Source organism: Brevibacillus brevis (assembly GCF_022026395.1).
Lineage (GTDB): Bacteria > Bacillota > Bacilli > Brevibacillales > Brevibacillaceae > Brevibacillus.
On sequence record NZ_CP041767.1, the window covers coordinates 4,270,172 to 4,327,842 of the forward strand.

Below are 57,671 nucleotides of genomic sequence, written 5' to 3' on the forward strand. Positions count from 1 at the left end.
ACGAATTGAAAAACTGGCTGACGTACTCGTCAATTATTCGGTGACTGTCAAGCCTGGTGAAAACGTTTTAATTTACTCCATTGGCAACGTTACCGATCTGACAAAAGCCGTAATTGCCAAGGTATACGAAGCTGGGGGAAATCCGTTTGTCCAACTGATCGACCAATCCGTTCAGCGCGAAATCTTGATGGGTGCCAACGAAACACAATTGGGTATCATGCGTGAAGCAGATGTGGCTTTCATGAAACAAATGGATTGCTACATAGGCATCCGCGGCGGCGACAACATTAGTGAGCTCTCTGATGTACCTGGAGACAAAATGCAGTTGCATTCCAAGCTGCTAGCGCGTCCTGTACTGGATATTCGCGTACCGCATACCAAATGGGTCGTGCTACGCTATCCAAATGCATCCATGGCTCAGTTGGCTAATATGAGCACCGCCGCTTTCGAAGATTTTTATTTCAAAGTGTGCACGCTTGATTACGGCAAAATGGATAAAGCCATGGACAGCCTGGTCGAGCTGATGGAGAAAACCGACAAGGTACGTATCGTAGGACCAGGCACTGATCTGACCTTCTCTATCAAAGATATTCCGGCAATCAAATGTGCTGGTGAAGCCAACATCCCTGACGGAGAAGTATTTACTGCCCCTGTTCGTGATTCCGTCAACGGTACGATCGCGTACAACACGCCATCTCCTTATCAAGGCTTTACATACGACAACATCAAGCTCACCTTCAAGGATGGCAAAATCATCGAAGCAACTGCGAACGACACCGAGAAGATCAATGAAATTTTTGATACGGATGAAGGTGCGAGGTTCGTTGGGGAATTTGCGATTGGCGTAAATCCATACATCCAAAACCCGATGAAAGACATCCTCTTCGACGAAAAAATTGACGGAAGCTTCCACTTCACACCGGGACAGGCCTACGATGAAGCATTTAACGGAAACAAATCCTCCATTCACTGGGACTTGGTTATGATTCAACGTCCTGAGTGGGGCGGTGGAGAAATTTGGTTTGACGATCGCCTGATCCGCAAAGACGGACGTTTCGTTGTACCAGAGCTCGAATGCCTCAATCCAGAAAACCTGAAATAAATGAAAATAAGCGAAGGGCTCATTGTTCACAAGACATGAGCCCTTCGCTTTATTGGCTAAACGGAATAAGCTGGTTGTTTCAACAAGGAAGTCATTTTTTGTTCCATAAAGGAAATCGTTGACTCCAGATGATGAATGGTATACTCCCAGCAAAAACGTTGATAATCGTCAAAATTTACTTCCAGCTTTTTATAAGAAGCCTTACTTTGTTGGAGCAATTGACGCTGCGTATCCAAACAGCCCTCTAGCAAATCCTTTTGTTCGTCGATCGTGCGGCTCTTGCCGAAGAAAATTTTAACCAGCATGTCTGAACGCAATACTGGCGGCAAGATAGGCGTCTGGATTTCTTGACGGAAAGATTGTTTTCCGGCTTCTGTAATACGGTACAAAATCTTGTTCGGCTTGCCAGACTGAATGATTTCTTGCTTCGTCACGAAGCCTTCTTCCTCCAGTTTGCGCAATGCTGGATAAATAGCACCAAAGCTAGCGTCATAAAAGAATCCAATACTGTTTGTAAACGCTTGCTTAATATCGTAGCCACTCATTTCCCCATAGCTCAAGAAACCCAGTATGATCGTTTTAACATCCATCTCTTCGCATCCTCCGTTACCGTTCTTTTTCTCTCTCTAGCGGCTAGGACTTAGCCTTTATGTTCAAAATATTCTTTAACTACATGTTATTATAAATGCATTTAAATAATTATACCAATGCTATTTCTTTATTATATCAATCAAAATTAATGATATAACCATACACTCGACTAGAAATTGGGCGTCCCTTCCCTCTCCACTCCCCATAAGATGATACATACCTATCTGCTGTAGGGGGAGAGATCGGTGAAAAGTAAAAAATGGTCCCAGTATACGCGGGTAAAGTACCCTGTGAGCAGCAGCAGTCTGCACCCATTCAATTTCTTCGTTCCCATTGTCGAGCGAGTTCAAGAGGGAGTAGTCTCCATCGTGACCGAAGATGCTCCCCATTCCAAAGACGTGGATTCGTTAATTCGCAGCCTCATTGATCATGAAGATAATTCTCCACCCATGGAACGAAGCTTTGGCTCCGGATTTCTTTTTCATCCGAAAGGGTATATCTTGACGAGCGAGCATGTCATAGGCAAATCCAAAAACATTTTCGTGAAGCTATATAACGGTAGAGTGTTTGAAGCCAAACGCATTATAGCCGATCGAGTCCGGGATTACGCCGTCATCAAAATTGATGCAGACTGCAAGCTATATCCGCTGCCACTAGGCAACTCCTCTCATACAAAAGTAGGAGAATGGGTCATCAGCGTCGGTTCTCCATCTGTATTCAAAGAGACAAAAAACGAGCCTGGTTCCGGGCCAAATACAGCGCAAATTGAACGGGACGGGCTATCGCCTTCTTGTATAATGCCATGTCACCCATCTGGCGAAAAACCTCTCTTCCCGGCTTGGGATTCACTTCGATTAACCACGCACGTCCGTCCACATCCACCCCAATGTCCAGCCCGAATTCCATCATGCGACCAAAATAGTCCTCGAGCGTGTTTGCTACATCAAAAGCAAGCCGATAACATTCCTGTTTGATCAGCTCTCCACGCTCCCCGCCAAATCGCCTGAACATAAACCATTCAAAGGGAATCGCTTTGCCTCCTCCATGCAAATTGGAAGTAGCACTGCCATTCTCCCCCATACGTACTGCGCACCCTGTCACCGCCCACTCCCCACGCTCGTCCTTTTGAATCAATAACCGTACATCAACGACATGCTTGCGTAGCAGGCCCAGGTCCAACCCTTGCTGCACCAGAAAATTGCCATCGCGAATGCGCTGTTCCTGTACCCACGTTTTGACCCATTTTTCCACGCCTTCCACCGTATCAATTCGAGCTACATGATACTTATGCTTCTTGTCACGTCCAGAGAGGTTATACTCCTTGCCACTGCTCTTCACTCTGAGAATGCTTCTTCCTCCTGTGCCATTCCCTGGCTTGACATAGACGAGCCCATGGCGTGCGAGCATGTTTCGGATCTTGCCTTTTTCGTAAACATGCGTCTCCGGAATCCAGCGTTTGACGCGTTCATCAGAAGCGAGCAGATTCGTCACTCTCCATTTTTTACTGAACGGACTATTGGCAAAGAAAAACAGATCACTATTTCGCAGCCGGATATACTCCTTTACCCTGCGTCGGTACCGATCGATTACGACTTCTGGCCAAGGGAATGTTTTACTCATCCAGCCCCCGTTTGGTTTGGGAATGAAGCCTTTGATCTTTCTGGCGGAAACATTGACGTCCTGATGCGAAAACAGGTAGATTTCTGCGCCTAGCTTTTGCCCTGTTTGAACCAGCCTTCGCAAATAAGCTGGTTCCTCAAAGCGTAACCCCTCCCGCCAGGTTAAAATGCCGATTACCCGTTTTGGAAGCATCGCAACACCCTCTTCGCTTCTTTTCTTTCGCGATTAGTGTATGTGTAGACACCTTATAGGGAAACATTTGTCCATGAAAACGGGCTTGACTTCTCAGCATTGTCAAAGTGTCATTCCAACTTTTCGTTACTTACTTTTTTCAAGCTAATCTGTTAGAATAAAGGGCAACAATAATGATGCTAGATAGAGGTGACGCCGATATGAGTCATGATTTTTCTGGCGAACACATGTGTCCAAAATATGAATGTGCAATGAACGTCCTTGGAAAACGTTGGACCGGCCTGATTATTCATGTGTTGCTACGCGGGACTGTACGATTCAAAGATATCCGGGAAATGGTTCCACATATGAGCGATAAAATGCTCTCGGAAAGACTGAAGGAGCTGGAAGAGCTCGAGATTTTGGAGCGCAAAGTGTACCCAGAGATCCCGGTTCGCATTGAATACGAATTGACCGAAAAAGGAAAAGATTTACGTCCTGTCATTGATTCCATTCACGAATGGGGCCAAAAATGGATGTAGCATAACCCCACTTGTCCAAAACGGATAAGCGGGGTTTTTTATTTGCGGTCAGGCATAAGCTCCTCCCTTTTGCTGTACACTCTAGCAACCCAAGATGAAGGGAGGACGGGCGATGCGAACGGCCGTCTACATTCGCGTCAGTACGGAGGATCAGGCACGCGAAGGGTTTTCGATCCCAGCTCAAAGGGAAAAGCTGCTCTCGTACGTTCACTCCCAAGGATGGGAAGTCCATGCAGTTTACGCAGATGAAGGCGTGAGTGCCAAAGATACGAATCGCCCCGCACTTGGTCAGCTCTTGCAGGATATCCGAACGGGTCAAATCGATGTCGTCCTCGTCTATCGACTCGATCGGCTCACTCGCTCTGTCCTTGATCTGTATCAGCTCCTGCAGGAGTTCGATCGACATTCGGTGCATTTTAAAAGCTGCACGGAGGTATACGATACGACTACGGCAATCGGGCGATTGTTTATAACCTTAGTGGCTGCCCTCGCACAATGGGAACGGGAAAACTTGGCAGAACGGGTCAAGCTGGGGATGAGCCAGATGGCAAGAGAACGAAAACGACCAGGAGGACCTGCACCGTATGGATACAATCTGGTGCGAGGAACGCTGGTCGTGAATCAAAGGGAAGCAGCAGGCGTACGAAGCATGTTCGAGCGCTATGATCGAGGCGAATCTCCGCGTCAAATCGCTGAATGGGCAAATCATTCCGGATTGCGCGGCAAAAATGGCGCTTCATGGAGTGCAAGTGCCGTGCTTCGCCTGTTAAAAAATCCGGTCTATCACGGTGCGCTGCGTTGGAATTACACCGACGCCGATCAACAACGCAATGACCCTGAGGAATGGATTATCGAAGAGGCGACTCACCCGGCCATCATCGATCAATCCTGTTTCTCCCGGGTGCAGGAGCGGATGAGTTCTCGGGCAACAAGACACCCCCGCGTTCTCAGCTCCCGCTACCTTTTTTCCGGATTGCTGTACTGCTCGCGTTGTGGCTCCGCGATGCGCGGGAAAACAACTACGATCACAGGAAAAAGGGAAAAAAGCTACACGCACCGCTACTATTTATGTAAAAACAAGTTGGCCGGTACGTGTGATGCTCCTGCCATACGTGAGGATCGCTTGGAAAAAGCCATTGTGCAAGAGCTGATGCAGTATTCGCCAGAGTCAATCGCTGTGATGAAGGAAGTGTATCAGACTGTGTTGCAGACGAATTCCCGCGCTCCCGCAAAAGAAACCGAGCAGCTGCTAATTCGAAGGCAACGTTGGGAACAAGCTTATGAAGAGGGATTCCTTACACTCCCTGCCTTGCGAGAGAAAATCAGTGCGTTGGAGCTGGCTGCAAAAGAACAGGAACGGGCTTACTCTGCTTTTTCACACGTACACCATCTTGATTTAGATGCCCTTTCCAATTGGAATCTCATTTGGACGTATGCAAATGAAAAAGAACGGCGATTGCTCGTGTGCACACTCATCCAACGTATTGACGCAGAAGCAACAGACGCTGCCTCTGGTCAAAAAAATAGAGAGGTCTGTTTGCGTCTGTTGTCCTTTCATTAAAAATTGCTACTGATTTTGTTTGTATGGATACAGGTGGTTCCCCACTCGGGTTGGAAAATTCTGTGACAGCGGGAATCATCAGTGCTAAAAACCGCCGCCTACAGGTTGCGAAGCGGATGTACGAAGAAATTTTTCAGACGGATGCTGCTATTAACCCAGGAAATAGCGGAGGCCCACTCATTAATTTGAATGGAGAAGTCGTTGGTCTCAATGCATTCATCATTCAATCCAGCCAATGCTTGGGCTTCGCCATCGGAATTGACGCCCTCAAAATGCAACTCGAGCAATACGTGTTCAAGTGAGAAGCATCGCTTCAATAAAAAAACCCCGTCTAGGAGGACGGGGATTGCTTCTCTAGTGCAATAAGATATACATTTGGACCTTCTGTGTTGATTTGTTCTTCTGCCTGTTTTAGTTGTTGCAGCTGAGCGGCCGTAAGCTGTGCGATAGGCAGTTCACTCAGACGATTCTGTTCCATGCGCATTCCTCCGTTGGTGTCAGACTCACGATCGTAGTCTGCCCGATCCGGAGAGTATGTATTTACGCAGTGAGGTCAAAAGCTTTGGCAATCGCAGAACACGAACGCTTGCAGAAAACGATGGGCAGCTCGCGATCTTTGGCTTGGTTTTTCACAGTTTTGGCCAAGTTGTGATTGACGAAATCAGTCAACACCAGAATCATGTGGATACCAGCTGGAATTTTCACCCCGGTTTGCGAGCTTTTCCGTCCAGTTACGTGGTGAATATCCTTGAAGCCTTGACCCTGCAGAAATTCGATAATATTGCCCAGACGATCTCCGCCTATAACTAAAATGGATGACATAACTTGTTACCTCCTTAAATTTAGGTGATGTAGGATTTATGTTTTCTTCTCTGAATGCTAATTGATAATGAATATCACTCTTATTGATAAATATTATCATTCCCATTTGGCTTTGACAATACTCTCCATGATAACTTTTTTGTCAAAAAACAAAACTAGATACGATGCCGATAAGAAAAGCCACGGCGCTCTAGTGTTCCGGCCCTCTTTTCCAAATTACACCGCACCATATTCTTCATAATCATAGGAAAATGTACATAGGTGTTGCCCGGGTGTTTTTTCCAAAGGTATAATGAAAAAATAGATTGTGAATGAGGAGGTGGCGTAGGGTGCAAGAAATTACACAGCTGCACGCCATTTTTGATCGCACCAGAGGTTACATCAACAGTTTCATGGGCGTTATCCAGCCGATTATCGACGCGGCAACGGACGAGCATACTCGTCTTTACTACCATCATATTTTGGAAGAAGAAGAACAGCGGATGGGACGCTTGCAGGAATTGGTTCCCTACCTGGAGAAGCTGTCAGCAGGAAAAAGCCTGGATCAGCTAAGTGATCGCGACCTCTCACAAATGCTGTCCGATGTGAATCTGGAACGTTTTGGACTGCACAATTTCCGCGAGCATCTGGAGCTCTCTCTGTATGAATTCAAGGATGACGAAACACGTCAGCTCCTGGATGGCATGCGTGAAAAGACGCATACAGACTATTTGACAGTCAAAGAGATCATGGCGAACATAAGCCAACGCTTCTCTGATGCGGCTCATCCTGATCTCACTGATCACGATGAGGGGCACGACATTCACCAGGTTGATCATTTGAAAGCCTCGGCTTCCGCTCCTCACGGTGTTGCTTCCGTGATCAAGCATTCCGCCCCTGCAGTTTCTGGCAAAAAAGGACTGACTGTTGGCAGCTTGAAAGGAATGTAAAGAATCGGAAATCCTGAAATAACATGGAGGTTACACTATGGACAAGCTTCGTAAATACCCAGACTCTCCCTTGACGACCGAAGAATGGAACCAGTTGGACGCAACTGTCGTTGACATGGCTCGCCGCCAGCTGGTAGGACGTCGTTTTATCGATATTTATGGACCATTGGGTGAAGGCATCCAAACCATTACCAACGATGTATATGAGGAATCTCGTTTTGGCGGTCTCTCCCTGCGCGGAGAATCACTGGAAATGACACAGCCTAGCCGCCGTGTCAGCATGACGATTCCGATTCTGTACAAAGATTTCATGCTCTACTGGCGCGATGTTGCCCAAGCACGCACACTGGGTATGCCTTTGGACATGAGCGCGGCTGCGAACGCGGCTGCGGGTGGTGCACTGATGGAAGACGATCTGATCTTCAACGGCGCTGCGGAATTCGACCTTCCTGGTCTGATGAACGTAAAAGGCCGCCTCACTCATCTGAAGAGCGATTGGATGGAATCTGGCAATGCATTTGCCGATATCGTGGAAGCACGCAACAAGCTGCTGAAAATGGGCCACAGCGGTCCGTATGCACTGGTTGTTTCTCCTGAGCTCTACTCTCTCTTGCATCGCGTGCACAAAGGCACCAACGTGCTTGAGATCGAGCACGTTCGCAATCTGGTTACAGATGGTGTCTTTCAATCCCCTACCATTAAAGGCCGTTCCGGCGTATTGGTAGCGACTGGCCGTCACAATCTCGACCTGGCGATTGCAGAAGACTTCGACTCTGCGTTCCTCGGCGACGAGCAAATGAACAGTCTGTTCCGTGTGTATGAGTGCGTTGTATTGCGGATCAAGCGTCCAAGCGCCATTTGCACCTTGGAAGAAACAGAAGAATAGAAGCCCTTTGGCACACCCATTGACGATTCTCGTTGTGGGTGTGTTTTTCATCCTTGAAATATGCAGCAGATTGCTTATAATAAGAACATGCGTTCCGAACTTTCCAAACAATCTGACACAAATTCGTTGGGGGGCTTTTTATGAGATGCAAGGTCAATGGCGTCAACCTTTATTATGAGGAGATCGGAAGTGGTTTCCCTGTCGTAATGATTCACGGCTTTTCACTTGATCACCGCTGCATGACAGGCTGTCTGGAACCCATTTTTGAGAAACGTCCGGGATACCGACGACTTTACATAGATCTACCGGGAATGGGACAAACGGAAAACTACGAACATATCCACACCACGGACGATATTCTGGAGGTTGTGCTCGCGTTCATCGATCAGCTCATTCCAGGTGAGCCCTTTTTCATTGCAGGTGAATCATACGGCGGATATCTTACACGAGCAGTTATCGAGAAGCGCCGGAAGCAAGTAAAGGGTGCCCTTTTCATCTGTCCAAATGTCATTCCAGACAAAGATAAACGCACACTGCCAGATAAACCTCTTCTCGTACAGGAGCCTTCCCTCTGGGAGGAGTTGAGTGAGACGGAACGGGCGGAGTTTGAGTCGATGGCGGTAGTCGCTACTGATTATACGTGGAATCGCTATCGAAAAGAGATTATCGATGGCTACATGCTGTCTGACCCTTCTTTCCTCACGAAAATCAGACAAGCGTATGGCGTGTCCTTCCCATTAGATACGGCCCCCTTCCCCCATCCGAGCCTTTTTCTTGTCGGCAAACAAGATCATTCTGTCGGTTATCGCGATATTTGGGATATCATCGAAGGCTACCCGCGCTCTACCTTTGCCGCTCTCGATTGTGCCGGCCACAATTTGCAGATCGAGCAGCCGCTTCTGTTTACAGAGCTTGTGAATGAATGGCTGGATCGTGCAGAAAGAGAGATCTCCCTGTAAACATGCATAAAAAAGACAACCAGCTCAAGGAGAATGGTTGTCTTTTTGCTTCCATTAAACATTTGTCACCAGTGATTCGCTGTAGGCGTGAAATGCTTTGCCCAGTCGTGAAATCGCAAGCTCCGTGTCTTCCCGGTTCAAAAGCGTATAGTTCAAGCGCATCGTATTGAGATGCGGCTCAGCTGCATAAAACGGCTTCCCTGGCACGAATGCCACGCCTTCCTGTACGGATTGGGCCAGCAGCTTCTCTGCATCGAAGTGCTCAGGCAGATTCACCCAGAGGAACATCCCGCCTCTTGGTTTTTCCCACTGTACGCCCTCCCAGTTTTGCGCAATCAAAAGCTCATGCATCCATTCCATGCGCGCCTTGTAGGACTCGCGGATTTTCTCAATGTGGCGCTCCAGATCAAAGCGGGACAACAGCTCATACAGCGCGTACTGGTCGATTGTGCTCGACTGCAAATCCACTGCTTGCTTCGCCTTCACCATCATTTGAATCACGCGGGTATCTCCAATGGCCCATCCGGTACGCAAGCCTGGCGCGACAATTTTGGAGAAGGTACTAGTGTACACCACACAGGAATCGGTCGGATGCTCATCCAGTGAGAAAATCGAACGGTACGGAGCTTCCCCATCGAATTGGATCTCTCCATATGGATCGTCTTCCAGGATGAGAATGTTTTGCGCCTTGCATTGACGAAGCAAGCCTAGACGACGTTCAAGGCTCCATACCTTTCCTGTTGGGTTGGCAAAGGTAGGAATGACATACACCATTTTCGGGCGATACTGGGCAATTTTTTTCGCCAGATCGTCCAAATCCATCCCATTGGCATCACCGTCTACGGGAATCGCTTTGATTCCCCGGAATTGGAACAGCTGAACGGCTGCCAAATAGGTAGGGTTTTCGACGAGAACGACATCGCCTTCGTCTAAATATACACGGCACAACAAGTCAACTGCTTGCTGAGAGCCAGTAGTGATGATCATATTATCTGCACCGACGTTCATATGCTTTTGCTTCATACGGGATGCAATCCACTCACGAAGCGGCAAGTATCCATCGGTCAATCCGTACTGAAGAGCTTTTGCCCCTTGTTCGAATGCGCGATTAAACGCTTCGCGCATCTCTGCGATTGGAAAAGAATCCTCTGCTGGCAGTCCACCTGCGAGCGAGAGCACTTGATTGCCTTGAGTCAGCTTCAAGATTTCCCGGACAGCCGAGGAGGATAGTGCTTCAACAGATTTTGAAAACGAGTACTCCATCTTCCGTTCCCCCTTGATTTTGCTTATCCTTGTTTTATCACTGTCAACAGCGTAAGTCCAATCCTTGCTAGCTATGAGCAGATAGGTTTTGACTATGTCGAGCGGTTGTTCAACCATTAGTCTTGACACACTCCATGCAAAAAACCCCTCCTCGTATCAAACGAAAAGGGGTTCATATGTATCGCTATATCTAGGCGATGCGGAACACACGCGGTTTTTCTGTATGTGGGAGGAAAGAGAGGTCGACATGATTGGACGCTTCTTCCATACCGATATCGCTTGCCAACAGCAATGCCTCTTCCTGGAAGGTCGGCGTACAGCTACCTTCATTCAGCTCACAGAGTCGCTTCAATCGCTTCAGTCTCTCTGCTGACTTTTCTATTCTCATGCATTCGTTCGTCAGCTCACATACGTTGACGTGACGAGCATCAGCGATCATGCTGATATCATTCACATGGACAATCAGTCTTTTGCCTTCTTCTGTAACAAATCCGATCGAGCAAAAATGCGCACCTGACATTTCCAAACGAGTGAGAACAGCATTGGCGTAAACTTCTCCCGTCCGCAAGCGAATCTGGCCTGCTTCAATGGCTCCGCCGATTTTTCTCTCGTTGGCGATCACCGTATACATATCCGTGTAACCGTTAATCTGATAGCGCATGGTACCCTCCCGCTCTCGCTGAGACTAATTATCATTAACAACAATGACATCGTATAATGAAAATCATTATCTGTCAATAATGAGAATGATTTTTATTCTAAAAGGAAAAAGCCACACTCCATTTATACGGTAGTGTGGCCAAATTGCCTCGCTTTTATTTTGTTTTCGTAAATAACCCCAGCCGCTCAATCCGCTGGACTGCTTCCGCAAGACGCTCTTCGTTGGATAACAAAGCCGCTCGCACATAGCCCTCACCTGTGGGGCCAAAGCCATTTCCCGGCGCTACGACGACATGCGCTTTTTCCAAAAGCAGGTCAGAGAACTCCACGGATGTGAAGCCGCTTGGAACAGGAAGCCAAGCAAAAAACGAACCTTGAGATGGTGGCGCCTGCCAGCCAATCCGATGCAGATTGGAGTACAAGGCATTACGGCGGCTTTCGTAGACAGCGACGAGATCGCGGACGCACTGCTGCGAATCCGTCATCGCTTTGGCTGCCGCCATCTGTACCGCTCCGAACAGGCTGACGAAGTAATGGTCCTGAATGAGGTTAATCAGACGAACCAGCTCGCGATTTCCTACCATGGCACCCACACGCCAGCCTGCCATGTTGTACGTTTTGGACAAGGTATAAAATTCTACGCCCACTTCTTTTGCACCCGGAACCTGCATGAAGCTGACCGGCTTTTTCCCGTCATAGCTAATCGCCCCGTAAGCGAAGTCGTGGCAGACGACGATTTCATGTTTTCGGGCAAAACGAATAGTTTCTTCATAAAACTCAAGTGGTGCGTTGACTGCTGTCGGATTGTTCGGATAGTTGAGAAACATCAGTTTCGCTCGATCCAAATCAGCTTGGGAGAGCTGGCTGTAGTCGGGCAAGAAATCATTTTCCGCCTTCAACGGCATCATGGCCATCCGTCCGCCTACGACCGCAACCCCCGACCAATAATCCGGATAGCCTGGGTCTGGAACTAGTGCAACATCGCCTGCGTTCATGAGGACTTGGCAAATCTCTACGAGTCCGGTTTTGCTACCGAACAAAATCGCTACTTCTTCCTCTGGATCGAGGTCCACATCAAATTCTTGCTTATACCAATGAGCCACTGCCTGCTTCAGTTCCACGCGTCCCTGAAAAGGCGGATATTTGTGATGGAGTGGTTGTGCCGCTTGCATCTGTAATTCTTCAATAATGTGCGGCGGTGTCGGCAAATCGGGATTGCCCTGCCCCAGGTTAATGACGTCATGGCCTTGCGCAATGACCTTGTTTACTTTTGCCACCAGGGTCGCAAAAAACTGGGTAGGGAGTCGATCAATCATATCGGAGGGTTGAATGCGCATCTTTGTTCCATTCCTTTCTTGGGCCCAATACAGTAAAACCCCCTTTTTCCATACAGAAAAAGGGGGAGATCAGCTTGGTCACGTCCTTATCTGTCAGGAAAAAATCCTGCTGGAATTGGCACAGCATCTGTCCATCACATGGAACAGATCCGCTGCCGGGCTTCATAGGGCCAGTCCCTCCACCTCTCTGAATAAGTCAAACACACGGAATATACTGTTTTTTCGTCTATATCATACTACTTGAGCACGTAAACCGTGTCAAGATGCTTGGTTCTGTACCGGCATTTGATGCCTTCTTTTCTGAAAAGAGCTGTGGAAGGCAAAGAAGGCGACAGACAACAAACACAAGCCTGCCATCACGAACAATAGTCCCTGCGCGTGAATGGATTGGAAAATGAATGCGCCAAGCAGTGGACCGAGCATCCGCCCAGCCGATCCAGTCCCTGCAATCAGCCCTTGGATAAAGCCTTCTCGTCCCTCAGGCGTAAATTGTGCAGCTACTGCCGGCACCGCTGGCCACACGAGCATTTCGCCCAGCGTCATGATGAACATGCCTGCCACAAAGCCTGCATAAACCGTTGACTGAGACAAAATCAACATCGACAAGGCAAAAATATAAGCGCCCAAGAGCATTTGTGCTTTTAGCGTACGAGCAAAGCGTCGAATGACCCACGCAATCAATGGCTGACCAAACAGGATCAAACCGCCGTTCAGCGTCCACAACAGACTGTATTGACGGAGGGAAATGCCCAGGGTTTGCATATAGGTCGACAGCACCGTCGTCCATTGGACATAGACAATCCAGCTAATTAACAGCCCCCCGCATAATAGCAGCAATGCGCCCCATACCACTTTTGTCTCTTGTTGTGGTTGTCGCAGCACATCACCAGCTACTTGCTCAGGCATGCTTTGTCCAGTCGTCGCGTTTTCGCGTTGTTGTTCCACCATTTTTAGCTGACGCGGCAAAATGAGCATGAACATCGCGAGGACGATCACTTGAGAGATGGCATTACCGAAAAACGTCCAGGCAAACGATACACTTGCCAAGAAGCCGCCCAACGCAGACCCGGCAGCTACCCCCACATTGAGGGAGACATAAATCAGATTGATTCCTTTACGTCCTCCGTCCGGCCATAAAACGACGGCCAATGCATTCATCACAGGAGAAAGTGTCCCGTAAAACAGTCCATTCAACAGAAGCAAGACAACATAAATCGTAAAATCTTGCGTTACACCTAATCCGATCGAAATCAGGATAACACCGATGGAACCTACAATAATAGTGCGCATTTTGCCCCAGCGGTCAAACATCATCCCGCCAACAATACTTCCGATCAAAAATGCGCCTTGATTTAAAAGCAACAAGAAGCCGGCTACAGTCAGCGGCTTTCCGAGATGATTGTGAATATAGATCGTGACTAGCGGCCAAATACACGCCATTCCGGTAGAAAAAATGACGGCAGCAATCGCCAATAAACGAATGCTGCTCGGATAGGATTCCCATTTTTGCCTCATGGCTTACTTCTCTCCCCGATGGAAATCGCCGCTTTTTCCGCCTGTTTTGGATTGCAAACTGGTCGGACCGATTATCATTGCTTTATCCATGGCTTTGCACATGTCATACACCGTCAAAGCCGCTACGCTGACAGCGGTCAACGCCTCCATCTCGACGCCAGTTTTCCCTGTCGTCTTCACGGTTCCTGTAATCGCAAGCGTCGTTTCATCTACAAATGCAAATTGTATGTCGATGCCAGTCAATGGCAGCGGATGACACATCGGGATAATTTCCCACGTCTTTTTGGCAGCCATGACACCTGCTACCTGCGCAACTGCGAGTACATCGCCCTTTTCGATTCGACCTTCGCGGATTCGGGCGAGTGTTTCGGGTTTCATGCTGATTTGGCTCTCGGCTACAGCCACCCGTTTTGTGACGTCCTTCTCGGATACGTCTACCATCCGCGCTCGATTTTGTTCATTAAAATGTGTTAATTGATCTGTCATACTAGAATCGTTCCTCCTCTATCTCCTCCTACCTTACTCCCGCCGCTGGATAAAAGCAATGGGAATGTAGAAGACATTGTTTCGTTATCTTGCTCATCCACTCCTAAAAACGTACGAAGAACAGGTGCTGGAGGTATACTGTGCGTACACAGTTCAAAGGAGGCGTATGGAAATGGAAATGAGGAAGAATCAGACGGTACATTGGTCCATGCTTGTGCATGGTGATTGGACCATTTATCTAGCTGCAACGGCTGCCGGGCTTTGTTATGTCGGCTCGGTCAACCAGCCTTTTGCTGAATTGGAAGCTTGGGTTAAAAAACATCACCCACAAAGTTCGCTGGTGCAAGACGATCTATGGCTAAAGCCTTTTGCAACAGAACTGATGGAGTATTTGCAGGGAACGCGCGAGCATTTTTCCATGGATTGCGACCTGTCTGGAACGCCTTTTCAGCTCGCTGTCTGGGAGGCACTGCGCCAAATCCCATACGGTCAAACGGTATCGTACACCGACATTGCAACCATTATTGAAAAGCCTGCTGCTGTTCGTGCTGTCGGTGCAGCAATCGGTGCCAATCCGGTTCTCATTACAGTACCCTGCCACCGCGTCGTCGGTAAAAACGGTTCACTGACTGGCTATCGTGGAGGACTGCCCATGAAGACAACTCTGCTTGATCTGGAGAAAAAGACAAATCGGGGTGTGAAGCATGGCTAAATCAGTGGCAGAGACGATCACTGCACTTGACTGGCATTCCTTGCAACAGGAGCTAGACAAACAAGGGTATGCAACTTTTCCTTCCTTAATAAGCGCCGATGCGTGCGAAGAATTAATCGCTACGTATGGACAGGATGACCTTTTTCGCAATACGATCCAAATGGCGCGGTACCGTTTCGGTGAAGGGGAGTATCGCTATTATCAAGCTCCCCTTCCCTCGCTTTTGCAGGAGCTTCGCGAAGGCTTTTATCCAATGCTTGCGCAGACTGCGAATCGGTGGCTGGAACTGCTGGGACGCGAAGCTATTTATCCTGCTACCCTCCCTGAATTTTTGGCGCAATGTCACGAGCAGGGTCAGTTGCGCTCTACTCCACTGATTTTGAAATACGAAACAGGTGGCTATAATTGCTTGCATCAGGATATGTACGGCGAGGTGTTCTTCCCGTTTCAAGTGGTTTTTGCCTTGAATCAGAAGGAGAAGGACTACAGGGGCGGAGAATTTCTACTGATGGAGCAACGACTGCGCGCACAGAGCAGGGGATATGTGATAACCTTGGACCAAGGCGCTGGCCTGATTTTCCCGACATCCTACCGTCCAGTGCAGGGAACGCGAGGCTACTATAAAAACACGCTGCGCCACGGTGTCAGTACGATTACCTCAGGAAAGCGCTACAGCCTCGGAATTATTTTTCACGATGCAAAGTGAGGAACGCCCCATATGAAAAGCATCCTTTCCTATAAAATGCCGAAAACCCTCCTTAATAAAGGAAGCGGATTTCTTGCTGATTACACTCACTCGCTCAATCCCTATACGGGCTGTTCTTTCGCCTGCTCTTATTGCTATGTTCGGCAAATGCCTGTCTCTTTGTTTCGCAACGAGCAATGGGGCACGTGGGTTGACATTAAGCAGCAAGCTGCCGATTTATTGCGCAAGGAGCTTTTGCGGGCAAAGAAAAAAGGAAAGGTAACCATCTTCATGTCTTCGAGTACAGACCCGTACCAGCCCATCGAACAAACGGAAAAAGTAACGAGGTCTTTACTCGAAGTCATGGTAGAGAATCCACCCGATTTTTTGCTGGTGCAGACGAGAAGTCCCTTGGTTTGGCGGGATGCAGATTTGTTGCTCCTGCTGGGTGATCGCGTCCGCGTCAGCATGACCGTCGAGACCGATTTGGAGGTAATTCGCCGGTACTTTAGCCCGCAAGCTCCCCCCATTCAAGCGCGGCTCAAAACACTCCAGCGCTTGGCGGAAGCAGGCATCCCTACACAAGCAACGATTGCCCCTGTTTTGCCGAGCAGTGAGTCATTCCCGGAGATTTTGCGCCCCTTGGTCACCCGTGTCTGTGTCGATGACTTTTATATGGGAGATGGCAGCGGCGGTAAACGAACGAAAAGAAACGGCATTCCCGCTCTCTATGAACAGCTGGGACTGGAACAATGGTATGATCCTACCGCCTATCGGATCGTCTATGATCGGCTATTACGTGTTTTTCCGCCGGATCAGATTTATTTGAGTCAGGAAGGCTTCGCCCCTTAGAATCTACTGTCGATTGTAACACCCCATTCATTGGCAACTTTGATCGGTTTATGATATCGTCTAGCCTAGAGAGTAGTATCATCCAGGGAAATGAGGAATTGTCTTGACCATTACAATCTTGTTATTTGCCGGACTCGCCGAACGTGCGAATGCCCGGGAAGTACAGTTGACCTTATCTGAAGGCGCGACCGTTAGCGACCTTCTGCAAGCAGTGGAAAAAGAATATCCTGCGCTCTCTGCGCTTTTGGGCAGTTGCTTTGTTTCTATCAACCACGAATATGCAACGAAAAATCAGATCATTTCAGCCGATGACGAGATTGCCCTCTTACCTCCAGTAAGCGGCGGAGAAGAAGACCCGCGCTTTGCCATTACCGAGGAGCCTATTTCTGCGGACAAGCTCGTTCGATTGGTGAGCAACCCGCATGCGGGCGCAATTCTTACTTTTGTCGGAACTGTTCGGGAATTTACCCATGGGCAGCGCACCGTGTATTTGTCCTATGAAGCGTATGCCCCTATGGCTGTTGAAAAAATGAAGCAGGTGGCAGCTGAGATCGAGGAACGCTGGCCGGGAGCCCAAGTCGCGATGCACCATCGTATCGGTCATTTGACTGTGGAAGAGATTGCGGTTGTTTGTGCCGTGGCAACAGCGCATCGTAATGAATCATTTGAAGCAGGCCGTTATGCCATCGAGCGACTCAAGCAGATCGTTCCTATTTGGAAAAAAGAAATGTGGGAAGATGGAAGCGAATGGAAGGGCCATCAGCAAGGACCATGGAATCCTCTTGCGATGCCAGAAGGAAAGGTGGAGTAACGCCTTGGATACTCGCTATTCCCGTCAAATATTGTTTCATCCAATCGGGCGCAGTGGACAGGAAAAGCTCGGGCAAAGCCGTGTTGCGATCGTCGGCATGGGAGCGCTCGGAACGGTTCTCTCCAATCATATGGTCCGTGCTGGGGTAGGTTTTGTCCGCATCATTGACCGCGACTTCGTCGAGCCGAGCAACCTACAGCGTCAAATGCTCTACGACGAATCCGATGCAGCCGAGCATTTGCCAAAAGCAATTGCAGCCCACGCCAAGCTGACAAAGATCAATGCAGCTGTTACGATCGAACCGATTGTCGCAGACCTCACCGCTTACAATGCGGAGGAATTGCTGGCAGACGTCGATCTTGTTCTGGATGCGACAGATAATTTTCAGGTGAGATACCTCGTAAACGATGTTTGCGTCAAACATGGCATTCCGTGGGTGTACGGTGGCGCTGTGAGTGCGACCGGAACCTTTACCGCGATTCGTCCGGGGGTCACGCCTTGCTTGCGCTGTCTTTTCCCTGAAGCGCCAAACCCGGGTGAGATGCCTACCTGTGACACGGCTGGCGTCATCGGACCTATCATTCACATCGTCGCCTCCTATCAGGCAACAGAAGCATTCAAGCTGTTAGTAGACGCAATCGATGAACTCAATCCGAATTTGGAGCACTTTGAGATTTGGCATAATCGCCATCAGCAAATCAAGGTGGTCAATGCCCGCCGAGACGATTGTCCGACATGCGGGCAGAAGCAATTTTCGTTTTTACAGCCGGATACCCAAGATGGACAAGCCGTTTCGCTTTGTGGTCGAGACACCGTACAAATCTCGCCCGCCGCTGCAATGACACTTGATCTGAACGCATTGGCAGCAAGACTTTCCCCTTTGGGACAAATTGAGCAGAACAAGTTTTTGCTGCGTTTCCGTGTCGATACGTACACGCTCGTCATTTTCCCAGATGGTCGCGTCCTCGTGCAAGGCACAGATGACGTCAGCCTGGCACGTTCGCTCCATGCCAAGTATATCGGCGCGTAACTGGTTTACCCGTAATGAAAATAAGCTGTCCCAGACCGTCACTCGGACGAAGGGGCAGCTTTTTTACGCCGTTTGAACAAATGTAATCGTAAACGTGGTACCTTTCCCTACTTCACTATCCACGACGATCGTCGCATGATGCAAATCCATTATTTTTTTCACAATCGCCAGCCCCAGACCACTGCCCGAATTGGCTCGATTCCGCGATGGGTCCGCCTTGAAAAATCTTTCGAAAATGCGCTCCTGATTTTCCTTGGAAATCCCGATTCCTGTGTCGGTTATTTTCACGAGTACTTCTCCGTTTACCTTCTCCAGCTTTACGCTGATTTTCCCGCCTGCCCCTGTGAATTTGATGCTGTTCCCAAGCAAGTTGGTCCAGACTTGACTCAGCATATCCTCGTCTGCCACGATTTCGACTTTTTCCAAGTCTATGTCCAGTTCAATCTCTTTCGCCACCCATTGGGGCTCGCATGCAAGGATAAGTGCGCGTAGTTGCGTGTCCAACCGATATCGCTTCCGCTCCAAATCATGCTGGATGCCCTCTAGTGCAGTGAGCTTAAGCAGGTTGTCGCTGATCTTGGACAGTCGCTTGCTTTCCGACTCGATAATCTCCAAGTAGCGTTTACGCTCTTCTTGGCTAAGTCTTTCATTATGCAGGGCGCGAGCAAACCCGCTGATGGACGTCAAAGGCGATTGGATTTCGTGGGAAACATTGGAGATGAACTCCTGCCGCAGCTTCTCCATTTCATTTAATTGTTCCGCCACATGGTTGATGCCGTCCACCAACTCCCCCCATTCATGGGCCAGCTTGATATCCAGATTGACCCGAAAATCCCCCATGGCAATCCGTCTAAGCGCATCAATCAATGGTTGAAACCTGCCCCGATGCCTTGACATGGTGAAGAAAGAAATAATTATTCCTACCCCAATAAACAGGATGCAGTTCAAAACGGATTGGACCAACGTTTTTACAAGATTATTGGGATGATAGCCCGTATAGCTATAAAAGAGAGTCGTAATCCCGTATGCACCTAGGCCGCACAAGGCAAAAACAACACATAAGCCCACCACACTGACGATTTTTTTCAGCAAAACATAGGAATGTTCTGGACTTCTCTTTTTCATACGACGATCTCCAAACGATAACCAAGTCCTCGGACCGTCCGGATCAAAAAGCCGTACATCGCTTCCGGAAAACGTTCCCGCAACCGGTTGATGTGCACGTCTACCGTACGCTCATTCCCCTCAAAATCATAGCCCCATATTTGTTCGATCAGCTGCTCGCGGGAAATGGTCTGCCCGGGATAGCTGGCCAGTTTGAACAACAGCTCGAACTCCTTTAGTGGGATCGTCCAGGTTTTCGTGCCACTAGTGACTGCAAATGTTTTACGATCAAGTAACAGTTGACCTGCTTGAACCTGATGCGAAGCGGCAATCCGGTAGCGCTTGAGCAGCGCTTTTACCCGGACGACCAGCTCCTGCGGATCAAACGGCTTCACCAAATAATCATCTGTCCCCAGCTCAAAGCCTTTGATTTTTTGTGATGTCTCTCCCTTGGCAGTCAGCATGAGCAAGGGAAAATCATAATACTCACGAAGCTTTCGACACAGCTCCCAGCCGTCCATGTTCGGCATCATGATGTCAAGAATCACCAGTTGTGCGGCAACTGATTCCAATTTGTCCAATGCCTCCTGTCCGTCAACGGCTTCCACTATCGTAAAGCCTTCATTGCGCAAGAAGACGCTGACGAGCTCGCGAATATGCGGATCGTCGTCAACTACCATAATCGTGGTCACGTTCTACACCCTCTCTTTTACGAGCAATTGCTGACTAGCCAATTCCCGGTACATCTCATGAGTTTGAAAAAGCTCTTCATGTGTACCCATACCTGTGATTTTTCCCTTTTCCAAAAAGATGATTTGGTCTGCCTCCACCACGGTAGACAAGCGATGGGCAATCACGAGGGTGGTGCGTCCCTTCATCAAATTTTGCAACGCCTTCTGGACGATCATCTCGGAATTACTGTCCAAGCTAGAGGTCGCTTCATCCAGCATCAAGATTTGCGGGTCCCGAAGCAGTGCACGGGCAATGCCGATTCGTTGGCGTTGTCCACCCGATAGCTTCATGCCTCGCTCCCCTACTTCTGTCTCATAGCCATTCGGCAATTCCTCAATAAATTGATCCGCATAGGCCATCTTTGCCGCTTCCTTCAACTCCTCGTCGGTAATCGTCCGTGAAATCCCGTAGCAAATATTCTCTCGGATGGTTCCGGCGATCAATGGACTTTCCTGGGAAACGTAGCCGATTTGACTTCTCCATGACTTCAAGGAAAAATCCGTGATGGGATCATTGCCTAGCCTGATTTCTCCAGTCAGTGGCTGGTAATATCTTTCAACCAGGGAAAACAACGTCGTCTTGCCGCTGCCGCTCGGTCCGACAATCGCATTTACTTTTCCGGCCCCAATCGTAAAGCTGACATCATCGAGAATGGTTTCCCCGTTCTCATACGCGAAGCTCACATGGCTCAAATGGATGGGCAGTCCTGCGTTTTCAAGCGTCCGTCCTGTCAGAAGATCTTCCTCTTCAGCGTTCAGTGTCGAGATGATTCTTTCGGTTGCCCCCATGGCTTTTTGTAACGAGGTGAAAAACTGTGTGAATTGCCCCAGTGGGATGACAATTTGCACCAGATACAAAATAAATGCGACCAGCTCACCAGCTGTCAATGCTCCCATGGACACGCGCATGCCACCATAGCCGATCACAACCACGAGCAGCACCATCAGGATAAAGGACATTAGCGGTCCAATGACGGCTTGGACTTTTCCTTCTCTCAGCCCGAATCGGAACAAATTCCCGATTGCCTTTGTTCCCATTCCCAACTCGTGGGTTTCGGCATTGGAAGATTTGACGAGCCGCATTTCTTGGAGCACTTGATTCATAATGGTTGTAAAGCTGGCGGTTTCATCTTGCAATCCTTTTGAAATTTTGTACATCTGACTGCCAAGCGGCATGAGAATCCCGATGCACAGCGGCACAGCAACGAGCATGGTTAACGTCATTTGCCAATCGAGGTAGAGCAAGGTCACCACAGAACCAACAATCGTGATCAATCCTGTGAAAAAGCTGGACAGGTGCTCCGTAATCAGGCTTTTCACAACGCCGGTATCGTTTGTCATTCGACTGATCGTATCACCAGTCCGGTTGTTATCATAATAAGAGATCGGCAGGACGAGCAGTTTTTTCCATAGTCGTTCACGGAGTGAGGCCACCACACTCTCGCCGACATGATTTAATAAGTAGATGGACAGTCCTCCTGCAATGGCTTGTGCGACAAAGGCAACGATCATTAGAATGATTTGTGGTGTTGTGATCGTAGACAGGGAAAAGCTGTCCACCAAATCCTTCGTAAACAACGGTATCACTAAGCTAACTAGTGTAGTTGCGATGCTCATGAACAACGCGACACCGATTTTCAGCTTGGATGGCTTTGTGTCCCTAATTAATCGAAAGAAAGGTCGCCAGTTTCCCCATTTCGCTACGCTGTTGGTTTGTTCCATTCGTTCATTTCTCCCCTTTTTCCTCCACTCATTTTCACTTGCAAGTGATAAGATACTGCATGAATGTAAACGAAATATAAACGGGATAATAATTCAAGTGCGTGCAATTTTCTTCTTTCTAAGTAAGAAGACGTTTCTGATCCAATTTTCTTTACCTATGATTTTTGTATATAAATGATGAATTTGGGGTAGAAGCCGGGAAACAAATCGTATATAATAGGTTCGTAATGAAGAAACGAAACAACGTTTCACCAGATGAAACTCCAAGTTATTATAGGGAGGTTGTATACATTGGCTAACAAAGATGCTTACAAAGTAAAGTCTTCCCTGCAAGTAGGCGACAAGTCTTTTGCTTACTATCGCCTGCAAGGGTTGGAAGAACAAGGATTGGGCGATGTTTCCAAACTGCCGTTCTCCATTAAAGTTCTGCTCGAGGCTGCTGTTCGTCAGTTCGACGGCCGCGCGATCACCAAAGAACACGTACAACAATTGGCGACCTGGACAAAAGGCCGCGACGAAAACCAAGAAGTACCTCTCATGCCAGCTCGTATCGTTCTGCAAGACTTCACCGGTGTACCGGCTGTAGTTGACTTGGCAGCGATGCGCATCGCGATGAAGCGCGCTGGTGGAGATCCAAAACGAATCAACCCGTTGGTTCCAGTTGACCTCGTTATCGACCACTCCGTCATGGTTGACGATTTCGGTAACGCGTCCGCTCTGGACAACAACATGAAATTGGAATTCGAACGCAACCAAGAGCGCTACCGCTTCCTGCGTTGGGCACAAACTGCGTTTGACAACTTCCGTGCGGTTCCTCCAGCTACTGGTATCGTTCACCAAGTAAACTTGGAGTACCTCGCAACTGTAATCGCTACTCGCGAAGTAGATGGCGAATTGGTTGCTTTCCCTGACTCTCTCGTAGGTACTGACTCCCACACCACTATGATCAACGGTCTTGGTGTTCTTGGATGGGGTGTTGGTGGTATCGAGGCAGAAGCAGGAATGCTCGGACAACCTCTGTATTTCGTAACGCCAGAAGTAGTTGGTTTCAAACTGACTGGTACCCTGAGTGCTGGTGCGACTGCAACCGACCTCGCTCTGACTGTTACGCAAATGCTGCGTAAAAAAGGCGTTGTAGGTAAATTCGTGGAGTTCTACGGACCAGGCCTGTCCAACATCTCGCTGGCTGACCGCGCTACCGTAGCGAACATGGCACCTGAGTACGGCGCTACTATGGGCTTTTTCCCAGTAGATGCTGAGACACTCAACTACATGCGTCAAACCGGTCGTGAAGAAGACCTGATCTCCTTGGTTGAAACTTACACCAAAGCACAAGGCCTCTTCCGTACTGACGAGACTGTTGACCCAGTATTCTCCGAAACATTGGAACTGGATCTGTCCACTGTCGTACCTAGCTTGGCTGGTCCAAAACGTCCTCAAGACCGCGTAGAACTGACTGCTATGAAGGAATCCTTCAATAACAGCCTCGTGACGCCGATCGACAAAGGCGGATTTGGTCTCTCCGAAGAGAAAATCGCAGCTAGCGCACCTGTTGCTTATCCAAACGGTGAAACAGCTACGCTGAAAACTGGTTCGGTTGTTATCGCAGCGATCACTTCCTGTACCAATACATCAAATCCTAGCGTAATGCTGGGTGCAGGTATCCTGGCGAAAAAAGCTGTGGAAAAAGGCCTGAAAAAGCCTCCTTTCGTAAAAAGCTCCCTGGCTCCAGGTTCTCGCGTAGTTACCCAATACCTGAAAGACGCTGGTCTGATCGATTCTCTGGATGCTATCGGATTCAACGTCGTAGGTTATGGTTGCACCACTTGCATCGGTAACTCCGGTCCATTGCCAGAGGAAACCAGCAAAGCTATCGCTGACGAAGATCTGACAGTTGCAGCGGTACTCTCCGGTAACCGTAACTTCGAAGGCCGTATCCATGCACAGGTAAAAGCGAACTACCTCGCTTCTCCTCCATTGGTTATCGCCTATGCACTCGCAGGTACTGTAAATATCGACCTGACTACAGAGCCAATCGGCACTGGCAAAGACGGTCAACCTGTATTCTTGAAAGACATCTGGCCAACTCCACAAGAGATCGCAGCTGCTATGGACAAAGCTATGAATCCGGCTCTGTTCCGCGCTGAGTACGGCCAAGTGTTCACACAAAACGAAGCTTGGAACAAAATCGACGTTCCAACTGGCGACCTGTATGAGTGGGATGAAAAATCCACGTACATCCAAGAACCGCCATTCTTCCAAAACCTGGCTGGAGAAATCGCTAAAATTGCAGACATCAAAGCAGCGAACACCATCGCACTCTTCGGTGATTCTGTGACAACTGACCATATCTCCCCAGCTGGTAACATCTCGCCAACTAGCCCAGCAGGTCTGTATCTGCAAGCAAACGGCGTAGAGCGCAAAGACTTCAACTCCTACGGTGCTCGTCGTGGTAGCCACGATGTCATGATGCGCGGTACATTTGCGAACATCCGTATCCGCAACCAAGTAGCTCCTGGAACTGAGGGCGGCGTAACGAAATACTTGCCAACTGACGAAGTAATGTCCATCTACGATGCTTCCATGAAGTATCAAGCAGACGGTACTCCACTCGTTGTACTGGCTGGTAAAGAGTACGGTACTGGTTCTTCCCGTGACTGGGCAGCAAAAGGTACATTCCTCTTGGGTATCAAAGCGGTTATCGCTGAGAGCTTCGAGCGTATCCACCGTGCTAACCTGGTTGGTATGGGCGTTCTGCCTCTGCAATTCGCTGATGGCCAAAGCTGGAAGTCCCTCGGCATCGACGGTACTGAGTCCTTCAGCATTGTGGGTCTCTCCGATGATGTTCAACCTGGCCAACGCGTAAAAGTAGAAGCAACGAAGAAAGACGGCAGCACTTTCGAATTCGAAGTAATCGTGCGCCTCGATTCCATGGTAGACGTAGACTACTACCGCAATGGTGGTATCCTGCAAACGGTTCTGCGTCAGTTGCTGGATGAAGGCAAACCAGTAAACGCGTAAGCAAACGAATAAAAAATAAGTTCGTATCAGCACCCACCCAATGAAAAGGGCAGGCTCCGAGTATCTCGGCAGTCTGCCCTTTTTACGTTCCCAGTCAGAACATGGTTGTCGTTAAACAGGCCTCTCTACACTTGGTCTGTTTTTTGTTTTCACTTCCTGATAGTGATAGGCCACGCCTAAGAAGAAGAAACGGTGAATACGCATGGAAGAGGGAATTGTTTCCCACAAAAAGGGAGGGATTTTCGTGATGAAACAGTTGTTTCGCGAAACCTGGATCGAGGTCAATCTCGATGCCATTAAGAAAAACATTCGGGCCATACGCCGGCATATTCCTGAACAGACGAAAATCATTGCAGTTGTAAAAGCGAATGCCTATGGCCATGGTTCTGTTGGAGTAGCCCGCCATGCCCTCGAGTACGGGGCTACTTCTCTCGCTGTCGCCATCCTGGAAGAAGGCATCGTCTTGCGAAAGGCGGGCATTGTAGCACCTATTCTCGTGCTGGGATTCACTCCTCTTTCACGTGTCAAAGAGGCGGTCGCCTGGAATATTGAGCTGTCTGCGTTTCAGGCCGATTGGATCAAAAAAGCCGATAAAATTGTCAAAGCAACCACTTTCTCCAATCGTTTGAACATCCATATCAATGTAGACACTGGCATGGGACGTCTCGGCGTACGGACAAAATCTGCGTTGCTTTCAGTCGTGAAGGCGTTAACTTCAAGCTCTTCCCTTGCATGGACCGGAATCTTCACTCATTTTTCCACTGCGGATGAACCTGACCACACATTAACCAAAGCGCAACACGAGTTATTTGTTGATTATCTTCGTTACCTGAAGGAAAAAGGCTTCGAGCTTCCGACCGTACACATGTGCAACACCGCCGCCACTATTGCTTTTCCCGAATATAGCGCCGATATGATCCGCCTCGGAATCGGCATGTACGGGCTGTATCCATCCGCTTATATCCGCCAACTCCATCGTGTGAAGCTCGTTCCGGCACTCAGCTTGAAATCGCGCTTCTCCTATGTGAAGACAATGCTGACGCCACCTTATACCATCAGTTATGGGGCTACATACATAGCAAAGCACGGAGAGGTCATCGGGACGGTTCCAATCGGTTATGCCGACGGATATTCGCGCGCACTCTCTAACCGGGGATTTGTTCTGTATCGAGGCAGAAGGTTGCCAATCGCAGGGCGAGTGACGATGGATCAGATGATGGTCAGCTTGGGAGAAGGCAGTGGAAAGCAAGGCGATGAAGTCGTGATTTATGGCAAGCAAGGAAACCTCGAGATTACTGTCGATGAGATTGCTGAAATGCTCGGAACGATCAATTATGAAGTCGTTGCCACCCTCAGTAATCGCATCCCTCGTTTGTTTTTGGAAAAAGGGGTGATTGTAGAGATCTCTCATCTGTTGCCGGAAGGGTAAATGAGGCAGACTTGGAGAATAATTTTTCCCCGAAAACGAAAAATAGGGAAAACCAAATTCGCATAAAAGGAATGGAAACATGAAGCCGCGATTCACATACGCCACCCTTCTCCTGTTGGTGCTGAGTCTGACTGTGATCAGCTGCAAGCCAGACTCAGCTTCCCAAATCCGTCAGCATAGCCTTAAGGCTCAACCCACGGCTGAGAAAAACGAATCACAAAAGCCTGTCCTGCTCATTCTCATTGATTCGTTAATGGACAAACCACTGCAAGAAGCAATCCGGCAAGGCCGCGCTCCAGCTTTGGGCTATTTGCTTGCAAACGGGCGCTATTACCCGCAAGTTGTGAGCTCATTCCCCACCATGTCGGTGGCGATCGACAGCACCCTTCTTACAGGGACGTATGCCAATCAGCATCATGTACCGGGATTATCCTGGTTCAGCAACAAGGAAAAGCGGATGATTTATTACGGGTATGGTCCCAAAGAAGGGCTAAAGATCGATCAGCCACAAGTGCTGTTAGATATCCTTCATCAATTAAACCTGGTCCAGCTCAATCCGCATACGAAAACCATCCATGAAGAATTGGCGGAAAAAGGCAAGGATACCGCTTCCATCAATGCGATTCTATGGCGAGGCAAAACGCCCCACACCTTACAAATCCCCCGTCTCATTGATTTCGGCACACGTTTGCCAAGTGAACTGAATGTGACCGGACCAAAATTGATGTCGTATGCAGCATTTGCCCAGCTTGATCCGAATCAAAAGCGTGAAAAGCGCATTTGGCGAAAATACGGGATGAACGATGAGTTTTCCGCGCAGGAGGCTGCCTATCTCATCGCCAACAAAAAGCTTCCCCCTCTTACCATCACCTACTTGCCGGAAAATGATATGGAAGTACATAAGAAGGGACCCGCTACGATCGAAGGGATTGAAAAAGCGGATAAAGCGCTTCAGACCGTACTCGATGCATTTGGCTCGTGGGACAAAGCAATCAAAGAAGCGCGGTGGATCGTCATGGGAGACAGTGGACAGACCCCTGTTCTGAATGATCGCAAGACCGCTACCATTGACTTGCGCAGCTTATTGACCGACTATCGTATAGCCAAAATCAGTCAGCCTGTCACCCCTACTGATCAAGTCGTGATTTCGACCAACGAACGGATGGCTTATATTTACGCCTTGGACTCACGTATTCCGTTATCGGATATCGTAAAACGCTTGCAGCGTGAAGCTAAGCTGGACATCATTGCGCGTAAGGAAGATCAAAAGATTGTCGTAACAGCAGGCCAGATCAATCAACAGTTTTCTTACCAGCCAAACGGTCCCTATATTGATCCATATGGTCAAACATGGACCTTCGATGGCGATCCGCGTCTGCTGGATATGACCATCAAGAACAACCGGATGACATACGGGAAATACCCGGACGTTCTAGCGAGGCTCTATGGCGCAATGAATTCGCATGAAGGCAGATATGTGGTCGTTACTGTTCAGCCTGGGCATGAGCTCATTACCGAAAGCTCTCCCACCCATATCGGCGGAGCGGCACACGGTTCCTTGCACGAGATCGACTCACTCGTTCCCCTGCTGGTAACCGGGACAACCACGAAACCCAAAACTTTGCGTATCGTCGACTTGAAAGATTGGCTGCTGCGCCTGACAACCGAGTGAGTAAGGCAGTTTTTTAGAGAAAGGGCGGGTTTCGGAAAATCTGCCCTCTACTCTTTTTATTCCGTCGTTTTATTACTTCCCCTTATCTTGATCCTGCATCGGAATCATCCTTTTCTCTTACATCCGGCAAGAAACAGACCTGCGAGGCTATGGGGAAGAAAAACGCTGGGCGCATGCTACCGCTCATGCTGCAGACGCTCTCGATGACCTGACTCAATGCAGTGAACTGGATCAGACTGACCTGTCTGGAATCGTGATGAACTCTCAATGGATGATTTGGATGGATGGGTTCGGAGTTTTGCGAATCGTTTGGATAGTAGCTATTCAATCGAATCGTATAAGTGGATTGCAGCGACCTTGCTTCCTCTAAGTTCACAGCGAGCATAGTCACCGAAAATCAAAACGAATACATGTTCTCCCCCATTTTAGGCACCCTACTGATGAGGAGGGATGATGCATGGATCAACGAAACTTTGAACAAATTTATGAAACGTACAAAAATGCCGGAGAACAACAGGCGATCCAGGAAAATGAAGACAACAGCCCACTGACGAATACGGGAAAAGAGCAAATCGTCGCCGTCAGGAAAAATGACGATGGAGACTTGATCGCCTTTAAAACAGACACAGGCCGCGAGCTCGACTATATCACCGCACTCAACGACGCAAAGGCTGGCAAGCTGGCTCATGTAGACGTATTTCACAAGTATGGGAGAGACATTCTGCGGAGTGAGCCAGACGGAATCAAGGAAAACAATTTGGATAATCTGCCTGACTTTTGACGGCAAAAAGGTCGCCCACAGCAGAATCGGGGCGACCTTTTTTTGTATCGACGCGCATTGGATTAGTGGATAAACTTACCGCTACTCAATTCTTTTGTGGCTGCCGGTCTCTTCTGTTATTGTGCAGGAGTAGGAACTGCTGGCTCGTTCTCACCGCCCAAACGCCGGCGTGCCGTCTCCCTTTTTCCCACTGCCGGTAGATGCTCTCCTGCCTTGGCCAATCCCCAGACAGGCATATTTCCGTAAAGACATTCGTATTTTCCCGCATCGACCAAATACGTCTCGTGAAAAATCCCAACCGTTCCATCCATTCCTACCGCTTGGTTGAACTTCTTCCACGCGCTCAGATGATTGTGGCTTTTTCTCGCGTAATTTTCCAGGTGCTCATAGGATCGCCAGTACTGGATTTGGGTGATTTCACGGAGATTAAAATGCGAAGTGTGCCCCAAAAGTCCGAGCTCAGGATGCTGATACAACTCTCGCATCATGCCACCCATGGCGTTGGCTACTGGCATCCACTTATGAACCGCAAGCATACGGTTGATTCGCATCCCGATGATAAATACGACGAAAGATCCTTCCATTTGTGCTGTAAAACGCCCCGGAACTACTTTTGCCATCCGACTCCCCTACCTTATCAATGATTTGAGGTGCAGCTCATAACACGCCATATAATCAGACACATGAAACAAATGTGCCGTCAGATAGGCTCCGTAAAATATCGAGAATAACAGAATAACGGCTTCCCTCTCCGGCAGGTGAAGGGCGAGTTGACCATCCTCGGCTGCTTCTTGTACGCACTTTTGCAACATTTGATGCAGATCAGTTGCTCTAATGGCTTCTCTCTCCTCTTCCTCGGGGAAGCGCAAGTACAATTCTGCATCAGATAAAAGCGGGACACACGGGTGCATTTTTTGCTCGGCTAAAAAGCTGATAAGGCTAAGCATGACCCCAGGCTGCTTCTCGCTATCACGCGTAACCTTGGCAAAAATATGCCGAACAGCTTCCCAACCTCTCTTGTCAGTACTCCGCAACTCAACAAAGCACTCTGCCTGCCATATGCTCATGTAATAAATCAAGAGCTCTTCTTTTTGCGGGAAAAATTTAAAGAATGTAACCTTCGACACCTCTGCTCGTTCGCAAATGTCATCCACAAGTACATTGCGGAAGCTCCCGTCTCCTATCAGCTCCAAGGCAGCGTCCAGAAGGGCGAATTTGGTTTTTGCTTTCTTTTTCTCACGTAGTGATAATGCTTCTGCCATCTTGTACTCCTTTTTCCATATTTCCATTTTCGTTTATCATAGTACATAAATTAACTTAAGTAAAGTTTTTATTCGAGTAACAAAAAACCAGCACCTCCATGGCGGTGTGCTGGCTTCTTCGTTACTTCATCATTTTCCCCATCCGATAGGCTGCTTCCATGATGTAAGGAGCATATTGGCTCATTTTTTCAGGAGTCAGGCGGTTGGAAGGACCCGACGCCGCTATTGACGCTACCAATTGTCCGTTGCGGTTGAATATCGGGACGGCTACGGCTGCTGTCCCCAGCTCCCGTTCCTCTACGCTAGTTGCGAAGCCTTGCTTCCTGATTTGATCCAATTGCTCAATGAAAGACTCCTTGTTCACATAGTCAGGCCAATTCGGATCGCTGATGACTTCCTGCAAAATGAAAGGCTCTGCGTAAGCAACGAGTACCTTGCTGGATGCCCCCACCGCAAGTGGCATACGCGCTCCGATTGGCGCCACCCTGCGAATCGGCTGCTTGCTTTGGACTGCCTGTACGCGTATCCGCTCGTTTCCATCCCGCACGTACAAACTAATCGTTTCCTCCACCAAATCCCGCAATCGCTCCATCTCCGGCAGCAGCAAAGTCGCTGGATCATCGTTTTGCGACAAATTGGCGGATAACTCCCAAACGCGAAACCCAAGTCGATACTTCTCCGTCTGGACATCTCGTATCAGAAACCCTTTGTTCTCCAGCGTTGCCAGCAAACGATGCACGGTACTTTTATGCAAGGAGAGTCGACTCGCTATCTCGCTCAGGCCCAGATCCGTTGCGTCCGTAAAACAGAGCAGGATATCCAAAGCCCGATCGACTGCTCGAACGTTTGCTTTTTGTTCTTCTTCCATAAGTGTTTGACACCTGCTTCCTACTTTGTTCCGATCGTTTCATCTGATGAAACGAATATGCTACTTTTCAGTATACGAAAAAATAAAGCATAGTAAAGAGCGAATCCAAAGGCTCCCCTACCTATTTTCTATTTATGAGGTCATTCCCACAGACGCGGAAACCAGATAGGACATACACTGACAGCAAAATAGCAACGTTTCCATTCTCGATTGGGGGAATGACCTTCTTGGGCAAAAAGAGCAAATCAAAACTGACCAAGCATAACCTGCTCCGAGCAAGTTCTGCGCTTGGCTCGGCCTTACCCCGGACAGCTCGTTTTTCTAAACAGTCTTTGCATGCATTTCTGGATCAATACAAAAAGGTGATCGTCAAACCAGCAACAGGAAGTGGTGGTGCTGGCGTCATGCTCATCACACGGAAAGCCAAGGGCCGTTACCGCGTCCAACGTGGACCTGCACACTACACGTTGCGTGGCAAGTTGGAGACTTACAGGTATTTGCGCAGAAAAATAACGACCTCTTATCTGATTCAGCGCGGTATCTCACTGGCACGCGTCAATGGTGCCTTGTTCGATGTAAGAGTGATGGTCCAAAAAAGATCAGGCTCTCCCTGGGCCGTTACCGGAATCCTTGCAAAAGTAGCAGGCAGAGGCTATATCATCACCAATGTCAAAAGAAGCAAGGGACGGGTGCTGCCGATCCGTTCAGCCATTCAACACTCATCGATTCGCGGTGCTTCTACCTCCACGATCATTGCTCGCCTGCGAAGAATCGCCATCCTCGCTGCGAAACGATTGGCACGCTATTACACGAGCCAGAAGGTCTTCGGACTGGATATGGGGATTGACGCAAGTGGCCGCGTGTGGATTATTGAAGCCAATCTCCACCCCGACATTACCCTGTTTCTGAAGCTTGCCGACAAATCAATGTACAACAGAATATGTGCTTATCGAAGGCATGTATAAGAAAAAGGGGAGCCGTTCTGACGCGGCCCCCCTTTTTATGTGTGTGATTGTCCTTTTAAAAATCAAAATGATCCGGGTCTGGCCCAAAACGCTTATTTTCATTTAGGGCAGTGATTTTTTCTACATCCTCTGCACTGAGGGAGAAGTCAAAAACATCTGCGTTCTGGCGAATCCGCTCAGGTGTGATCGACTTCGGAATCGTTACCACTTGGTTTTCCAAATCCCAGCGAAGCACAATTTGTGCAGGAGACTTGCCATATTTTTGTCCCAATTCCACCAAGAGAGGATGATCGAGATTTCCTTGCATCAACGGGCTCCATGCCTCTAGTTGAATGTGATGCTCTTTGCAATACGCATGCAATTCTTTTTGGGTAAGCAATGGATGATACTCGACTTGGTTGATAACCGGAATGATCTCGCTATGTTGACGCAAATCCTCGAGGTGGTGGCTATGAAAATTACTGATGCCAATCGCACGTACATATCCATCGCGGTACAGCTTTTCCAAGGCCCTCCATGTATCGACATACTTGTCTTTTACGGGCCAGTGAATCAGGTACAAATCCAGCGTATCGGTACCCAATTTTTTCATACTTTCATCAAAAGCCTTCAGCGTTGACTCGTAGCCTTGATCCGCATTCCATACCTTGGTCGTAATGAACAATTGATCGCGATCAATCCCGGCTTGACGGATACCTTCGCCTACGCCTGCTTCGTTGCCATAGATAGCTGCCGTGTCTATACTGCGATAACCCGCTTCAATCGCGGATCGGACGGCCAACGTTTCGTTTCCGTCTTTTGCCTTCCAGACACCCAGACCCAGCCAGGGCATCTTCACCCCGTTGTTCAAAACGGAATGATCTGTGATATGTGTTGCCATTGGATCTCCTCCCGTCTTACGCTGATATGTACTTACATTAAGAAAGTGTAGCATAAATACAAAATGAAGCAAACCTTGCTACTCTTGCGAATCTGGATACACTTCATCCTCTGTCCCAGCTACCAGCGGTTTGATCGCCCACCATCTGATCCTTGCCCGATCTGTCTGAACAGGTCCCTTCACCTGGACGCCGATCCGAAACGTTCCTTTCTGCGGATAAACGATAACCCCCACGGCAAAATGCGCTGCATCTGTCGCATACTCCGAATCATCAAAAACACTGCTATGCCCGTACATCACTTGCTCATGCTGGGAAAGCAACTCATCGATCACATCTGCATGAAAATCCTCGATTCCTGCACTGACATACACGTTACCTTTTCCGAGAGAATGCTTGAGCTCCTCAGAAAAATAACGATTGCCAATCTTGACTCCAAACGGCCAGTTGGAGGAGTATGGCTCAATCGGTATTTCTACCACGCCAGTTGCTACTTGTTCACTAGTCTTTCCTGGTCGGGGCAGTCCAAGCTCAAACTGGTAGACAGACGCCAGATGATCGTAGCTAACATCGAACTGCGGCTTATCGCCTGCCGCGATTTCTTTCACACGCGTGGTCACCCGGAAGGAATCCCCAGGGGACCCTTGCTCGACTGGCTTTCCCTTCTGTACACGCAAAGCAAGCTTTTGCAAAAGCGCTGGCGTATACACGTACTCCCCAAACGGAACAGGAAGGACCTTCTCAATGACATAGGTCGCATTCATTTGCAGCAAGCATACTTTTGCCAAATAAAGAAAAGGCTGTTCGTTTGCCTGTGTCACATGATCTAGCTTGCGATTGTAGTAATCGGACACAAGCCGCTCTACCAGATCGTCTGGCGTGATTTCAATTTTCCCTACAGAGACGAGATCGGTATGCATCAAGCGATCGCCGAGTCGAACCTCTGCCTTGCCACCCAGCACTGTCAGCTCCACCGTACCGCGATCCCAGCCAGCCTTGATCGGAATGGAGATGACGTAATCCGTCTCTTTCGCGTCAACAGGCTCTAAGAAGGATACGCTACCGTCGCTGCTTTCCAAGACTGTCAGCCCTAGCGCATTCAGCTTGTAGTGGAATTGCACGCGTGAGGTTTGTACCGTCTTCTCGATGTGCAACTGCAAGGTAAATACTTCACCCGGATTGACGTATCGCGGAGTTGCCTGCCAAATGCGCACCTGTTGATCTGCATAGAGGAGCATTCTTTGCTCTACCAGTTGCACCCCTTCGATGGAAGCGGGATGTGGTGCTTCCTCTTTAATAAAAAGCCGGTATCCTTCTGCCACCCGGTTGTATTCAGCCATTTCCTGCTCGACGGTTTCGGAGACGGAGAAGACCTGTTCTTTGCCTTTTTCATCATAGGCCAAGCAGACGTACACATTTTTCGCGTAATCGTTGTTGCTAAAGCCTTCCATCATGGACAGCTTCAGCTTCACAGGCTCAGGGAGCACGATTTCCCTCCCGAGATAATCGAGAGCGACTCCAGCTTCGACCGAAATCTGCTTTTCGTCCACAGCGATCACCTGCAAACCGCATACCACTCCACCCCCGTGAAGCAACCGATTGGTGAGTCGACGCTTGTCATTGAAATAGCGCTGTTCTGTTTCGAAATCTCTGACGGTCAACAGCTTCCCTTTGAAATACACATTCCGTTCATGTGGAAAATAACGCAGATTCTTCATCTCGAACACCCCACTTTGCGTAAAAATCTCGGCTTCTTACTCCAGCTCTGCATCCAGGCCAATCCTCGTGTCATAATCGATTCGTCTGCTGCGGTCCTTTCCGCTTAGCACCGTGTTGTACGGCATGGATAAATTTTGATCAAGCGTAAGGAACGACGGCTCCGTCAAATAAGAATTAATTCCTACGTAGCTATGGAGGTCGGCGTAGATGCCCGGTCGCAGGACGATGAGCTTCGCCTCTGTAAAAGCAGGCTTTTGATCTTCCAAAATCTTTTGCAGAACCGACTGCTCTCGCTCTGTTTTCGCGCATTCCTGCGAAACGATCAGGCAAAATTGATACGGATGATCCATGTACAAGGAAGAGATTAGCTCGTGCAGCTCCGGAATCGCCTTCATGTCCCTGATTTGAAAATACTCAACGATCATCGGGCGCTCCCCGGTATACAGCTGTACCATCTTTTCCAATCCCGCACGAGTACCCTGCTCTGCGTACAGCTCCGGTGCGCGACGAATCAGCTCTCGGCGCTGTGCCTCTGTCCAATGCTCTTCCCTGCCCATCCCTAACCAGGAAGCGAGCCAAGGGACGAACTCTCCAGGTGTCGTATCAGGATCGAACAAACGTGAGATGGTATCAATCTGTTCCTCCAGCTCCAAGTAAAACGTCCCGAAAAGGGAGAGGAAGCGCTCCAAGAAATCAGCACTGGCAGGTTCACTTTGATAAGTCGCTGGCAGATAACGCAAAAATGTGTCGCGCGGCGAGTAAATCCGCATTTGCCTGAGGAGCGGCGAGTGGCGGTCAGTACCGAGCCATTCGATTTTGAGCCATAAATAGCGGCCTTGTGCGGAATGAAACAGTGCATCTGAAGCATTGATTACCGGCTCTGACCATAGAGTAGCCGTCCGTTGCAGCTTGGTTTTCCAGTCCATGCCGGGTTCCAGCAAAAAATCATCCAGATTGCGTACGGCTCCATCAATCACCTGCTCTTTTCGATCAGAAGAAAACGTCGAGATGAGTAACTGCGTTTCTTCCGGTATGTCTGCTTCCAGCGTGAATTTATGCCACACCGTTTCAAATTCCGTGCTATCCAATGCACGGGAGAAGTAGATGCCCATCGGTATTCCCGTCGCATCCAGGTTGGACGTCCGCGAGACGAGCCTCATCATAGTCAGAACATTTTTCTGCGCATCCCAAACGTACAATCGTTGCTGGTGATCAAAAACAAGCTTGTCTGCTCGACCGTGGTAATTGGTCAATGGCGCAAGTGCTTCTCCCGTAGGTTGAAAACGCAAAATGAATCGGGTATGATCATGGGCCGAATCGATGGAACGACTATCACCCACATAGAGGATGGGACCTGGACCCACTGCAAATCCCGCGGGCTTGGTGCCTGACGGAATCGCCAGAGTGCACACATCGGCGCCTTCCGAAGAGAACCGAAACACTTGATTCGTCTGTGCCAAAAATAGATAGGCCATGCCCGTTTCGGCAACGGACAGACGAAACAACCTTCTTCGCCTGATCTCACGGAGTGCAGATGTCTCTGTTACTTTCAATTCCTCATGCACGTATGTAGCGTCCACTTTGCCTGCCCGATTCAGCCGAAGGACGATGACTTGTGTTCCCGCTGCGATTTCCTTCCGTGCATTGTCTCCATCTACGACCACAGGTGTCGCGATGTAAAGACATCCTTCTCCATCCAGCCCTGCATCCAAAGGAAAAAGCCGCGGTTCCTCCCCCTCTTCCCAGCTCCAAACGCACTGGCCATTGGCTATGGAATACGCTCCGACTTTTCGCCTCGCCTCGGGGTCGATGATGTACACGTATTCATCGTCAGCGACGAGAAACGAATCTCTGGAAAACAACCCGCGTCCAGCCCGAAACACCGTCTCCTTGAAGTTGTTGCTGTCATCGTAATGCGTGATCTGCCCGCTTTCATCCAGCCAAAGCAACGAACCAACGCGTGCCATGGCAAAATCCAAGAGTCGAGAGTGATGTGTCGTCCCAGCCTGATGCACATGATCGATCACATATTCGGGCGATTTATTCAGCGCGATCCCCTCGTTGGAGACGTGAAGGTTATACCAGGCCCCCCGCTGCCAATCGGACGGATTGTTCAGGGAAAAGAAACGATTCATTGTATCCACGCCCACTCCTCCGTTTGTTCACGTCTATCTTTCTCTATCCAAAACGAGCTCCAGAACATGCTCTCCTGAGTACACCAGCGCATGGCGCGGAATCTCAATATCGCCCCCTTCGTCCCTGACGATGCCTGTGCCCTCTGCGGAAACCCACAAATCCGTCACGTACAGCACACCCTCGATCTGGTTTAACACCTCGTAGAGATCACTTTTATAAACAGGTCGGCCAAACTCCCATCCTTTTCCTTGGTGAGTCGAAGGATTGTGCAGATCCAAAGGTGTCAAATATCGCTGCAATGCTTGTAGCACCACTTGCTTTTTGTCTGCAAATGCAGGCTCCACCATGATTGTCGCAAAAACGGTCACCTTGATATAGGCAGGAGCTGCTACATGGACTTCTGTCGTCAGGAGCCTTCGCTGTTCCAAGTGATGGCGAACAGTACACAGGAAGCCTTCACTTGGCAGTGGTGTCGGCTGATCGCTGAATGGGACGATGACGACGGTCATTTGAGCGGCTGCATTTTGCTCGGAAGCTCCCATTTCCCCTACTTTGTACAGGGGGATTGCCTTCGCCCGGGCCACTCGCAATCCGGGAGTCGATAGCGCGATGGCCTCATAATCTTCTGCTGTAACGGCCCGCTGCGGTTTTTTCCATTCCGTCCTCATCCTGCGCTTGGCTTCATCAATCGTTTCCCGTTCGCTTCCCCCACAGGCTGGACGGGGATTCGTCACCTGCGCAATGGTTCGCTGCCGGGCGAGCGGCAGGAATCGGGTAATTTGACCTCCTTGCACATTCCCCCTCGCACCTTGACCTGTCTGACACGATATGATCCGAATACCCGCCATGCCTTCCAGTCTTTCGGGAATGGCTCCGTGCTCATTGTTGCCAAACGCAATTTCTGCCCCGTCTGCATCAATCAGCATAAAATGGCGGTCCTGTGGTCCTGATCGGTCAAAATCAGTGACCAGCGACCAGTCTTCCCAGACGGGCAACGGACTGCCTTCATCCTGACGCGCTACCTGAATGACAAACGTTTCCGGCAAGATCGATTGGACATTCAGCCGAAACACTTGATGTGGCAATCCACTGCTTTCTCCAATGAACCGCTGCCCTGCAAAGTCACTCCGATAGGCGATGACCCGAATATTTTTGCGACCTTCTGGCGTTGCACTTCCAAATCGAATCATCTTTGTGCCCTGTTCTGGGTCACGCGAAACACGAAACGAAAATACGCCTGTATCGGCTTGGTCTGGTTCATCTTGATCCCATCCACTTTGCCAATATTGCCCCTTTTTGTATTGAACCTCCACAGTGCCGTCGTACGATAGCGAACTGGAAAGGACGATCGTCTGATCCGCTTGCCCCGTTCCATCGAACTCCCATACTTGACTGAAGGTTTCTCGTTGGATGACACTCACGGTGTTCAGCTCGATTTTTTCCATGCGAGGAGCCAATTCGAATCGACCTGCTCGCAATGTCGCACAGAGCCAAAAACGCGGCCGATCATTGGCAGGGTAAAGCATGAGCGGCTTCATTGTTCCTTCCAGCTCGATCAGGACTCGTCCGGAGAAGGAGAGATTCATCGTTTCATCCGAGATTGGTGGCAACGGACTCCACCCCATTTCCTGCGTTCGTTCGTTCTGTCCGTAGTACTCCCACTCGAGGCTGGCCGATGGAACGAAAAGCGATGTGGGCGTAAGCGGGGCAATTGGGACAGGATAGTCCTCAAACAGGCGCAATCCGATGGAGACTGCTTTCCCCACTGGCAGCGGTCGATCAAAGCCCAAGTAAATCTTGTTTCCTGTCTTCGGTTCCTGGCCAAATGCGTAGTAGGAAACACCGTTATGCGCATTGGATGAACTCACATCCGTCGTCCCGCTTTCTGTATGAACCAGCACTCGCTCCAGGCTGGCCGGTACCAGAACAAGCGAATGTTCCGTCTCGAAAGGAAGATTCCCCGCGAACAATCTCGTCTTCTCCGGAAGGATCGCTTCTTCTGACACGTCGAAAAACGTTACATCCGTCATTGCACATGACTGGTTCTTTGGGTGTACACCCATGAGCTGCAAAAATTTGCGTTCGTTCTTTTCGGTTATCCGGTTGAGATAATATTGCTGCATTTCCATCAACCACGCGAACATCTCCAAAAGCGTAATGCCGGGATCGTGATGACGGTGATCCCCCCACTCTGGCTGCAGCTTGGGGATCGCGTTTTTTGCTTGTTCGACGATCTCTTCAAAGTGGCGATCATCCAGATTCTTGGATGGAAGCATAGTGCACACTTCCTTTTTCAATGTTTGGGTGGGAAGAAAGCCTAGCCTTCGTGAACGCGGACGCTGATTCGATGTGCTCCCTCTGTGACGATCCCATGTACAATCGTTTCGTATTCAGAAGCGAGTATTTCTTTTCGGTGCCCATTTTCTGTTCGAAATACAGCCAAGGTCAAATGATCCACAAAGCGGACGCCCTTTACGGATTTCAACAAGGCAAACAAGAGCGAAGGGTGTACACGCTGGCCTATTTCCCAGCCCCCACCATGCAGATTTCCCGAAATCGGGTCAAGGAATCTCGCGAGCTTGCCGAGTGTCTCCAGCTCCACTTCAACGATTTCCTCCAAAGCCCCCACTGCCAGCTCTGCCGTCACCGCAATTTCCAAGTAGACAGGCTCCCTGACATGAATCCGTTCGGGAGAGGCTATTGTCGCTGCCGCATGTGTAAGCAAGTAGTTCGTGACAGAACGCCGGAGCTCCAAAAATGGTGTCCCGAAGCTTCCCACTGCGGGCAATACGATCACAGTGACATGCCCTGCTTCTTTTTGCAGTCGGTTGTTCCGATTCGGCAAACACTTCACTTTGACTATCCCCGGATGCGCTTCGCGGACGAGCCATTCGAAATCTTCAGCCGTCACCGCTCGATAACGATGCTTGATTGTCTGAGGACCGCGCTGCAAGGCTTCCGTCAGCAATTCCCGATTACTTCCCCCAATCGCAGGCACCGGATTGCTGACAGCTTGGACAAACGGAATCGATTGTTCCAGTTGATTCAACTGTCCTGCTGAAAGATTCCCTGCCGCTCCCCCACCAACCTTATACGTCACCCTTACGGAACCGAGTCCGGTTTGTGGAAGCTCCCTACCGTGTCGGCCATCGCCAAACAAAATTTTTCCGCTAGCACTCTCCAAGCAGTAATGGCGATCATCCGGGCCAGAATCGTGCAGATGCTCTACTCGCTTCCACAGAACCCAGCATTTTTGTTCGTTCCCTTCAGAATCATAGAGAAGCTCCACCCGATTTTCTGGATGTTCCAGCCAGCTCTTTCGTTCACTCGGCAAAAAGAAGCCTGTTTCATCTACCCATACCTCTTCGCCCATGACGGGATGTCGGATCAATCTGTACTCGGCTTGTGGCCCCTCTGTTATTCGCTCTGCCATTTCATTGCGAATCGTCTCCTGTTGAATGGCTCGTATCGTATTCGGATAAAAGCCGCTTAGCACGGGATGTCGTGCATCCGAAGTGCCTCCTCCAAGACGATTGTCTACGTTGACGGCGCGAATCCAATAACGCTCCCGTTCAAACATTTTGCTTTTTTCCATATCAAAAGGACCAGCGAAACGCACGGTACCACTTTCCGTAAAACCAGTGGTCTGATCAATCGTCTGCAGCTTGGCCCAAGTCGTTGCTCTTGCTTCTCCCCGCTTGTACTCCCATTGCACTACCGGAGCAGCCCCTGGGGATTCTTCCATTGGGAGAAAAGAAAAGTAGAAAGAAAGCGGTCCTTGTAATGGCGGCTGCTCAAATCCAAAGTAGACGGCGGGGTGCAGGCATTCGGGCGGCAAAAACGGCTGGAAGCTCCCCTGATAATTGCCTGTACCGACAGGTTGCTGCCAATCCAAGTCGTTCTGTATGAGAATCGCTTCCGGCTCATGCAGCGACTCTCGGTACGAGTAGCTCAGACGCATATCTTCCAGCCACGGGGCCATGTATACAGGATTTGGGCCGTATAAGCCTTCCACCTGAAGAATTCTCACACGAATCCAATAACCATACTGGGATTGCACGGTTGTCGGCTGCAAGTCATCTGGACACGTAAAGGCAACCACAATCTCCTCATCCGAATCGGTGCCGGCAAACAGCTTCTCCCGATCCTCTCCTGACAGAAGCACCATCCATCCACTGCCATTCCAGTATTCCCATACCACCTTGCTGACCGTGACGGGTGTCGTCGCAGGAGGGTCAAAGGAAGACTCCTTCATGATCCATTTCCATTTCGGTTCCGGTTGTGAAAGATGCGTAGCGGGATAGGGCACTGTCTTCATTCGAAAACGAAGGGCAACCGTACTTCCAGGCTTCGTCAACGCCTCTTCACAGGACAAAAAAAACATGCCATAAGGTGCAAGCTGCTCGCCAAACGCAAGGTAACCACTCCCAGAAACCTGTACATCATTGGAGAAAAGCATGTCGGGTGCAAGGCCCTTCGGATCATCTGTCGGCAAATAATCCGTCTTCATCTGGATTTGGGTCAGAGAGGTGCTCCCGCCATTTTTCATCCACTCATGAATCATGCCTGGCTTCACTCTACAGCGGAGCCAACGGTTTTCGATTCCTTGCACTTGACTAGGCTCCCATTTTTTCCGCTGCTTTTTTTCCAAGCGCAGCCGATTTAGATCAGCTTCGATCTTGTCGAACAAAACCCATTCGCCCTCTGACTGATACGTCCACTCGACCAGCTCTGGATTCGCCAGCTTCTCGGTCAGCAAGGATTCCAGATAGCGTTCCTGATTGGACACCATCGTGAGCTGGATCGAAGCACTCTCCCCTAAACAAAACAAGTCCTCGTGCCCCAAATACCAGCAATGCTCCTGGTGATTAGGCAAAGTCTGGCAGTCCAATAGCGGGAGCGGTGTATTTGTTCCAAGCCAACACGTTACATCTGTTAAAAAGTCTCGACTGCCATTGGCAAACAACAAATCTGTCGGGAGAGAGGGGGTAGCCAGCATAGGCTGATCGGTTTCAAAAACCACTTCATCGCCAAGGGCAGACTTCCCCGAAACCTTTGTACCCGCCGGAATCCACACTGGGTTTTGCACGCCCGTACTCAATTCAAATGCCAAAAAGGTTTCTGCCGGTCTTGCCTGAGCCATCCCGACACCAAGCATGTTGAGAAAAGCGATAAAATTTCGCTCCGGCACTTGATTCAAGCGATCACGATTATTCATCAGCATGTCTGCGAAAAGGAGAAATAATGCCGTACCCGCATCAGGATCTTCTGGAGTGAAGCGCCACTCCGGTGTGTAGAATGGCACCATTTCACGCATTTTCCGGATGACTGCCTGCATGTCCCGCGGATCGACCAAAGGTGGCTTCACATTACCCACCTCCCTTCCTGAATTCTTCATACGATTGTGACTCTTGTGCTATCCACGTGGATCGAGACGATGGACAGGATACAACAGCTGATAGCCTTTGTTTGTCGCACGTACGGTATAGCTGATCGTAACATTCACCGTTTCGGAATGAGTCTTGTCGACCTTGGCCTCCACTTGGACATCCCGCACACGCGGTTCCCAGATCATGATCGCTTCTGCGATGTCTGATTGGAGCAAAGCTAGGCTCGTTCCATCCGTGCCATCAAACATAAAACCTTGCAATCCGCTCCCGAATTTCGGTCGCATCACACGCTCACCCTTTGCTGTGGAAAGAATGATGCGTATCGCTTCAGCGATGTCATCCTCGTAGTCGGACAAGCGAATACGGCCTGTAGCCTGATCCACCTGAATAGGGAACTTCCATCCTTTTTCACCGAATGGCTGCTGCATGGAATCCCCCCATGAATTAATTCAATTTGATCACCGAGCCGTTGATGGCAACAATGCCGTCAGATTTGATGTTCAGAGACGCTCCTGCTTTAATCGACATGGCTCCCTGCGCCTCCAGATTCAACTGGGTGGACTTGATTGTCAGCGATGTGTCTGACTGAATGATCACTTGCCCTTTTGCATTCAACGTAATCGTACTTGAGCCGCTCTTCACCGTAACTTCATTGGTGCTACCGCCTTTAATAGCGATTTGGTTGTTTCCACTGCTCTCCGTAAGCACAATACTCTCATCCTTGTCCGACAGTTCCACCTGTTGTCCTTTTTTCGTGGCAATCGTGATCTTCCCGTCATTCGGATCATCGCCGAAAATCACTTCATGGCCTGCACGGGTCGTGATTTTTCGGATGTTGTTTTTCTCCGCCATTTCCGGACCTTTGTTTTCCTTATTCCATAACATCCCAATCACAAATGGTTCGCGTACATCTCCCCAGTGAAAAGCGACCAACACCTCGTCGCCTACCTCCGGAATAAACAGGCTGCCGCGATCTTTTCCTGCAAAAAGCGTGGCAATTCGCACCCAATCTGTCTCCCGCTCGTTATCAACCAAAGGCAGCTTCAGCTTCACACGCGAGAGCTTTTCCGGGTCTTCGTTGTTCGTCACAATCCCGACAATGACACCATGGATTTTTGCCCGTTCTTCTTCTGTTATTTCATCCTGGTAGAACCAATGATCAAAGCTCATATCGTATTTCCCTTCACTTGAAACGTCGTGACATAGCCAGATGCCACATCGATGGTGTGTGTAACAGATGTGATGTAATATGGCTGACTCAGCTTTTTCCCCATGCCCTCTAGTGTGATATAGCGGCCAGCACGAATTTCTGGCAAACCGATGGCCTCGCAGTTGCCGTCGAGAAGGTTCATGGCGAGTTGATTCAGGCGTGCCTTGGCGACCGCCTTTATCTCCTCAGGTGAGTCCAGCTTTTTCGTAGACTCGTATTTATCAAAATAATCACCGATTGCTCGTAGCAGATCAGCGCTTGTCTTCGAATTGGTCCCGAGCTTCCCGATATCTGCGCTCGTTGCTTTCGCTTCCTGGAGCACCGTTGTTTTGTCCTTGTCTACCCATCGCACCGTATAGGAGGAGGCTTGAGAAGCAATGTTCACATCGACGGAAAAGCTGCGCAAGGAAACTCCCCAGATCAAGGTAAGGACCGGCGTCGTGTTGCTCAGTGGCTTACGGAAATACAAGTTCTTCCCGACGATAAAAAAGTCGTAGTTACAAATTTTCGCAAGACGATTGATAAACTGAAAGTCAGTCTCGGCCACTGTCTTGGTAATGGTCTCGATTGTCTGAACCGTATCATCCACATGCGTTGACAAGCCGTATTTTTGTCCCAGCTCTTTCACGACATCACTGTATTTCTTTTTATTCCAGGAGGTAGACTTGTTATCGACCATAAGCAGGAACGATTTGTCCATCCCTTTTACCGTTATGGTAGGCGTCTCCTCGCATGCAAACGAAACGGCTGTAATGTGTCCGTAAAAGAGACTGGATAGCTCGGTTCCATAGCCCATCTGAATTTCAATTTCGTTGCCAGGAACCAAATAGTCATCTACCCAGCGGAACTCCCACGCTGCCGTATCAAAAGCATTGGTTACTGAAAACGAAAACGTATCTGCTTTGCCTTCCAAGCTAGAGTTGATCGTTGCTTTGGTAATGGCGACACCTACCTGGCTGATCAGCTTTTTCCCTCCAACGAGTATTTCCAGGGCTGGGGAATGAAAGTTGTTGTACGTTTGGCGCAGGTCATCGAAGGAATGGCGGTCTGTCGTCAATTTCAATTCGCTCATGCCCTCGTCACCTCACAAGTGGCACATGCAGGGTAGTAGCCGGTTTTAGAAGTCTGGGATTGTCGATCCGATTGGCGTTCGCAATGTTTCGCCATTTCGACGCATCATTGTACGAGCGATACGCCATCAAGTACAGCTGATCTCCTTGGTTGACTGTCTGTTGTGCGACCTTTTCTCTTGCGGCCCCGATATCGTCCGCGGACTTTTTCACGCTCGTGCCTTTAAATGTGACGCCTAGCGTGGCTCGTACCGGTGTGCCTTGATCGAGAAACATCGTGAATCGCTGCGAAACCTTCTCGACAACACCAGTGAATTGAAAGCTGTCCCAGACGAATTTGCATAGGGGTGGTGTACTGATTTTCTTTTCTACGGCCATCAGTCCCAGCACCTGATTGGTGAATGCACGCACATCCACTCCTGCCTCGTATGTATCAAAAAACAAGTCGACCGATAATGTCTCGATATCACCGCTCGTAAACATTCCGACTGGTACAGATTGCCCCAATATCTTTTGCCAAGAGTAGTTATTGGACGCATCTACCTTGTATTCCGAAGGGTTAAAGAGAACAGAAATACTCTCCTTGAAGTCACCTTGCCCATTGCGATCCACTAAAATTTTGGCCTTTTTCTCCTGACCCATCATTGGCTTTTGCCTCTCTTTACCGAAGAAATAGTCGTCTGAGCATACGGCAAATCCTGCTTATAAACCTCGTCGCTGCCGCTCCTGAGTGAGGCGCTTGTCCAGCTCCTTCATCATTTTATCCATCAATCGATCCACCTCTTGTGGGGACAGCGACCTCTGATTGCCAGCCCCCTCTTGCACGTGTAAGTCGACCTGTCGCTGGGGTGGAAGTGTTGTCGTCTGCTGCACAGCGGTTTCTTGAGGCTGAATGCTTTTTCGCAAGTACTCCATGGACGGCGGCGACTGAACGGTAGCCACAGGGCTTGTGTGGCTGTCCGCTGTGCGTATTCCTCGTCGATGAATATGGGTTGCGTTTTCGGACAGGGAAAGCAGCTCCGATTCTTCTGACGCTCTTTGAGCTTGCTGGATTCGTTGCAGGAGTGGAGGCTGCATCGTCATTGCAACCATTGGCTTTGGAACAAGTGTTAGGGATGTGTTTTTTTCCGCCTGTTCTACTTTTTCCGTGAATAGCCCTGGTTTTTGCAGAGGAGTGAGACGAGCGTCTCGAATCTCGGCCTCCTGTGCCCAATCACTAGTTAGCTGTTTGATCGTCTGCATCTTCTGGTTAACCATCAGAATCTGCTCTTGGTTGCTTTGTTGAAAACGGCTGCGGCGACTGAACTGTCCAGAATGCAATCTGTCCATGGTTAAATCAATGGATTTTTCTCTCGCGAATGGAACGGAGCTGATTGGATGGTGGCGAGAAAATGGCTCCAATCTGTTGACTCGATCTTGTCGTTGGAGTGGCTCGATTGCACGTCTGTTTCCACTCTCATGCACGATACTGCGGGGCATCCCCACGATTTGACCATGCACAAGGCTATGGAATGGTCCCCATTGTTTCTGGACAACCATTTGTGCATCGTGACGATTCAGAATAGTCGAGAGTGGGTGATGGCTTTGGACATATGTTTCCGTCCGGAAATCAGTTTGGATAGCTTTTCTGATTTGCTCCATGACTTGAAGAAAGGAGCGAGCACGTAGGGCAACGGCGTTGGTCCGCAAGTTGGCTGTCTGCTGCAAGAAGTGGGAGCGACGGCTTTCTCGTAATGGATTGCTTTCGCCCTTGCGAGACCTTGACTGATCATTCGATTGCTTTTCACTGCTCGGGGAAGCTTTCCTACTTGTGCTTGTTGAGCCTACCTTTGCAAACCCACTTGTTGACGATAGCTTTGCAAACTCGCTCATCGCTGCCAGCTTCGCGCTTTTTTGCAAGAGGATCGTGAGTCCTAGTTCCACACTCCATCCAGCAGCTAGCTGTCGCAATGAGTTTCTGTCAGTGACGTCCTCGCTGGTAGAAAACGGCTTCGCAGACGTACTTTGCAATTGCTGATGATCTGCTCCTCCAAGTCCAATCCAATCTGTGGCACGAAGCTTTGCAAAACCAAAGCGGTTCAACCTGAGGAAAATGGCTTCCCGATCATGACGATGTGAATGCACGAATGCTTGACTTGTACTCTGTTCATTTTTTAGGAAGACGGTGTGCCGTAATGGTCTATGCACATGCTCGTGTACCATCGAGATCGTCGCTTTTCGTCCCAATAGGCTGAGCTTTTCTTGATTCTTGGAGAAAGGGAAAGCAACATTTGTCTGCTTGCCCCTCTCACTCTGAAACGACAGTAGCTGACGTACCATCTCGTTTGACATCTGAGAAACGTGCTGATTTTGCAGAAAATAAATAGCTGGCTGGACATGATTACTGACCGATGTACTCTCTTTCGTTAGAACATTCAGCAGGTGTATCAACCATCTACTAGGCGTACCTGCCACAGGATGCAGAGATCGATTCTCCGGTTCATTCAAAAGGTTCCTTGGCGCTTGAGTTCTAGTAGCAAGGAGCTCCCTTGCTCTCAGCTGTTTTACCGCCATCTGTTGAAGATACACCCACTCCATCACAGACTTCTCGTTCGTCTCGTGATGGGTAGAACTTACGATACGATTCTGTAGTGTCTGCCAGAGTTGGCGATTCACACGGAAGACAGGCACGAAGCGATTCCCTACAAATCGTGCAGCACTTGCTGTACCTGCTGGCTCACGCTCGATTTCGTTATGAGTTTCAAGATATTGCTTGACCCACGGTTGGTTCAACCATCCTCGTTTTTCAAAGAAAACAGGATCATTGGCGGACTGGTAGCTCTGAATCCAATAAGCAGTGATCGATTTCCTGACAACTGACTGTGAGAGAAGCGGAAATGTTCGGGAGCTATCTGTGGTACGCGTTATACGCAATGGGAACGGTAGACCTTGCATATAGTGTAAAACGTGTAACGGCGAACCCGTCCTCCACTCTTGCTGTAGCATGTCAAGCTGCTGATACGAAGCACGAGACACAGCTGGAATCACATTCTTGTTACCAAAATGAGATTGCCCATGGCTCGATCTCAAGCGAATGGACTGCTCCCTAGCAATCTGATTCAACCCAGCTTCCTGTGAGATTCGCTGTTGCAGCCACTCGTATGTCCGCTGATTCCTTTGATTCTTTGTTGCCATCGTTTCAAATGGAAGCAGTTGCAGCGTATGTAATGGTATGCTAGGGGGTTTCTGCTCAACCCGAGACACCAACATGGTTGCCAGTTGCTCTTGGCTTAGGACAAGCTGACGCAACCAATGTAAAAAAGTACTCGACTGTTGTTCCCGCCAGCTGTCTATCTGCTTCGAGCTCTGTCCAGAACCATGTACGGCAAAATGCACAGGATCACTTTCTGCCTTCGAAAACTGTTGAGCCAAATGGAACAGCTGTTTAAAGCGTTCCCTTACAGCCTGCTGTTTGGTCCGACCAGTATCCGCTCGATGAAGTATGCGAGGCATTAAGGACGAGAACATCTTCGAAAGCTCATTGCTATGAAGTATCTTCCGTTCCAATGGGATTAAAGAAACATCAGACTGCGTTTCTATCATCCACTCGCTTTTTACTTGTAAATGTTGACGGCTTCTCGCGAAAACAATCGGCTGTAATACACGTAGACGTGGATTCGCGTTCATCGTCCTTGGACTTGTGATATCTCTGCCGTCATTTCCGGCTTTCTCCGTCCACACCGAGCGGTCCAAGAAAGAGCTCGCAGCCCGTCCTTCTACTCTTTTTAGCAAAACTGGAAAAGACCACGTCCCAATCGTTGAATCCATCCCTCTGCGGATCAACTGCCAAAAATGGCGAACTCCAAACTGTTCGAATCGGCCAGTTTCAGAAAGAGTCGATCTGACACGTGAAATCATAATTGCATCTACTCTAGCCGCGAACCGTATCCGTTCAAGTTCATGTTGCAAGCTCCTGCGTCCACCAGGATCACCCATTCGCACCGTGTGTACCAAAAACTCCGGTGAAACATAGGGAGTCTCAGGCGTCCAAAAACTTCCGCGTACCGTTTCCTTGCTGTCTGAAACCATTGCTTTCAAAAGAGGCGCGGCAAAATCGGCTGGGTGTATCTGCTCTTTTAACCGCCACTGCGGGAGCCATTTTTCAAGTGAGCTTCCTCGCTGAACCGAAGATTGAACATAGCTGGACCTGCGATATCTATCTCTTCCATTTGAGATAACCGTGATCTGCGGCAGGTAAACCTTCTCGATTATTTTGGATGACGCCCACTTCTGAAAAAGCTCATGTATCAAAGTAGCTGGTCGTACTTTTCGTCCTGATCCCGATGCTTGCGTCATCACCACGCGCTCTTTTGCCCCTGGTGAGCCAGCCTGTCCGTTCGGCAACCTTTCGCGATTCAATCCGAGGTAGGAGTCCACTTGTGCACGCATGCGCACATGAATGAAGGTCTGATGAAAGTGGTTTTCCTGCCCTCCGATACTCGGCGAAAAATCACGATGGATCAAAGCGAGGTAGCCGGGATCGCGACCTTCCCCGTGCCGATACTTTTGCATGATGCTCTGTGCAAAGCCTTGGTTGGACGCTCTTGGCAGCAGTGATGGGCGACGCGAAGGTGGGAGCTGCTTGATCGTTATCATCGTTTCTTTTGCTCCTTGCAGACGGGATACAGCTTAAAAATACGATTTTAAGCCGTGGTGCACGATTTCCAATGTCTCGACCGCCACTTCTCCATGCGTGGCCCGGAACTCCGGTCCAACCCACTTGACCGGATACGCCCCTTCAAATGCCCAAGCCCCCACGTCGTTTCCGTTTGGGTCCATAAGAATGATTGCCCCTTGCTTGCGCTTGCGCTTTTCTGGCGGGCCAAAGTGGAAGTCCTCATACCATCTCCACAGCTCGTTTGATCTCACAAACCCCCGTTTGAAGACCAGATTGGGAAACTTGCTGCGTTTCGGCAGCTTGTGGACGAAATGATTCACGCCGCCCTCCTGGTATTCCTCCAGCTCTGTTTCAACCGCCAATCCGGACACTTCACTAAATCCAGCAACCCAGATACCATCCATCTCCAATCCAAACGGAAGAAAGTCCACACGAAATCGGAGGTTGGTGTAATATGGATTCTCATTGCCGAACACCAGACTCACCTCCGCTTGAACACATCAAAAACATTTTCCGGTTCGTCATTTTGCTTGCGATTGATGGCGGATATTTCTTCACACCAGCGCCGTCGTTCCTTGTGTTCCATCGACATGATCTCGTCGTGAGGCCAGTGAAAATAGTAGGCGATGAAGGCGGCTTCTTCATAGATCTTGTCGACGGGATACCCACTCATACTCCCTCCAGCGCCCCTGAAAAAGCCATATCTACCTGAAATTCATGCTCGCATTTCGGGCAAGATGTCTTGAACATCGAACTGTCCAATTCATTGATCTGTCTGTACAGGTTTTGCAGGTACGCGAGATCCGCTGTAAACAGTCGTTCCACCACTCTTGTATCTATTCCCCGTACATCTCCCAGTTTGGTAATCACTCTCGTCAGCAAAATAATCGTCAGGTAGCCGGGATTTTGCTGGACACGCGGATCACGCATCGGCAAAATCTCGTCAGCAGCCGTCGCCAAGCGCATGACACCCCGCTTGTGCAGGTTTCCTTCTTCATCCACATAGCCGCGTGGGAGCTCAAATTCGTATTCCGTTTTAAATGCCATGGTGTCATCCTCCTCAGCACCCGAGACCAACAAGAGTGACAAAGAAAAGCCTTTTCCTTGCCACTCTTAGGCGTCGGGATTTTCTATTATTTTGTGCGTGTCATTCCTTCGTGGGCAATTTCCAACTGCTCAATTGCCACCTCTGAGGACGTACCGTTAAAATCAGGGGCCGTGTATTTGGTCGGCCATGCTTCGATGACCTTCCATGTAGCGACATCATCTCCGGCTTCGTTAATGGCAATGATCGTTACCGTTTTGCGTGCGACCTTGCCCTGGATGGTGTCCTGCATCCAGTTGTACAAATCCATCGAATCCGTCACGCCCCATTTCAGCGTGATGTTCCCGTATTTCGCCAAGCCCGGGAGCTTGCGTGGAGTAATCACCTCATTGCCTTCGCGATACTCGACTACGTCCACAGACGCATCAAAGCCCGATACCTCACTGAAGCCTGCCTGCTGAATGCCGTCCATCTCTACCCGATACCGAAACTTGCGGTATGGATCCTTGCGATCTGCCATACTGTACCCCTTTCCTCACACCGTTTTTCTCCGTGAATTATTGCTGATCAGATGTTTTTTGTGTAATACGGAAGATGACGAACTCTGCTGGTTTGACAGGAGCTACACCAATCACGCAGATCAGTCTGCCATTGTCGATATCATCTTGCGTCATCGTGCTTCTGCCGATTTGGATGTAAAAGGCTTCCTGAGGGCTTGAGCCCATCAACGCGCCATCTCGCCAGACGCGCGTCAGGAAAGAATCAATCGTGCGTTGGACGCGGGCCCACAGCCTCTCATCATTTGGCTCAAATACCACCCAGTTTGTCCCGTTTTTGATCGATTGTTCTATGAAAATGAACAGGCGGCGCACGTTTATGTACTTCCATAGCCCATTGGATGACATTGTACGCGCGCCCCAGACGCGAATTCCTTGACCTGTAAACGCACGAATCAGGTTGACTCCCTTCGGATTCAAAATATCCTGCTCGCCCGTATTGTACTGGCAATCCAGTCCTGTGCAGCCACGTACGACCTCGTTAGCCGGGGCTTTATGGACGCCGCGGGTGTTGTCCGAGCGCGCGTATATACCAGCCATGGAGCCTGATGGCGGAATGTAGATGTTGCGCTTGTCCAACGGATCGAACACTTGCAGCCAAGGATTGTAGATGGCCGCGTATTGTGTATCGAAAATATTGCGATGCGTCAACACATCGCTTACTTTTTTCTTGTCGCGTGGGATATCGAGGATGGCGAAGCGACTTTTCAGGTTTTCACAATGAGCCACAAGCGCAAGCTGCACATTCGGGTCTGTCACGCCCGGAATGGCCATAATGCTCACTTCGTCATTATCGATGAAGGCTTGGATTCCCGTACGTTTTCCCGGTCCGTGGTCCTCCCCCATGTATTCGCCTGCTGACAGATTGGCGACAGAACCGTCGCTACCCCCTGCCAATGAGATTTGATACAGACCGAATTCCGTCTTTCCGCCCTCGGATTGCGTTTCTTCCGCCATCCCTGAAATGACGGTAAAAGGAGGGATGACTTCTGCGCTCGCTGGGGCAGCACCTGCTTCGACCTCGACGATATTGCTCTTGGACAGCAGCTTGCTGACATGATTGGCAGCAGAGACATTGAGCGAGCATTTGTCGAACTCTTCGGCCTCATCGTTGTAGAAGACTTGCACCGTAAATTCGCATGTGGACAAAATCTTGACCGGCAGCAGATTGTTATCGATGACGTCTCCTGTAAGCACGGTAGACAACTCGATCACATTGTCCTGCGAAGAAACCACTTCGCTGTACTGCTTCGTTTCACCGTCGTAGAAAGAAACAACATCACCTGCTTGAAAGCCTGCACTGTTTTTCACGCGGTATTTAGGAGCTTCGCCTAGCTGCTCGTAAATCTGCGTTTTTGCCTTGCTCGACGGAATCAAATTTACGCGGATCTGATTTCCCCATGCCCCCGGGTTTTTTGCCATAATCCGAAGGACAGCCCCTTCGCTGTTGCCCTCATTGGAAGCCGGCTTCGCATCTGCTGGCGCTACCCGCATCACATAGCAACGAGAGCCACCATTCAGAAAGAAGTGATCCACCGCATAGGCAAGATAGCGGTATTCGCCAAATGCATTTTCAGACAAATAGGAACCGAACAACTTGCGGAAATCATTGACACCTGTAATCAGCTCAGGCAATCCCGCAACGGGTCCTTTTTGGGCCAGCCCGATAAAGCCGGCCGTGCTCGTACTCGCTCCCTCCATGGGAACGGGGCCACTATCAAACTCCTCGACATACACCCCTGGTGATAGGTACTCTGGCATCGTAACCTGATTGGAGAGTTCCGCATGTATCAGCAGCAGAAACCTGCAATCAGTCCCTCCCTCCGATTAATTTCATCACTTGCTTGACCACTTACAAAAATGCCGTTTTGATACGTGAGCCTTGCTCTATAATCAGGCAGCAGGATGTCATGGACCGACGCCAAACAACTGCCGGATCACCCTATTTAGGTCTGTTCATTTGGATGATACCTATGGATTGGTTCGTACCGGCTTGAATGGAAAGCTCGGCAAAACCAGCGGCTTCTTCCCGCCGCACTTCAATTTTCATACGCGCATGAGTTTTTTCCAGAAACAACGGAAGGGCAACTACGAATTCTCCTCTGTCGTCGCAGTGCGTTTCGAGCAGTGGGAGTAAGACAGTGCCTCTTGGGTAGGCAAAAGAAAGAGGTTCGGTCAAGGGATAAACCCGACCTTTTGGGGGACTTGCAAAACGAATGATCGTCCCTTTACATGTGGGTGTTTCGAGAAGAAAAGCGTCAGCCAAATCGACTTGGCCCTTTTTACTGGCTACGATTAGCTCCGTGGCCTCTTTGTCAGCATCCTCGGCCAATCTCACCGGGGCATCTCGCTCATACGAGATGACAGCCTGCACACAGGCACCGCCAGCTGGGGAACCATCCGCCACGCAGGCTCTCCCTCTAACAAGGGAGTCTCCTGACCGGAATGGATAGGCTGGACTCGGATGCAAGTAAACGATTCGTTCGGAGTAAGCTGTGCTCCCGGTGATCACGGAGAAGGTCACGGAGCGATCCATATACTCCCTGCTGCTTATGTTGAGTGTGTAAATCCCATCGGGCAAATCAGTAAAGATATACCATCCGTCCCCTTTTTCTATGGGCACTTGTGGATGATTCGCCAAGCGAACAGACAAGCTCGAGCGAAAAGGAGCTCCTTTTGTATACATGTCCACCAGACGGACGGCATACGAGAAGACGGAACGAATGCGCACCTGGAAATGCTGCTCCATTAACCATGACCTTCCCCTCGTATGCGAATATCCCGTTCCAGCACGCGCTTCGTTGAACGAACTCGGGTGGAATCGATATGAACCGGCCCGACCGAGTAGCCGATGGATAGCTTGTACGGAACATGCGGAAAGAGTTGGATGAGTTTATCAACGGGAGGCTGCTCCACGACGACACGAAGCTCTGTATCCATGTTTGCAAGGGAGCCTTGAAGCTGATCGCCACGCAAAATGGCGTTGTCGTAGAGAACCTGCATGGCACGCCCGAGGATGCGGTGCTCGTCCAGCATGCGGGTATGCTGTTCCGCTGGGGAATGGGCGGTCAATATGTAGGAGAGATTGACCGTCATTGGGGGATATCGCAACTGATCAGTACCTTCACTGATCATCATGTGCTGCCTCTCCTGACTTTCCCGGATTTCGTATAAAAACAAGGCTAAGGCCAAATCTCCTGGCTGAGCAGGCGAGCTTAGACCAATCAGTTCGGGTTGGCTAATTGGCTCCGGCGTCATCTCTTTTCGCAAAAGAGCGAGCAGCGTCTCTCCTACTTCAGCAATGGCGGTGTACTGACTGATACCCGCTCACCTCGACATTATTTGACAGAATATACTTATCATAACATTCAAATTAATGGTTTTACATGAATTTTTATCTAATTTTGTAAAATTATACACTTTCTTCGACACGCTACCTGTTGGCGTACTCCCCCAAATCCTCTTTCAATAGCAGCTTACCCGTCTTTTTTAACTCCTGCTTCGCAGCCGCAATCAAATGGCTCATGGAAACGGGCGTGCCTTCCGATGCAGCCAAGAAGGAAGCAGCGAGAACCACATTTTTGATCCCTCCCCCAGCAATGTGCAGCTTGGACGCGAGAAACTCAAAATCGATATCAGCAGTTCGCGGCGTATCGGTCGGGAACATGCTGCGCCATATTTCTTCGCGATAGTCCGGTTCGGGAAAAGGAAACTTCACCACGTAGTTGATTCTGCGCATGAAAGCCTCGTCAAAATTTTGCAAGAGATTCGTCGCCAAAATGGAGACCCCCTCGTACTCCTCCATCTTTTGCAGCAAGTAGGCCGTTTCCACATTCGCGTATTTGTCATGCGAATCTTTCACTTCTGAGCGCTTGCCAAAAAGGGCATCGGCTTCATCAAAGAAGAGGATGGCATTGCCGATCTTCGCTTCTGAGAAGATATGGTGGAGGTTTTTTTCCGTCTCCCCAATGTATTTGCTGATCACCTGCGACAAGTCAATTTTAAAAAGTTCCAAACCTAGTTCATTTGCCACGACTTCCGCCGACATCGTCTTGCCCGTACCCGGAGGACCTGCAAACAACATGCTGACGCCCTTGCCATAAGAGAGCTTTCGCCCAAAGCCCCACTCTCCCAAAACGACATTTCGGTAGGTCACCTGATTGCAGGCGTTCCGCAACAAAGTCAGTTGCTCCTCAGGCAAAATCAATTCTTCCCAGCTGTATTTGGGTCTCAAACGCGTGGCGTGCTTTTCTAGTGCATGCCTCATTTGCAGGAAGCAAGCTTCATGGAGATGTGTTTTCGTAATGATCCCGTCTTTCGTCTGCATCGCCATCTCGTTTGCTCTTTGCAGCGCCTGGTTGATTTGCCCGGCATTCAGCTTGAATTTTCCGGCTAAAACGCCTACATCAATCTCTTGAGAAAAGCTCATGCCTGCACGGCCCTTCTCCCATAATCGCCTCCTTTCCGTTTCATCTGGACCAGGCACCTCCATTTCCAGCCAAATCCTCTTCCCCAGAGCGTTTTCCGGCTTCCATTGACTTTTCGCCAAAATGGCAATGGGGCCCAGAAAGCTTTCGAGTTCATCCATCATCAGTTGCTTTCGCCCAACGGTTTGGACCTCTTCTGTCTTAAAAACCTCGAACTGATGCAAGCACAGCACCCCCCGACGCAGCTGCACCTCCCGCAATACCTGCTGGAATCTGCGTGAAAAAGCTTCCTCGTGGATCAAGCGCTCTGCATCGACGAACAGCACTGGTCTCCTGACGCGATGAAACAGATGCTTGACTCGATGCCTTTTGCCAACGCCAGTCGGACCATGCAAATGCAGGAGAATCCGCTCTGAATCTACTCCTGCCGTTTCCCATAATGTGTCAAAGCGCTCCTGCAAATGAATCGCACTTTCTCCTACCAACGGTTCCAGCTCTTGATCTGGCAAGCTCCAGGATAGCCAAGGTGGCAGACCGGCATCACCTCCATCCCTTGTCGTCAAAAAGTGCAGCATACGTTCATCCAGCTTTAACGGCCGAGAAAGCCATGAGCCGCTGCCCCCCATGTCCCCCTCGGTAAAAAGCAGCAATCGGCCCAGCTTGCTTTTTTGCGCAAACGCTGTCCAGGCCTCTATTCTCTCGGTCGCTGTCCGGCAAAATAGCTGCATCGCCAATTCGGGAGTAGGTGACTTGCATGTAATATCATCGAGGAGGTAGCCAAACAGCTTTTCGTACTTCCGATCCAGCTCGACTGCCAGGCAAAGAAATAAACATCCCAGCTCGAAGGGGTTGAGTGAAAAAGCGTCTGCCACTGCCAAAATCGGTACGCTACCCGCTTCTTGCATGTGCAGGGCATGAAGTCGTTCCTCGCATGCTGCCACCCGCTCTGCGAAAGCTTCCCATAGCAGCGTTGCCGGCGGAGCTGCCTCGAGCAATTGCACAACTTCTTCCTCTGTGACAATCACCCCCCTCATTTGATCGAGCGGATAATCATCCCCCTGCTGTGCTCGCACGGCCAGCAAGCGCATCAGATGAATATCCAGCCATCGAAGCATCTCTTCGTAATAGTTCCACTGGTTGTGATTCGGTTCGGGACTCGTCATTTCGCTTTTTCACCGCTCCTACGATATTTTCAACTCGCCAGACCAATCTCGCTCGGCCCCTTTTTGTGCGTATTCATCACATAAGTAGAAATACTGTCGCGCCGCCTGATCCCAGCGGTTTTGCTTGATGACGGACAGAAAAGCGGAGCGTGCATCGTGAAACCTCCCATTTTGATACATCGCAATCGCTTGCTCAAACAAATCCTTCGTCTCATCCTTGTGAGCACGAATCTGTTCAGCGTCCCCCTCGTAGACGTCGTACAAATGCATCGGCTGAGCCTCCCCCTCGATATGCACCCAGCCTAAATCACGATATCGATACGGCGTGCTCTCTCCCATCTTGGCAAACAGCGAATCGGACATCAGGATGCAGGCCCCGAGCGTTTCCGCCATCTTTTCCATTTTCTCCACCACCCGGACGTGATCCGATATAATCGCAGCCTCCAGACGTGTCGCCTCACCAATAATCCCCAGCATCAGCGGACCATGATGCAGAGCAACTCGCAACTCAATCGGATCGTATCCTTTTTCCGCCCGTTGCTCGTTATAGTCTGCTAACGTACGGCGCATCTGTACCGCCGCATCCAACGCGTCTTTTGCCTCTTTTGGATAAACAGCAAGCACCCCGGGATCGAGATATTCGGTAATCATCCCTTGATTCTCGTTCACAATCGGAGCAAAACGTTTGAGAAACGCATTGATGACACGGAAGGTCGTCTCTGGTTGCAGGCGATGAGAGATGGCATGAAACGATTGCAGACTCATCCGCATAACGGCCATTTCCCGCTCCACTTGATCACCCAGCTCCACGTCGAGTATGCTTTCCTTCCCGAGAAAATGGATAAACTGCTGCGGCACAAAGCGATTGTTCGCCTCGCTCATCCTCGTGATATTCGAAATGTACTGACGAATGCGCTTTGCCATTTGGTTGAAGCTTTCTGCCAGCTTTTGAATTTCATCCATGGAACGAACCCTGGCCACCACACTGTAGTCGCCTTTTCCCATATCGGAGACGTTCGTTTGCAGATTGCGGATGTTTCGGTAAGTCAGCCACGAGAAAAGGAAAAATAGACTCGCACAGATCGACCACACCAGCGCAGCGCCACGACCGAGCTCACGGGACATTTCGTTGTGCTGTATGCGGACCCCGTTCATTTCTCTGCCTAGCTCCAACACACCGGATAGCTTGCCTGCGGAGTTGTAGATCGGGGCCATCGCGTACATCCAGTAGCCTGTCCGATCCTGGGCTTTACCCGAGACGATCTCCCGTTTCATGACCACACTGCGGAACTCATCATCAATGGACACATTCTCAAACACTTCTGCGCTG

General features: G+C 49.6%; 52 protein-coding genes, 1 pseudogene and 1 riboswitch (2 of these 54 running past the window's edge). Of the genes and pseudogenes, 19 read left to right on the plus strand and 34 right to left on the minus strand.

Annotated elements, in window-relative coordinates:
• Positions 1 to 1,102, plus strand: partial view of an aminopeptidase gene (locus FO446_RS20325; RefSeq protein WP_173612390.1) — the 3' portion only. Its footprint begins 11 nt before the window's first position; the window shows 1,102 of its 1,113 coding nt (coding positions 12-1,113); its start codon lies beyond the left edge, outside the window; its stop codon occupies positions 1,100 to 1,102.
• Positions 1,103 to 1,158: 56 nt separating this feature from the next.
• Here the strand turns inward: FO446_RS20325 and FO446_RS20330 are convergent, their stop codons facing one another.
• A complete protein-coding gene (locus tag FO446_RS20330) occupies positions 1,159 to 1,692 on the minus strand; it encodes a PadR family transcriptional regulator (RefSeq protein ID WP_173612391.1) in 534 nt (177 codons plus the stop codon).
• Between the two features lie 450 nt (positions 1,693 to 2,142).
• Between FO446_RS20330 and FO446_RS20335 the strand changes: the two are divergent.
• Positions 2,143 to 2,394, plus strand: a pseudogene (locus FO446_RS20335) (S1C family serine protease); the annotation flags it as partial.
• A gap of 16 nt (positions 2,395 to 2,410) precedes the next feature.
• Here FO446_RS20335 and FO446_RS20340 read toward each other — a convergent pair.
• Positions 2,411 to 3,505: a YheC/YheD family endospore coat-associated protein gene (locus FO446_RS20340; protein WP_232773842.1), complete on the minus strand. Its 1,095-nt coding sequence runs from the start codon at positions 3,503 to 3,505 to the stop codon at positions 2,411 to 2,413.
• 200 nt (positions 3,506 to 3,705) lie between these two features.
• Here FO446_RS20340 and FO446_RS20345 point away from each other — a divergent pair, with 200 nt between their 5' ends.
• The 3 genes from FO446_RS20345 (at position 3,706) to FO446_RS20355 (ending at position 5,889) form a co-directional block, all read left to right on the plus strand.
• Positions 3,706 to 4,026: a winged helix-turn-helix transcriptional regulator gene (locus tag FO446_RS20345; RefSeq protein ID WP_088908731.1), complete on the plus strand. Its 321-nt coding sequence runs from the start codon at positions 3,706 to 3,708 to the stop codon at positions 4,024 to 4,026.
• A 112-nt stretch (positions 4,027 to 4,138) separates the two neighbouring features.
• Positions 4,139 to 5,587 (plus strand): recombinase family protein, encoded by a 1,449-nt coding sequence (locus FO446_RS20350; protein ID WP_221868158.1) that lies wholly within the window; start codon positions 4,139 to 4,141, stop codon positions 5,585 to 5,587.
• A gap of 23 nt (positions 5,588 to 5,610) precedes the next feature.
• Positions 5,611 to 5,889: a S1C family serine protease gene (locus tag FO446_RS20355; protein ID WP_221868157.1), complete on the plus strand. Its 279-nt coding sequence runs from the start codon at positions 5,611 to 5,613 to the stop codon at positions 5,887 to 5,889.
• Between the two features lie 29 nt (positions 5,890 to 5,918).
• Here the strand turns inward: FO446_RS20355 and FO446_RS20360 are convergent, their stop codons facing one another.
• Positions 5,919 to 6,065, minus strand: a complete 147-nt coding sequence (locus FO446_RS20360) for a hypothetical protein (RefSeq protein WP_017250462.1) — start codon at positions 6,063 to 6,065, stop codon at positions 5,919 to 5,921.
• A gap of 62 nt (positions 6,066 to 6,127) precedes the next feature.
• Positions 6,128 to 6,409 (minus strand): DUF2325 domain-containing protein, encoded by a 282-nt coding sequence (locus FO446_RS20365; protein WP_007721245.1) that lies wholly within the window; start codon positions 6,407 to 6,409, stop codon positions 6,128 to 6,130.
• 329 nt (positions 6,410 to 6,738) lie between these two features.
• On the opposite strand from FO446_RS20365, the gene FO446_RS20370 reads away from it, so the two are divergent.
• From FO446_RS20370 to FO446_RS20380, 3 genes are all read left to right on the plus strand, one after another.
• On the plus strand, positions 6,739 to 7,338 hold the full coding sequence (locus FO446_RS20370) for an IMEF encapsulin system ferritin-like cargo protein (RefSeq protein WP_047071899.1): 600 nt from the start codon (positions 6,739 to 6,741) through the stop codon (positions 7,336 to 7,338).
• A 37-nt stretch (positions 7,339 to 7,375) separates the two neighbouring features.
• Entirely contained in the window at positions 7,376 to 8,224 is an 849-nt protein-coding gene (locus tag FO446_RS20375; protein WP_007721249.1) for a family 1 encapsulin nanocompartment shell protein, read from the plus strand.
• 140 nt (positions 8,225 to 8,364) lie between these two features.
• Positions 8,365 to 9,183 (plus strand): alpha/beta fold hydrolase, encoded by an 819-nt coding sequence (locus FO446_RS20380; RefSeq protein WP_221868156.1) that lies wholly within the window; start codon positions 8,365 to 8,367, stop codon positions 9,181 to 9,183.
• 54 nt (positions 9,184 to 9,237) lie between these two features.
• On the opposite strand, the gene FO446_RS20385 is transcribed toward FO446_RS20380, so the two are convergent.
• From FO446_RS20385 to moaC, 5 genes are all read right to left on the minus strand, one after another.
• Entirely contained in the window at positions 9,238 to 10,446 is a 1,209-nt protein-coding gene (locus FO446_RS20385; RefSeq protein ID WP_173610994.1) for an aminotransferase-like domain-containing protein, read from the minus strand.
• Between the two features lie 190 nt (positions 10,447 to 10,636).
• Positions 10,637 to 11,107 carry a hypothetical protein gene (locus FO446_RS20390; RefSeq protein WP_173610993.1) on the minus strand — a complete coding sequence of 157 codons (471 nt, stop codon included), beginning with the start codon at positions 11,105 to 11,107 and terminating at the stop codon, positions 10,637 to 10,639.
• A gap of 154 nt (positions 11,108 to 11,261) precedes the next feature.
• On the minus strand, positions 11,262 to 12,443 hold the full coding sequence (locus FO446_RS20395) for a pyridoxal phosphate-dependent aminotransferase (protein ID WP_232773838.1): 1,182 nt from the start codon (positions 12,441 to 12,443) through the stop codon (positions 11,262 to 11,264).
• Positions 12,444 to 12,526: 83 nt separating this feature from the next.
• A riboswitch (SAM riboswitch) is annotated at positions 12,527 to 12,641 on the minus strand.
• Between the two features lie 60 nt (positions 12,642 to 12,701).
• A complete protein-coding gene (locus tag FO446_RS20400) occupies positions 12,702 to 13,958 on the minus strand; it encodes an MFS transporter (protein WP_173610991.1) in 1,257 nt (418 codons plus the stop codon).
• A 3-nt stretch (positions 13,959 to 13,961) separates the two neighbouring features.
• On the minus strand, positions 13,962 to 14,444 hold the full coding sequence (gene moaC, locus FO446_RS20405) for a cyclic pyranopterin monophosphate synthase MoaC (RefSeq protein ID WP_173610990.1): 483 nt from the start codon (positions 14,442 to 14,444) through the stop codon (positions 13,962 to 13,964).
• Positions 14,445 to 14,616: 172 nt separating this feature from the next.
• Between moaC and FO446_RS20410 the strand changes: the two genes are divergently transcribed.
• From FO446_RS20410 to FO446_RS20430, 5 genes are all read left to right on the plus strand, one after another.
• Positions 14,617 to 15,156, plus strand: a complete 540-nt coding sequence (locus tag FO446_RS20410; protein ID WP_173610989.1) for a methylated-DNA--[protein]-cysteine S-methyltransferase — start codon at positions 14,617 to 14,619, stop codon at positions 15,154 to 15,156.
• Positions 15,149 to 15,862 carry a 2OG-Fe(II) oxygenase gene (locus FO446_RS20415; protein WP_173610988.1) on the plus strand — a complete coding sequence of 238 codons (714 nt, stop codon included), beginning with the start codon at positions 15,149 to 15,151 and terminating at the stop codon, positions 15,860 to 15,862. Before FO446_RS20410 ends, FO446_RS20415 begins: the two co-directional genes overlap by 8 nt.
• 12 nt (positions 15,863 to 15,874) lie before the next feature.
• Entirely contained in the window at positions 15,875 to 16,693 is an 819-nt protein-coding gene (locus tag FO446_RS20420) for an SPL family radical SAM protein (RefSeq protein ID WP_173610987.1), read from the plus strand.
• 103 nt (positions 16,694 to 16,796) lie between these two features.
• On the plus strand, positions 16,797 to 17,504 hold the full coding sequence (gene moaD / locus FO446_RS20425) for a molybdopterin converting factor subunit 1 (protein ID WP_173610986.1): 708 nt from the start codon (positions 16,797 to 16,799) through the stop codon (positions 17,502 to 17,504).
• Positions 17,505 to 17,508: 4 nt separating this feature from the next.
• Positions 17,509 to 18,534, plus strand: a complete 1,026-nt coding sequence (locus FO446_RS20430) for a ThiF family adenylyltransferase (RefSeq protein WP_237898931.1) — start codon at positions 17,509 to 17,511, stop codon at positions 18,532 to 18,534.
• A gap of 63 nt (positions 18,535 to 18,597) precedes the next feature.
• On the opposite strand, the gene FO446_RS20435 is transcribed toward FO446_RS20430, so the two are convergent.
• Genes FO446_RS20435 through FO446_RS20445 form a run of 3 tightly spaced genes read right to left on the minus strand, consistent with a single transcriptional unit; the run spans position 18,598 to position 22,091 of the window.
• Positions 18,598 to 19,659: a sensor histidine kinase gene (locus FO446_RS20435; RefSeq protein WP_237898933.1), complete on the minus strand. Its 1,062-nt coding sequence runs from the start codon at positions 19,657 to 19,659 to the stop codon at positions 18,598 to 18,600.
• Positions 19,656 to 20,318: a response regulator transcription factor gene (locus tag FO446_RS20440; protein ID WP_217367230.1), complete on the minus strand. Its 663-nt coding sequence runs from the start codon at positions 20,316 to 20,318 to the stop codon at positions 19,656 to 19,658. The genes FO446_RS20435 and FO446_RS20440 overlap by 4 nt, the downstream gene beginning before the upstream one ends.
• 15 nt (positions 20,319 to 20,333) lie before the next feature.
• Positions 20,334 to 22,091, minus strand: a complete 1,758-nt coding sequence (locus tag FO446_RS20445) for an ABC transporter ATP-binding protein (RefSeq protein WP_173610982.1) — start codon at positions 22,089 to 22,091, stop codon at positions 20,334 to 20,336.
• A 291-nt stretch (positions 22,092 to 22,382) separates the two neighbouring features.
• Here FO446_RS20445 and acnA point away from each other — a divergent pair, with 291 nt between their 5' ends.
• From acnA to FO446_RS20470, 5 genes are all read left to right on the plus strand, one after another.
• Positions 22,383 to 25,112 carry an aconitate hydratase AcnA gene (gene acnA / locus FO446_RS20450; protein ID WP_173610981.1) on the plus strand — a complete coding sequence of 910 codons (2,730 nt, stop codon included), beginning with the start codon at positions 22,383 to 22,385 and terminating at the stop codon, positions 25,110 to 25,112.
• 247 nt (positions 25,113 to 25,359) lie between these two features.
• Positions 25,360 to 26,541 carry an alanine racemase gene (gene alr, locus FO446_RS20455; protein ID WP_237901077.1) on the plus strand — a complete coding sequence of 394 codons (1,182 nt, stop codon included), beginning with the start codon at positions 25,360 to 25,362 and terminating at the stop codon, positions 26,539 to 26,541.
• 79 nt (positions 26,542 to 26,620) lie between these two features.
• Positions 26,621 to 28,213 (plus strand): alkaline phosphatase family protein, encoded by a 1,593-nt coding sequence (locus FO446_RS20460; protein WP_232773833.1) that lies wholly within the window; start codon positions 26,621 to 26,623, stop codon positions 28,211 to 28,213.
• 139 nt (positions 28,214 to 28,352) lie between these two features.
• The gene (locus tag FO446_RS20465; protein ID WP_237901078.1) at positions 28,353 to 28,583 is read left to right on the plus strand and encodes a DUF2785 domain-containing protein; all 231 of its coding nucleotides are present in this window, start codon (positions 28,353 to 28,355) and stop codon (positions 28,581 to 28,583) included.
• A gap of 87 nt (positions 28,584 to 28,670) precedes the next feature.
• Positions 28,671 to 28,994 (plus strand): DUF3892 domain-containing protein, encoded by a 324-nt coding sequence (locus tag FO446_RS20470; protein WP_173610979.1) that lies wholly within the window; start codon positions 28,671 to 28,673, stop codon positions 28,992 to 28,994.
• Between the two features lie 116 nt (positions 28,995 to 29,110).
• Here FO446_RS20470 and FO446_RS20475 read toward each other — a convergent pair whose 3' ends face one another.
• The 3 genes from FO446_RS20475 to FO446_RS20485 all read right to left on the minus strand — a co-directional run bounded on the left by FO446_RS20475 (position 29,111) and on the right by FO446_RS20485 (position 31,124).
• Positions 29,111 to 29,614, minus strand: a complete 504-nt coding sequence (locus FO446_RS20475) for a DUF4188 domain-containing protein (protein WP_221868149.1) — start codon at positions 29,612 to 29,614, stop codon at positions 29,111 to 29,113.
• Between the two features lie 9 nt (positions 29,615 to 29,623).
• A complete protein-coding gene (locus tag FO446_RS20480; RefSeq protein WP_173610977.1) occupies positions 29,624 to 30,256 on the minus strand; it encodes a TetR/AcrR family transcriptional regulator in 633 nt (210 codons plus the stop codon).
• Positions 30,257 to 30,377: 121 nt separating this feature from the next.
• The gene (locus tag FO446_RS20485; RefSeq protein WP_047071855.1) at positions 30,378 to 31,124 is read right to left on the minus strand and encodes an IclR family transcriptional regulator; all 747 of its coding nucleotides are present in this window, start codon (positions 31,122 to 31,124) and stop codon (positions 30,378 to 30,380) included.
• 218 nt (positions 31,125 to 31,342) lie between these two features.
• Here FO446_RS20485 and FO446_RS20490 point away from each other — a divergent pair, with 218 nt between their 5' ends.
• On the plus strand, positions 31,343 to 32,089 hold the full coding sequence (locus FO446_RS20490; protein WP_229088109.1) for a YheC/YheD family protein: 747 nt from the start codon (positions 31,343 to 31,345) through the stop codon (positions 32,087 to 32,089).
• Between the two features lie 55 nt (positions 32,090 to 32,144).
• On the opposite strand, the gene FO446_RS20495 is transcribed toward FO446_RS20490, so the two are convergent.
• The 19 genes from FO446_RS20495 to FO446_RS20585 form a co-directional block, all read right to left on the minus strand.
• A complete protein-coding gene (locus FO446_RS20495; RefSeq protein WP_237898935.1) occupies positions 32,145 to 32,969 on the minus strand; it encodes an aldo/keto reductase in 825 nt (274 codons plus the stop codon).
• A 78-nt stretch (positions 32,970 to 33,047) separates the two neighbouring features.
• Entirely contained in the window at positions 33,048 to 34,685 is a 1,638-nt protein-coding gene (locus tag FO446_RS20500; protein WP_221868147.1) for a hypothetical protein, read from the minus strand.
• A gap of 36 nt (positions 34,686 to 34,721) precedes the next feature.
• A complete protein-coding gene (locus FO446_RS20505; protein WP_237901079.1) occupies positions 34,722 to 36,821 on the minus strand; it encodes a phage tail protein in 2,100 nt (699 codons plus the stop codon).
• Between the two features lie 33 nt (positions 36,822 to 36,854).
• Entirely contained in the window at positions 36,855 to 39,098 is a 2,244-nt protein-coding gene (locus FO446_RS20510) for a putative baseplate assembly protein (protein ID WP_237898936.1), read from the minus strand.
• 41 nt (positions 39,099 to 39,139) lie between these two features.
• Entirely contained in the window at positions 39,140 to 42,190 is a 3,051-nt protein-coding gene (locus FO446_RS20515; protein WP_237898937.1) for a putative baseplate assembly protein, read from the minus strand.
• A gap of 48 nt (positions 42,191 to 42,238) precedes the next feature.
• Entirely contained in the window at positions 42,239 to 42,640 is a 402-nt protein-coding gene (locus tag FO446_RS20520; RefSeq protein WP_173610970.1) for a GPW/gp25 family protein, read from the minus strand.
• 16 nt (positions 42,641 to 42,656) lie between these two features.
• Complete coding sequence (locus FO446_RS20525) at positions 42,657 to 43,382, minus strand: phage baseplate assembly protein V (protein ID WP_173610969.1); 726 nt, start codon at positions 43,380 to 43,382, stop codon at positions 42,657 to 42,659.
• Positions 43,379 to 44,494, minus strand: coding sequence for a phage late control D family protein (locus FO446_RS20530; protein ID WP_173610968.1), 1,116 nt, complete (start codon positions 44,492 to 44,494; stop codon positions 43,379 to 43,381). The genes FO446_RS20525 and FO446_RS20530 overlap by 4 nt, the downstream gene beginning before the upstream one ends.
• Positions 44,495 to 44,501: 7 nt before the next feature.
• Positions 44,502 to 45,137 (minus strand): CIS tube protein, encoded by a 636-nt coding sequence (locus tag FO446_RS20535; protein WP_173610967.1) that lies wholly within the window; start codon positions 45,135 to 45,137, stop codon positions 44,502 to 44,504.
• Positions 45,138 to 45,194: 57 nt separating this feature from the next.
• Positions 45,195 to 49,127 (minus strand): hypothetical protein, encoded by a 3,933-nt coding sequence (locus FO446_RS20540; RefSeq protein WP_237898938.1) that lies wholly within the window; start codon positions 49,125 to 49,127, stop codon positions 45,195 to 45,197.
• A gap of 33 nt (positions 49,128 to 49,160) precedes the next feature.
• Complete coding sequence (locus FO446_RS20545; protein ID WP_221868141.1) at positions 49,161 to 49,625, minus strand: phage tail protein; 465 nt, start codon at positions 49,623 to 49,625, stop codon at positions 49,161 to 49,163.
• 5 nt (positions 49,626 to 49,630) lie between these two features.
• A complete protein-coding gene (locus tag FO446_RS20550; RefSeq protein ID WP_007721336.1) occupies positions 49,631 to 49,822 on the minus strand; it encodes a DUF6760 family protein in 192 nt (63 codons plus the stop codon).
• A complete protein-coding gene (locus FO446_RS20555; protein ID WP_007721338.1) occupies positions 49,819 to 50,196 on the minus strand; it encodes a hypothetical protein in 378 nt (125 codons plus the stop codon). The genes FO446_RS20550 and FO446_RS20555 overlap by 4 nt, the downstream gene beginning before the upstream one ends.
• Before the next feature lie 86 nt (positions 50,197 to 50,282).
• On the minus strand, positions 50,283 to 50,714 hold the full coding sequence (locus tag FO446_RS20560) for a phage tail protein (RefSeq protein ID WP_007721341.1): 432 nt from the start codon (positions 50,712 to 50,714) through the stop codon (positions 50,283 to 50,285).
• A 37-nt stretch (positions 50,715 to 50,751) separates the two neighbouring features.
• Positions 50,752 to 52,512, minus strand: a complete 1,761-nt coding sequence (locus FO446_RS20565) for a phage tail sheath subtilisin-like domain-containing protein (RefSeq protein WP_173610964.1) — start codon at positions 52,510 to 52,512, stop codon at positions 50,752 to 50,754.
• Positions 52,513 to 52,693: 181 nt separating this feature from the next.
• The gene (locus FO446_RS20570) at positions 52,694 to 53,500 is read right to left on the minus strand and encodes a hypothetical protein (RefSeq protein ID WP_221868140.1); all 807 of its coding nucleotides are present in this window, start codon (positions 53,498 to 53,500) and stop codon (positions 52,694 to 52,696) included.
• On the minus strand, positions 53,500 to 54,072 hold the full coding sequence (locus tag FO446_RS20575; RefSeq protein WP_047071825.1) for a Pvc16 family protein: 573 nt from the start codon (positions 54,070 to 54,072) through the stop codon (positions 53,500 to 53,502). The genes FO446_RS20570 and FO446_RS20575 overlap by 1 nt, the downstream gene beginning before the upstream one ends.
• Before the next feature lie 112 nt (positions 54,073 to 54,184).
• Entirely contained in the window at positions 54,185 to 56,341 is a 2,157-nt protein-coding gene (locus FO446_RS20580; protein ID WP_237898942.1) for an ATP-binding protein, read from the minus strand.
• Positions 56,342 to 56,359: 18 nt separating this feature from the next.
• Positions 56,360 to 57,671: the 3' end of an adenylate/guanylate cyclase domain-containing protein gene (locus FO446_RS20585; RefSeq protein WP_237898943.1), read on the minus strand. The gene runs 1,445 nt beyond the window's last position; 1,312 of the gene's 2,757 nt are visible here — the last part of the coding sequence; the start codon falls outside the window, past its right edge; its stop codon occupies positions 56,360 to 56,362.

What these genes read in the sequence shown, in the direction of transcription:
- FO446_RS20330 (WP_173612391.1), bottom strand. Translation starts at nt 1,692, where the DNA reads ATGGATGTTAAAACGATCATACTGGGTTTCTTGAGCTATGGGGAAATG.
- FO446_RS20340 (WP_232773842.1), bottom strand. Translation starts at nt 3,505, where the DNA reads ATGCTTCCAAAACGGGTAATCGGCATTTTAACCTGGCGGGAGGGGTTA.
- FO446_RS20345 (WP_088908731.1), top strand. Translation starts at nt 3,706, where the DNA reads ATGAGTCATGATTTTTCTGGCGAACACATGTGTCCAAAATATGAATGT.
- FO446_RS20350 (WP_221868158.1), top strand. Translation starts at nt 4,139, where the DNA reads ATGCGAACGGCCGTCTACATTCGCGTCAGTACGGAGGATCAGGCACGC.
- FO446_RS20355 (WP_221868157.1), top strand. Translation starts at nt 5,611, where the DNA reads ATGGATACAGGTGGTTCCCCACTCGGGTTGGAAAATTCTGTGACAGCG.
- FO446_RS20360 (WP_017250462.1), bottom strand. Translation starts at nt 6,065, where the DNA reads ATGGAACAGAATCGTCTGAGTGAACTGCCTATCGCACAGCTTACGGCC.
- FO446_RS20365 (WP_007721245.1), bottom strand. Translation starts at nt 6,409, where the DNA reads ATGTCATCCATTTTAGTTATAGGCGGAGATCGTCTGGGCAATATTATC.
- FO446_RS20375 (WP_007721249.1), top strand. Translation starts at nt 7,376, where the DNA reads ATGGACAAGCTTCGTAAATACCCAGACTCTCCCTTGACGACCGAAGAA.
- FO446_RS20380 (WP_221868156.1), top strand. Translation starts at nt 8,365, where the DNA reads ATGAGATGCAAGGTCAATGGCGTCAACCTTTATTATGAGGAGATCGGA.
- FO446_RS20385 (WP_173610994.1), bottom strand. Translation starts at nt 10,446, where the DNA reads ATGGAGTACTCGTTTTCAAAATCTGTTGAAGCACTATCCTCCTCGGCT.
- FO446_RS20390 (WP_173610993.1), bottom strand. Translation starts at nt 11,107, where the DNA reads ATGCGCTATCAGATTAACGGTTACACGGATATGTATACGGTGATCGCC.
- FO446_RS20395 (WP_232773838.1), bottom strand. Translation starts at nt 12,443, where the DNA reads ATGCGCATTCAACCCTCCGATATGATTGATCGACTCCCTACCCAGTTT.
- FO446_RS20400 (WP_173610991.1), bottom strand. Translation starts at nt 13,958, where the DNA reads ATGAGGCAAAAATGGGAATCCTATCCGAGCAGCATTCGTTTATTGGCG.
- moaC (WP_173610990.1), bottom strand. Translation starts at nt 14,444, where the DNA reads ATGACAGATCAATTAACACATTTTAATGAACAAAATCGAGCGCGGATG.
- FO446_RS20410 (WP_173610989.1), top strand. Translation starts at nt 14,617, where the DNA reads ATGGAAATGAGGAAGAATCAGACGGTACATTGGTCCATGCTTGTGCAT.
- FO446_RS20415 (WP_173610988.1), top strand. Translation starts at nt 15,149, where the DNA reads ATGGCTAAATCAGTGGCAGAGACGATCACTGCACTTGACTGGCATTCC.
- FO446_RS20420 (WP_173610987.1), top strand. Translation starts at nt 15,875, where the DNA reads ATGAAAAGCATCCTTTCCTATAAAATGCCGAAAACCCTCCTTAATAAA.
- FO446_RS20435 (WP_237898933.1), bottom strand. Translation starts at nt 19,659, where the DNA reads ATGAAAAAGAGAAGTCCAGAACATTCCTATGTTTTGCTGAAAAAAATC.
- FO446_RS20440 (WP_217367230.1), bottom strand. Translation starts at nt 20,318, where the DNA reads ATGGTAGTTGACGACGATCCGCATATTCGCGAGCTCGTCAGCGTCTTC.
- FO446_RS20445 (WP_173610982.1), bottom strand. Translation starts at nt 22,091, where the DNA reads ATGGAACAAACCAACAGCGTAGCGAAATGGGGAAACTGGCGACCTTTC.
- alr (WP_237901077.1), top strand. Translation starts at nt 25,360, where the DNA reads ATGAAACAGTTGTTTCGCGAAACCTGGATCGAGGTCAATCTCGATGCC.
- FO446_RS20460 (WP_232773833.1), top strand. Translation starts at nt 26,621, where the DNA reads ATGAAGCCGCGATTCACATACGCCACCCTTCTCCTGTTGGTGCTGAGT.
- FO446_RS20470 (WP_173610979.1), top strand. Translation starts at nt 28,671, where the DNA reads ATGGATCAACGAAACTTTGAACAAATTTATGAAACGTACAAAAATGCC.
- FO446_RS20475 (WP_221868149.1), bottom strand. Translation starts at nt 29,614, where the DNA reads ATGGCAAAAGTAGTTCCGGGGCGTTTTACAGCACAAATGGAAGGATCT.
- FO446_RS20480 (WP_173610977.1), bottom strand. Translation starts at nt 30,256, where the DNA reads ATGGCAGAAGCATTATCACTACGTGAGAAAAAGAAAGCAAAAACCAAA.
- FO446_RS20485 (WP_047071855.1), bottom strand. Translation starts at nt 31,124, where the DNA reads ATGGAAGAAGAACAAAAAGCAAACGTTCGAGCAGTCGATCGGGCTTTG.
- FO446_RS20490 (WP_229088109.1), top strand. Translation starts at nt 31,343, where the DNA reads ATGACCTTCTTGGGCAAAAAGAGCAAATCAAAACTGACCAAGCATAAC.
- FO446_RS20495 (WP_237898935.1), bottom strand. Translation starts at nt 32,969, where the DNA reads ATGGCAACACATATCACAGATCATTCCGTTTTGAACAACGGGGTGAAG.
- FO446_RS20500 (WP_221868147.1), bottom strand. Translation starts at nt 34,685, where the DNA reads ATGAAGAATCTGCGTTATTTTCCACATGAACGGAATGTGTATTTCAAA.
- FO446_RS20505 (WP_237901079.1), bottom strand. Translation starts at nt 36,821, where the DNA reads ATGAATCGTTTCTTTTCCCTGAACAATCCGTCCGATTGGCAGCGGGGG.
- FO446_RS20510 (WP_237898936.1), bottom strand. Translation starts at nt 39,098, where the DNA reads ATGCTTCCATCCAAGAATCTGGATGATCGCCACTTTGAAGAGATCGTC.
- FO446_RS20520 (WP_173610970.1), bottom strand. Translation starts at nt 42,640, where the DNA reads ATGCAGCAGCCATTCGGTGAAAAAGGATGGAAGTTCCCTATTCAGGTG.
- FO446_RS20525 (WP_173610969.1), bottom strand. Translation starts at nt 43,382, where the DNA reads ATGAGCTTTGATCATTGGTTCTACCAGGATGAAATAACAGAAGAAGAA.
- FO446_RS20530 (WP_173610968.1), bottom strand. Translation starts at nt 44,494, where the DNA reads ATGAGCGAATTGAAATTGACGACAGACCGCCATTCCTTCGATGACCTG.
- FO446_RS20535 (WP_173610967.1), bottom strand. Translation starts at nt 45,137, where the DNA reads ATGATGGGTCAGGAGAAAAAGGCCAAAATTTTAGTGGATCGCAATGGG.
- FO446_RS20540 (WP_237898938.1), bottom strand. Translation starts at nt 49,127, where the DNA reads ATGATAACGATCAAGCAGCTCCCACCTTCGCGTCGCCCATCACTGCTG.
- FO446_RS20550 (WP_007721336.1), bottom strand. Translation starts at nt 49,822, where the DNA reads ATGAGTGGGTATCCCGTCGACAAGATCTATGAAGAAGCCGCCTTCATC.
- FO446_RS20555 (WP_007721338.1), bottom strand. Translation starts at nt 50,196, where the DNA reads ATGGCATTTAAAACGGAATACGAATTTGAGCTCCCACGCGGCTATGTG.
- FO446_RS20560 (WP_007721341.1), bottom strand. Translation starts at nt 50,714, where the DNA reads ATGGCAGATCGCAAGGATCCATACCGCAAGTTTCGGTATCGGGTAGAG.
- FO446_RS20565 (WP_173610964.1), bottom strand. Translation starts at nt 52,512, where the DNA reads ATGCCAGAGTACCTATCACCAGGGGTGTATGTCGAGGAGTTTGATAGT.
- FO446_RS20570 (WP_221868140.1), bottom strand. Translation starts at nt 53,500, where the DNA reads ATGGAGCAGCATTTCCAGGTGCGCATTCGTTCCGTCTTCTCGTATGCC.
- FO446_RS20580 (WP_237898942.1), bottom strand. Translation starts at nt 56,341, where the DNA reads ATGACGAGTCCCGAACCGAATCACAACCAGTGGAACTATTACGAAGAG.